Annotated in this window: 57 protein-coding genes, 2 tRNA genes and 2 riboswitches (1 of these 61 only partly in view); of the genes, 36 read left to right on the top strand and 23 right to left on the bottom strand. The window is 62.8% G+C overall.

Going from position 1 to position 56026, the window contains the following annotated elements:
• Window positions 1-180 precede the first annotated feature (180 nt).
• The 5 genes from rlmN to SJ05684_RS15475 all read right to left on the bottom strand — a co-directional run bounded on the left by rlmN (window position 181) and on the right by SJ05684_RS15475 (window position 6025).
• Window positions 181-1413, bottom strand: a complete 1233-nt coding sequence (rlmN, locus tag SJ05684_RS15495) for a dual-specificity RNA methyltransferase RlmN (RefSeq protein WP_034852882.1) — start codon at window positions 1411-1413, stop codon at window positions 181-183.
• A gap of 379 nt (window positions 1414-1792) precedes the next feature.
• The gene (typA, locus tag SJ05684_RS15490) at window positions 1793-3619 is read right to left on the bottom strand and encodes a translational GTPase TypA (RefSeq protein ID WP_034852883.1); all 1827 of its coding nucleotides are present in this window, start codon (window positions 3617-3619) and stop codon (window positions 1793-1795) included.
• A 131-nt stretch (window positions 3620-3750) separates the two neighbouring features.
• Window positions 3751-5313 carry an alkaline phosphatase D family protein gene (locus SJ05684_RS15485; protein WP_034852885.1) on the bottom strand — a complete coding sequence of 521 codons (1563 nt, stop codon included), beginning with the start codon at window positions 5311-5313 and terminating at the stop codon, window positions 3751-3753.
• A gap of 144 nt (window positions 5314-5457) precedes the next feature.
• Complete coding sequence (locus tag SJ05684_RS30435) at window positions 5458-5526, bottom strand: KTSC domain-containing protein (RefSeq protein WP_244426602.1); 69 nt, start codon at window positions 5524-5526, stop codon at window positions 5458-5460.
• Window positions 5527-5869: 343 nt separating this feature from the next.
• Window positions 5870-6025 (bottom strand): hypothetical protein, encoded by a 156-nt coding sequence (locus SJ05684_RS15475; protein WP_085939012.1) that lies wholly within the window; start codon window positions 6023-6025, stop codon window positions 5870-5872.
• Window positions 6026-6349: 324 nt separating this feature from the next.
• Here SJ05684_RS15475 and SJ05684_RS15470 point away from each other — a divergent pair, with 324 nt between their 5' ends.
• Window positions 6350-6841 (top strand): hypothetical protein, encoded by a 492-nt coding sequence (locus tag SJ05684_RS15470; protein WP_034852889.1) that lies wholly within the window; start codon window positions 6350-6352, stop codon window positions 6839-6841.
• 73 nt (window positions 6842-6914) lie between these two features.
• A complete protein-coding gene (locus tag SJ05684_RS15465; protein ID WP_083846081.1) occupies window positions 6915-7724 on the top strand; it encodes a DUF429 domain-containing protein in 810 nt (269 codons plus the stop codon).
• A gap of 286 nt (window positions 7725-8010) precedes the next feature.
• Here SJ05684_RS15465 and abc-f read toward each other — a convergent pair whose 3' ends face one another.
• The 4 genes from abc-f to SJ05684_RS15435 form a co-directional block, all read right to left on the bottom strand.
• A complete protein-coding gene (gene abc-f / locus SJ05684_RS15455) occupies window positions 8011-9633 on the bottom strand; it encodes a ribosomal protection-like ABC-F family protein (RefSeq protein WP_034852891.1) in 1623 nt (540 codons plus the stop codon).
• Window positions 9634-9998: 365 nt separating this feature from the next.
• A complete protein-coding gene (locus SJ05684_RS15445; RefSeq protein WP_157211953.1) occupies window positions 9999-10709 on the bottom strand; it encodes a DUF2971 domain-containing protein in 711 nt (236 codons plus the stop codon).
• 606 nt (window positions 10710-11315) lie between these two features.
• The gene (locus tag SJ05684_RS15440; protein WP_050979939.1) at window positions 11316-11543 is read right to left on the bottom strand and encodes a hypothetical protein; all 228 of its coding nucleotides are present in this window, start codon (window positions 11541-11543) and stop codon (window positions 11316-11318) included.
• 203 nt (window positions 11544-11746) lie between these two features.
• Window positions 11747-12130: a hypothetical protein gene (locus SJ05684_RS15435; protein WP_034852897.1), complete on the bottom strand. Its 384-nt coding sequence runs from the start codon at window positions 12128-12130 to the stop codon at window positions 11747-11749.
• A 338-nt stretch (window positions 12131-12468) separates the two neighbouring features.
• A riboswitch (SAM riboswitch) is annotated at window positions 12469-12541 on the top strand.
• A gap of 144 nt (window positions 12542-12685) precedes the next feature.
• Here SJ05684_RS15435 and SJ05684_RS15430 point away from each other — a divergent pair.
• Both SJ05684_RS15430 and SJ05684_RS29685 read left to right on the top strand, forming a co-directional pair.
• Window positions 12686-13201 carry an ImmA/IrrE family metallo-endopeptidase gene (locus SJ05684_RS15430; RefSeq protein ID WP_050979940.1) on the top strand — a complete coding sequence of 172 codons (516 nt, stop codon included), beginning with the start codon at window positions 12686-12688 and terminating at the stop codon, window positions 13199-13201.
• Between the two features lie 6 nt (window positions 13202-13207).
• Window positions 13208-13600, top strand: a complete 393-nt coding sequence (locus tag SJ05684_RS29685) for a hypothetical protein (protein WP_157211955.1) — start codon at window positions 13208-13210, stop codon at window positions 13598-13600.
• Between the two features lie 203 nt (window positions 13601-13803).
• Here the strand turns inward: SJ05684_RS29685 and SJ05684_RS29680 are convergent, their stop codons facing one another.
• The gene (locus tag SJ05684_RS29680; protein WP_157211956.1) at window positions 13804-13965 is read right to left on the bottom strand and encodes a hypothetical protein; all 162 of its coding nucleotides are present in this window, start codon (window positions 13963-13965) and stop codon (window positions 13804-13806) included.
• A gap of 546 nt (window positions 13966-14511) precedes the next feature.
• Between SJ05684_RS29680 and SJ05684_RS15420 the strand changes: the two genes are divergently transcribed.
• Window positions 14512-14691 carry an HNH endonuclease gene (locus SJ05684_RS15420; protein ID WP_157211957.1) on the top strand — a complete coding sequence of 60 codons (180 nt, stop codon included), beginning with the start codon at window positions 14512-14514 and terminating at the stop codon, window positions 14689-14691.
• Window positions 14692-14752: 61 nt separating this feature from the next.
• Here SJ05684_RS15420 and SJ05684_RS15415 read toward each other — a convergent pair.
• Window positions 14753-14842: transfer RNA gene (locus tag SJ05684_RS15415), tRNA-Ser, on the bottom strand.
• Between the two features lie 306 nt (window positions 14843-15148).
• Here SJ05684_RS15415 and rplU point away from each other — a divergent pair.
• From rplU to SJ05684_RS15340, 14 genes are all read left to right on the top strand, one after another.
• Window positions 15149-15526: a 50S ribosomal protein L21 gene (gene rplU / locus SJ05684_RS15405; protein WP_034852898.1), complete on the top strand. Its 378-nt coding sequence runs from the start codon at window positions 15149-15151 to the stop codon at window positions 15524-15526.
• Window positions 15527-15559: 33 nt separating this feature from the next.
• The gene (rpmA, locus tag SJ05684_RS15400) at window positions 15560-15829 is read left to right on the top strand and encodes a 50S ribosomal protein L27 (protein WP_034852900.1); all 270 of its coding nucleotides are present in this window, start codon (window positions 15560-15562) and stop codon (window positions 15827-15829) included.
• 132 nt (window positions 15830-15961) lie between these two features.
• Window positions 15962-16609, top strand: coding sequence for a GNAT family N-acetyltransferase (locus SJ05684_RS15395; RefSeq protein WP_034852902.1), 648 nt, complete (start codon window positions 15962-15964; stop codon window positions 16607-16609).
• Window positions 16606-17184, top strand: coding sequence for a GNAT family N-acetyltransferase (locus SJ05684_RS15390; protein WP_034852904.1), 579 nt, complete (start codon window positions 16606-16608; stop codon window positions 17182-17184). The genes SJ05684_RS15395 and SJ05684_RS15390 overlap by 4 nt, the downstream gene beginning before the upstream one ends.
• Window positions 17185-17411: 227 nt before the next feature.
• On the top strand, window positions 17412-18422 hold the full coding sequence (obgE, locus tag SJ05684_RS15385; protein WP_034852906.1) for a GTPase ObgE: 1011 nt from the start codon (window positions 17412-17414) through the stop codon (window positions 18420-18422).
• 1 nt (window position 18423) lies between these two features.
• The gene (gene proB / locus SJ05684_RS15380; protein WP_034852907.1) at window positions 18424-19620 is read left to right on the top strand and encodes a glutamate 5-kinase; all 1197 of its coding nucleotides are present in this window, start codon (window positions 18424-18426) and stop codon (window positions 19618-19620) included.
• On the top strand, window positions 19613-20896 hold the full coding sequence (locus SJ05684_RS15375) for a glutamate-5-semialdehyde dehydrogenase (RefSeq protein WP_034852909.1): 1284 nt from the start codon (window positions 19613-19615) through the stop codon (window positions 20894-20896). The genes proB and SJ05684_RS15375 overlap by 8 nt, the downstream gene beginning before the upstream one ends.
• Before the next feature lie 56 nt (window positions 20897-20952).
• Window positions 20953-21522, top strand: coding sequence for a nicotinate-nucleotide adenylyltransferase (locus tag SJ05684_RS15370; RefSeq protein ID WP_244426604.1), 570 nt, complete (start codon window positions 20953-20955; stop codon window positions 21520-21522).
• A gap of 187 nt (window positions 21523-21709) precedes the next feature.
• Entirely contained in the window at window positions 21710-22156 is a 447-nt protein-coding gene (rsfS, locus tag SJ05684_RS15365; RefSeq protein ID WP_085939013.1) for a ribosome silencing factor, read from the top strand.
• A 151-nt stretch (window positions 22157-22307) separates the two neighbouring features.
• Window positions 22308-22790: a 23S rRNA (pseudouridine(1915)-N(3))-methyltransferase RlmH gene (gene rlmH / locus SJ05684_RS15360; RefSeq protein WP_034852913.1), complete on the top strand. Its 483-nt coding sequence runs from the start codon at window positions 22308-22310 to the stop codon at window positions 22788-22790.
• A 118-nt stretch (window positions 22791-22908) separates the two neighbouring features.
• Window positions 22909-24351: a murein hydrolase activator EnvC family protein gene (locus tag SJ05684_RS15355; protein WP_095694284.1), complete on the top strand. Its 1443-nt coding sequence runs from the start codon at window positions 22909-22911 to the stop codon at window positions 24349-24351.
• A complete protein-coding gene (locus SJ05684_RS15350) occupies window positions 24341-25663 on the top strand; it encodes a S41 family peptidase (protein WP_034852926.1) in 1323 nt (440 codons plus the stop codon). The genes SJ05684_RS15355 and SJ05684_RS15350 overlap by 11 nt, the downstream gene beginning before the upstream one ends.
• Window positions 25664-25967: 304 nt before the next feature.
• Window positions 25968-27167: a divergent polysaccharide deacetylase family protein gene (locus tag SJ05684_RS15345; RefSeq protein ID WP_034852928.1), complete on the top strand. Its 1200-nt coding sequence runs from the start codon at window positions 25968-25970 to the stop codon at window positions 27165-27167.
• 125 nt (window positions 27168-27292) lie between these two features.
• Window positions 27293-27820 carry an RNA pyrophosphohydrolase gene (locus SJ05684_RS15340; RefSeq protein ID WP_034852930.1) on the top strand — a complete coding sequence of 176 codons (528 nt, stop codon included), beginning with the start codon at window positions 27293-27295 and terminating at the stop codon, window positions 27818-27820.
• Between the two features lie 66 nt (window positions 27821-27886).
• On the opposite strand, the gene bfr is transcribed toward SJ05684_RS15340, so the two are convergent.
• The 5 genes from bfr to SJ05684_RS30430 form a co-directional block, all read right to left on the bottom strand.
• On the bottom strand, window positions 27887-28372 hold the full coding sequence (gene bfr / locus SJ05684_RS15335) for a bacterioferritin (protein ID WP_034852931.1): 486 nt from the start codon (window positions 28370-28372) through the stop codon (window positions 27887-27889).
• On the bottom strand, window positions 28338-28649 hold the full coding sequence (locus tag SJ05684_RS15330; RefSeq protein WP_034853091.1) for a (2Fe-2S)-binding protein: 312 nt from the start codon (window positions 28647-28649) through the stop codon (window positions 28338-28340). The genes bfr and SJ05684_RS15330 overlap by 35 nt, the downstream gene beginning before the upstream one ends.
• 388 nt (window positions 28650-29037) lie before the next feature.
• Window positions 29038-32409 (bottom strand): error-prone DNA polymerase, encoded by a 3372-nt coding sequence (locus tag SJ05684_RS15325; RefSeq protein ID WP_034852932.1) that lies wholly within the window; start codon window positions 32407-32409, stop codon window positions 29038-29040.
• Window positions 32406-33821 carry a Y-family DNA polymerase gene (locus SJ05684_RS15320; RefSeq protein ID WP_244426607.1) on the bottom strand — a complete coding sequence of 472 codons (1416 nt, stop codon included), beginning with the start codon at window positions 33819-33821 and terminating at the stop codon, window positions 32406-32408. Before SJ05684_RS15320 ends, SJ05684_RS15325 begins: the two co-directional genes overlap by 4 nt.
• Before the next feature lie 40 nt (window positions 33822-33861).
• On the bottom strand, window positions 33862-34815 hold the full coding sequence (locus tag SJ05684_RS30430; protein WP_244426606.1) for an ImuA family protein: 954 nt from the start codon (window positions 34813-34815) through the stop codon (window positions 33862-33864).
• Between the two features lie 168 nt (window positions 34816-34983).
• Here SJ05684_RS30430 and SJ05684_RS15315 point away from each other — a divergent pair, with 168 nt between their 5' ends.
• Window positions 34984-35418 (top strand): metallopeptidase family protein, encoded by a 435-nt coding sequence (locus SJ05684_RS15315; RefSeq protein WP_034852934.1) that lies wholly within the window; start codon window positions 34984-34986, stop codon window positions 35416-35418.
• A gap of 160 nt (window positions 35419-35578) precedes the next feature.
• A complete protein-coding gene (locus SJ05684_RS15310) occupies window positions 35579-36256 on the top strand; it encodes a redoxin family protein (RefSeq protein WP_034852935.1) in 678 nt (225 codons plus the stop codon).
• A gap of 88 nt (window positions 36257-36344) precedes the next feature.
• On the opposite strand, the gene SJ05684_RS15305 is transcribed toward SJ05684_RS15310, so the two are convergent.
• Window positions 36345-36551, bottom strand: a complete 207-nt coding sequence (locus tag SJ05684_RS15305) for a DUF1737 domain-containing protein (RefSeq protein WP_034852937.1) — start codon at window positions 36549-36551, stop codon at window positions 36345-36347.
• Window positions 36548-37453 carry an HpcH/HpaI aldolase/citrate lyase family protein gene (locus SJ05684_RS15300; RefSeq protein WP_034853093.1) on the bottom strand — a complete coding sequence of 302 codons (906 nt, stop codon included), beginning with the start codon at window positions 37451-37453 and terminating at the stop codon, window positions 36548-36550. Before SJ05684_RS15300 ends, SJ05684_RS15305 begins: the two co-directional genes overlap by 4 nt.
• Before the next feature lie 111 nt (window positions 37454-37564).
• On the opposite strand from SJ05684_RS15300, the gene SJ05684_RS15295 reads away from it, so the two are divergent.
• The 7 genes from SJ05684_RS15295 (at window position 37565) to SJ05684_RS15265 (ending at window position 43430) form a co-directional block, all read left to right on the top strand.
• A complete protein-coding gene (locus SJ05684_RS15295) occupies window positions 37565-37810 on the top strand; it encodes a hypothetical protein (RefSeq protein WP_034852939.1) in 246 nt (81 codons plus the stop codon).
• Between the two features lie 135 nt (window positions 37811-37945).
• Entirely contained in the window at window positions 37946-38551 is a 606-nt protein-coding gene (leuD, locus tag SJ05684_RS15290; RefSeq protein WP_034852940.1) for a 3-isopropylmalate dehydratase small subunit, read from the top strand.
• A gap of 9 nt (window positions 38552-38560) precedes the next feature.
• Window positions 38561-38941 carry a RidA family protein gene (locus tag SJ05684_RS15285; RefSeq protein WP_034852941.1) on the top strand — a complete coding sequence of 127 codons (381 nt, stop codon included), beginning with the start codon at window positions 38561-38563 and terminating at the stop codon, window positions 38939-38941.
• Between the two features lie 16 nt (window positions 38942-38957).
• Window positions 38958-39797 (top strand): AAA family ATPase, encoded by an 840-nt coding sequence (locus SJ05684_RS15280; protein WP_034852943.1) that lies wholly within the window; start codon window positions 38958-38960, stop codon window positions 39795-39797.
• Between the two features lie 215 nt (window positions 39798-40012).
• A riboswitch (SAM riboswitch) is annotated at window positions 40013-40090 on the top strand.
• Window positions 40091-40150: 60 nt separating this feature from the next.
• Window positions 40151-41077, top strand: a complete 927-nt coding sequence (metA, locus tag SJ05684_RS15275) for a homoserine O-acetyltransferase MetA (protein ID WP_034852944.1) — start codon at window positions 40151-40153, stop codon at window positions 41075-41077.
• A 6-nt stretch (window positions 41078-41083) separates the two neighbouring features.
• Complete coding sequence (locus tag SJ05684_RS15270; protein ID WP_034852946.1) at window positions 41084-42268, top strand: vWA domain-containing protein; 1185 nt, start codon at window positions 41084-41086, stop codon at window positions 42266-42268.
• Window positions 42269-42413: 145 nt separating this feature from the next.
• Entirely contained in the window at window positions 42414-43430 is a 1017-nt protein-coding gene (locus SJ05684_RS15265; protein ID WP_034852948.1) for an aldose epimerase family protein, read from the top strand.
• A 3-nt stretch (window positions 43431-43433) separates the two neighbouring features.
• Here the strand turns inward: SJ05684_RS15265 and SJ05684_RS15260 are convergent, their stop codons facing one another.
• The 3 genes from SJ05684_RS15260 to SJ05684_RS15250 form a co-directional block, all read right to left on the bottom strand.
• On the bottom strand, window positions 43434-44456 hold the full coding sequence (locus SJ05684_RS15260; protein ID WP_034853100.1) for a type I asparaginase: 1023 nt from the start codon (window positions 44454-44456) through the stop codon (window positions 43434-43436).
• On the bottom strand, window positions 44453-45856 hold the full coding sequence (aspA, locus tag SJ05684_RS15255) for an aspartate ammonia-lyase (RefSeq protein WP_034852949.1): 1404 nt from the start codon (window positions 45854-45856) through the stop codon (window positions 44453-44455). The genes SJ05684_RS15260 and aspA overlap by 4 nt, the downstream gene beginning before the upstream one ends.
• A 176-nt stretch (window positions 45857-46032) precedes the next feature.
• Window positions 46033-47493 carry an alanine/glycine:cation symporter family protein gene (locus SJ05684_RS15250; protein WP_034852951.1) on the bottom strand — a complete coding sequence of 487 codons (1461 nt, stop codon included), beginning with the start codon at window positions 47491-47493 and terminating at the stop codon, window positions 46033-46035.
• A gap of 202 nt (window positions 47494-47695) precedes the next feature.
• On the opposite strand from SJ05684_RS15250, the gene SJ05684_RS15245 reads away from it, so the two are divergent.
• Window positions 47696-48514: a helix-turn-helix transcriptional regulator gene (locus SJ05684_RS15245; protein WP_034852953.1), complete on the top strand. Its 819-nt coding sequence runs from the start codon at window positions 47696-47698 to the stop codon at window positions 48512-48514.
• A 407-nt stretch (window positions 48515-48921) separates the two neighbouring features.
• Window positions 48922-50040: a GSCFA domain-containing protein gene (locus tag SJ05684_RS15240; protein ID WP_050979941.1), complete on the top strand. Its 1119-nt coding sequence runs from the start codon at window positions 48922-48924 to the stop codon at window positions 50038-50040.
• Between the two features lie 379 nt (window positions 50041-50419).
• Here the strand turns inward: SJ05684_RS15240 and SJ05684_RS15235 are convergent.
• A tRNA-Gly gene (locus SJ05684_RS15235) sits at window positions 50420-50494 on the bottom strand.
• 327 nt (window positions 50495-50821) lie between these two features.
• Between SJ05684_RS15235 and SJ05684_RS15230 the strand changes: the two genes are divergently transcribed.
• From SJ05684_RS15230 to SJ05684_RS15215, 4 genes are all read left to right on the top strand, one after another.
• Window positions 50822-51331: a prolyl-tRNA synthetase associated domain-containing protein gene (locus tag SJ05684_RS15230; protein ID WP_034852955.1), complete on the top strand. Its 510-nt coding sequence runs from the start codon at window positions 50822-50824 to the stop codon at window positions 51329-51331.
• A gap of 57 nt (window positions 51332-51388) precedes the next feature.
• A complete protein-coding gene (gene trxA, locus SJ05684_RS15225) occupies window positions 51389-52360 on the top strand; it encodes a thioredoxin (RefSeq protein ID WP_034852956.1) in 972 nt (323 codons plus the stop codon).
• Between the two features lie 168 nt (window positions 52361-52528).
• Window positions 52529-53209 (top strand): LON peptidase substrate-binding domain-containing protein, encoded by a 681-nt coding sequence (locus SJ05684_RS15220; RefSeq protein WP_034852958.1) that lies wholly within the window; start codon window positions 52529-52531, stop codon window positions 53207-53209.
• A 9-nt stretch (window positions 53210-53218) separates the two neighbouring features.
• Window positions 53219-53407, top strand: a complete 189-nt coding sequence (locus SJ05684_RS15215) for a Trm112 family protein (RefSeq protein WP_034852960.1) — start codon at window positions 53219-53221, stop codon at window positions 53405-53407.
• A gap of 120 nt (window positions 53408-53527) precedes the next feature.
• Here SJ05684_RS15215 and SJ05684_RS15210 read toward each other — a convergent pair whose 3' ends face one another.
• Entirely contained in the window at window positions 53528-54742 is a 1215-nt protein-coding gene (locus SJ05684_RS15210; protein ID WP_034853104.1) for a ubiquinone biosynthesis hydroxylase, read from the bottom strand.
• A gap of 85 nt (window positions 54743-54827) precedes the next feature.
• On the opposite strand from SJ05684_RS15210, the gene tesB reads away from it, so the two are divergent.
• The gene (tesB, locus tag SJ05684_RS15205; RefSeq protein WP_034852962.1) at window positions 54828-55742 is read left to right on the top strand and encodes an acyl-CoA thioesterase II; all 915 of its coding nucleotides are present in this window, start codon (window positions 54828-54830) and stop codon (window positions 55740-55742) included.
• A gap of 239 nt (window positions 55743-55981) precedes the next feature.
• A protein-coding gene (locus tag SJ05684_RS15200) for a P-II family nitrogen regulator (protein ID WP_034852964.1) crosses the window boundary here: on the top strand, window positions 55982-56026 show its start. It continues 294 nt past the right edge of the window; only the first 45 of its 339 coding nucleotides appear in the window; it begins with the start codon at window positions 55982-55984; its stop codon lies beyond the right edge, outside the window.

The following is a 56026-nucleotide window of genomic DNA, read 5'->3' as shown; positions in this document are numbered from 1 at the left end:
TCAATCTTCTTGATCCTACACCAAAAACGCCTCCCTTCACCCTAACCCTCTCCCCGCAGGGGGGGAGAGGGGACTGAGACGCTGCGGCAGGTCCCTTCGCCCCGCTTGCGGGGAGAAGATGCCGGCAGGCGGATGAGGGGCAAACACGAGCGAAAGCGCTTCGCGTTTCTCTTCCGCCGCTCAATCCTCGCCGTGGTTGGCAATCATCATCGCCTCGAAGGCCAGGCGGTCGACCTTGCGCATGCGCTCCGATTCCGACTTGAGCTGGCCGCAGGCGGCGAGGATGTCGCGGCCGCGCGGGGTGCGGATCGGCGAGGCGTAGCCGGCCTGGTTGATGAAGTCGGCGAATTTCTCGATCTGCTCCCAGTCCGAGCACTGGTAATTGGTGCCCGGCCAGGGGTTGAAGGGAATGAGATTGATCTTCGCCGGAATACCCCTCAAGAGCTTCACCAGTTCCTTGGCGTCTTCCAGGCTGTCGTTGACGTCCTTCAGCATCACATATTCGAAGGTGATGCGGCGGGCATTGGAAAGCCCCGGATAGGCGCGGCAGGCCTCCATCAGTGCCTTCAGCGGATACTTCTTGTTGATCGGCACCAGCATGTCGCGCAGCTCGTCATTGACGGCATGCAGCGAGATCGCCAGCATGACGCCGATCTCCTCGCCGGTGCGGTAGATTTCCGGCACGATGCCGGAGGTCGAGAGCGTGATGCGGCGCTTCGACAGCGACAGGCCGTCGCCGTCCGAGGCGATCAAGAGCGCCGTCTTGACGTGCTCGAAGTTATAAAGCGGCTCGCCCATGCCCATCATGACGATGTTGGTGATCTTGCGGCCTTCGGCCGGCACGATCGCGCCCTGCGGCGTGTCGCGCTCCGGAAAATCGCCGAGCCGGTCGCGGGCAAGCAGAAGCTGCGAGAGGATTTCCTCGGCCGTCAGGTTGCGCACCAGCTTCTGCGTGCCGGTGTGACAGAAGGAGCAGGTGAGTGTGCAGCCGACCTGGCTCGAAATGCAGAGCGTGCCGCGGCCTTCCTCGGGGATATAGACGGTTTCGATCTCCACCGGCCGGCCGGCGCCGCGCGGCGGAAAGCGCAGGAGCCATTTCCGCGTGCCGTCATTGGACACCTGCTCCTCGACGATCTCCGGCCTCGCAATGGTGAAATGCTCTTTCAGCATTTCGCGCATGTCCTTGGAGACATTCGTCATGTGGTCGAAGTCGGAGACGCCGCGCACATAGAGCCAGTGCCAGAGCTGGCTCACGCGCATCTTCACCTGTCGCTCCGGCACGCCTTTGTCGACGAGCGCCTTCGCCATGTCCTCGCGCGAGATGCCGATCAGCGACGGTTTCTCCGTCCGCGGCACGGCGCTGACTTCAGGCGTCTTGACGATGTTCCTGTTCAAGATCTCCGTGGCCGGCATGCTCGTGATGTCCTGTCGTAAAGCCAAGGGCCGGAAAGCTGTTCCGGTTCAAGTCCCGATGCGCGAATTGAAATTTGGCGAGCCTCAATGCGCTTCATGGGCGCGGGGGCCGAATTTGCGAGGCGCTTTAGCATTCTTTCGGCTGCGAGTCACCATGACGTCGCTTTTCCAGCGGAAAGGCCCCTCATCCCGCTGCCCGCGGGCGGGGAGAAGGGACTCGCGGCGAGCGCCTGCCCTTATCGAGGCCGTACCTGCTGCTTCTCTCCTCGTCCAACCTGGGAAAGGGGAGCTCGAAGCATGCGGCATACGCCTTCTCCCCGAGGAGCGGGGAGAAGGTGGCGGCAGCCGGATGAGGGGCCGCCCTTTTCCCTAAGCCGGCTTACGCCGCCCCTGCGGTGCGCGCCTTTTCGAAGCGCTTGCGCTCGTGCGGGTCGAGATGCAGCTTGCGGAGCCGGATCGACTTCGGCGTCACTTCCACCAGCTCGTCGTCCTGGATCCAGGAGAGCGCCCGTTCCAGCGTCATCTTGATCGGCGGCGTGAGGCGCACGGCCTCGTCCTTGCCGGCGGCGCGCATGTTGGTGAGCTTCTTGCCCTTCAAGACGTTGACTTCGAGGTCGTTGTCGCGAGTGTGGATGCCGATGATCATGCCCTCATAGACCTTCTCGCCCGGCTCGATCACCATCGGGCCGCGATCTTCGAGGTTGAAGAGCGCATAGGCGACCGCCTCGCCCGGCTCGTTGGCGAGCAGCACGCCGTTGACGCGGCCGCCGATCTCGCCCTTGTAGGGCTGGTAGTCGTGGAACAGGCGGTTCATGATCGCCGTGCCGCGTGTGTCGGTCAGGAGTTCCGACTGATAGCCGATGAGGCCGCGGGTCGGCGCGAAGAAGACAAGGCGGACGCGGTTGCCGCCGGAGGGGCGCAGTTCCACCATCTCGGCCTTGCGCTCCGACATCTTCTGCACGACGACGCCGGAATATTCCTCGTCGACGTCGATGACGACTTCCTCGACCGGCTCCAGCAATTGGCCGCTCTCGTCCTTGTGCATGACGACGCGCGGACGGGAAACGGCGAGCTCGAAGCCTTCGCGGCGCATCGTCTCGATCAGCACCGCAAGCTGCAATTCGCCGCGGCCGGAAACGAAGTAGGAGTCCTTCTCCGACGACTCTTCGATCTTCAGGGCGACGTTGCCCTCCGCTTCCTTGAACAGCCGGTCGCGGATGACGCGCGACGTCACCTTGTCGCCCTCGGTGCCGGCAAGCGGCGAATCGTTGACGATGAAGGACATGGTGACGGTCGGCGGATCGATCGGCTGGGCCGTCAGTGCCTCGGCCACGGAAGGATCGCAGAAGGTGTCGGCGACGGTGCCCTTGGTGAGGCCGGCGATTGCGACGATGTCCCCGGCGTGGGCCTCCTCGATCGGCTGACGCTCGATGCCGCGGAAAGCGAGAATCTTGGAAATACGGCCGGATTCCAGCAGCTTGCCATCCTGGCCGAGCACCTTCACGGCCTGGTTCGGCTTGACGGAACCGGAGTGGACGCGGCCGGTGATGATGCGACCGAGGAAGGGATTGGCCTCGAGGATCGTACCGATCATGCGGAACGGTCCTTCCGCCACCGTCGGCTCGGGAACATGGTTCAGGACCAGATCGAGCAGCGGTGCCATGCCCTGGTCCTTTGGACCTTCGGGATTGACGTTCATCCAGCCGTCCCGACCCGAACCGTAGAGGATCGGGAAGTCGAGTTGCTCGTCGGTCGCATCCAGCGCGGCGAAGAGGTCGAAGACTTCGTTGATGACTTCCTCGTGGCGGCCGTCCGGCCGATCGATCTTGTTGATCGCAACGATCGGCTTCAGGCCGACCTTCAAGGCCTTGCCAACCACGAACTTGGTCTGCGGCATCGGGCCCTCGGAGGCATCGACCAGCACGATCGCGCCGTCCACCATCGACAGAATGCGTTCGACCTCGCCGCCGAAGTCCGCGTGGCCGGGGGTGTCGACGATGTTGATGCGCGTCCCCTTCCACTCGACCGAGGTCGCCTTGGCGAGAATGGTGATGCCGCGTTCCTTTTCGAGATCGTTGGAATCCATCACGCGTTCGGCGACGCGCTGGTTCTCGCGGAACGAGCCCGACTGCTTCAGGAGTTCGTCGACAAGCGTGGTCTTCCCATGGTCGACGTGCGCGATGATCGCGATGTTACGAATGCTCATACCTTAATCTCGGAAGTTCTGGGCGCGCGACAAGGCGGGCGCCGCTTTTTCAGTTGCCGGGCTCATACAGGTTTTTTCGCAGGAGCGAAAGGGGGCCGGCGCGTGAGATGAGGGTTGCGCAAAGGCGTGGGTCATGCAACGGCCGCCGGCTGGAGCGTCACCCACCAGAGCTCCTGATCCTGCCGGTCCATGAGCCTGACGGTCATCTCGCCCGTCTGGCCGCTGATATCGACGAGGCCGAAGAATTGCAGCCCTGCCGATGGCGGCAGGTTGCTGTCGATGCCGCCGCCCGTGGCCTTGATGAAGCGGACTTCGGGACCGAAGGTCCTGTCGAGCTCCTTCGGCCCGTAGGTGCCGGAATGGAGCGGCCCCGACACGAACTCCCAGAAGGGCAGGAAATCCTTGAACGCCGCGCGCGACGGGTCGTAGTGATGCGCCGCCGTATAGTGCACGTCGGCCGTCAGCCAGACGATGTTGTCGATGGCCCGGTTGCGGATGAAGCGCAGGAGATCGGCAAATTCCGTCTCGCGGCCTCCGGGCCGGCCATTGTCGCCATTGGCGATCGCATCCGAGCCGCGCTTCTGCGCATAATCGTCCCAGACGACGAGGCCGATCGGCATGTCGCAGGCGATCACCTTCCAGGTGGCGCTGGACGCCGCAAGCTCCCGCTTCAGCCAATCGGCCTGCCGCCAGCCGAAGAGGCCGCCATCCCCTACGCCCTGGTTCGGGCCGCGATAGGAGCGCAGGTCGACGAAGAAGACATCGAGCAGCGGCCCGTAGGCGATCTTGCGGAAGATCCGCCCCGGCTGCGCCGGGAAGCTGCGGATCGGCGTCATCTCATGGAAGGCGCGCGCCGCACGCGATGCGTAGACGGCAATATCCTTCTCCGGATAACGCGGATCGTCGCTGAGGTTTGTCGAAGCCGACCAGTTGTTCAAGACCTCGTGATCGTCCCACTGATAGAAGGTCGGGCAGGCGGCGTTCAGCCCGCGCACATGCGCGTCGAGCAGGTTGTATTTCCACTGACCGCGATATTCGTCGAGCGTGCGGGCGACGTCGCGCTTCTCGGGCGTCACGATCCGGTTCTTCCAGAGGCCGCCGTCGCGGAGCCTGATCTCGTCCGGCATCGGATTGTCCGCATAGATCGTGTCGCCGGAATGGATGAAGAAGTCCGGCTCATGCATGCTGATCGTCGAATAGGTCTTCATGCCGACCTCGTCGATGCCCCAGCCCTGGCCGGCCGTGTCGCCCGACCAGGCGAAGCGCACCGAGCGGCGGCGGAGAGGCGCGGTGCGGAAGCGGCCGACGATCGGCTCGGAAACGCGGTTGCCGTCATAAAGATCGGCCGCGGTGAAGCGATAGAAGATGTCCTGATCCGGCAGCAGATCGTTTAGCCGGCATTTGAGCGCGCAATCGCTCGCCGGCGTCGCGTCGACATCGGCAAGCCGGACGGCATCGGCAAAGCTCTCGGTCGTCGAATATTCGATCGAGACCAGCGCCGGCCGGTCCACCCGCGTCCAGATCATCCCCGATCGCGTATCGACATCGCCGGATTGAACCCCATGCAGGAATTCCGGCCGGCCATGGCCGCGGGCATAGAAGGGCGTCGCAAGCCCGGAGGAAGCGGCAAGCCCCGCCGCGCCGGCCGAAAAGAGGAAAGAACGCCGCGTTAGCCTGTCTCGAACAGCCGACAAACTCTGCCTCCGGTGCCATCTCGCGATCGATCGATTCTCGCGAGCGGACCTTTGGCGCGCCGCATGTCAGCGGCTTGACAGCGGCATGAAACTATTCCGACGGTTTGGCGACAGTTCCGTGAACAGGGCGCCGGTCAGCTATCTTCAATGCATGCATTTGTAATGGTGGCGGATGTGCTGGTTGAAGTAGTGGCCGGCGGACTCCGCATGCACCAGTTCCTCATAGACCTGCTGCGGCACATCGAGGTAGTGGTAGGGGCCGGCGATTGCCGAGTAGCCAGATCGTCAAGGTGCGATGGCGCACGTCATAGGCGACGTCGTGGATGGCGGAGGAGTCCAGGACCGCGGTTGATTTGACCATAGACATCGGCGTCTTCCCGATTGGAGTCTGCAGCGCCGCGCGTCTTTTCAGACGCGCAAAGGTCGCTGAAATACTTTGAATCTGCGCATCGAGCTTTCCGAAAACCGGTTCCGGGGACCGATGCGCCAGAAGTCGCTTTTAGCCTATTCTACAACAATCGCCCCGCTTTATTCAAATGCCCGCCGCTCCGGGCGCTCAATGTATCGTCTGGAATTCTTCGCCGAGGATACGGAAGGCGTCTTCGAGTGCGGCAACGAGAATATCCGTCAGTTCGTCGCCGTCACTGTTCATGAGGAACTGGGCGATCATCGCTTCCTGCGGGTCGCTATAATGTTCCACGTCGTTGGACATCCATCGTCTCCTTCTTGGCCGCGCCCATTGCGGCTCATCGGCGCGAGAGCGGGATGCGCTCACATGCGTTCGCGCCGCCGCTCTCACTTTGTTTTTGCCGCATTGTGCGACGGCAGGTGATTCCACCTGACTGCAAATGCTTTTAGGAGGGCTGACTTGTGCAGAGCTTGAGGGGCAGAATTTGGACCTCCCCACATGTCTCCTTGTCGATCCCGATGCAAGAACCCCCATGCAAGAACAAAGACATGCGACCGTTCAAAGTGCTACAGCGACTTTCGCGCGTCTGAACAGGGCGTGCCACAAAATCCCGATCGGAAGGCGAGAATGGCGAAGAAGCGCGATGACGACCTCAGGCGGCTGAAGGCCGAGTTTCCGGACGTCCACGATGCGCTCCTCGCCGGCCGGATTCCCTCGCCGCGCAAGGCCCTCGTCCTCGCCGGGCTCAAGCCCGAGCGAAGCCGGCTCGAAAAGCTGAAGAATTCCTGGGCGAAGGCGACGGAGGCCGAACGCGACGCCTTTCTCGCCTGGCTTGGCGCGATCGGCGCCCTTCCCGAAAGCGCGGCCGGCTCCCGATCCGCGGGGGCGCGACCGGGAGAGACGCCGATCGCCAGCGGCCGCTATCTGCTTCCCGCGGCAATCGCGGAGATCAGGGCGACCATGGCGCGACGCAAGATCACGCCGGACGACGTGATGCACGAAATGGGCTTCGCCCCCGACGGCCGCCCGCTCGCCCGCGCCCTCGGCCGCCATGCGAGCCTGCGGCTGGCGGTGATCGCGGCACTGGAGCGGTGGCTGCGGGAGAATGCGGGGGCGTGATGCGAGTGGCGCGACGGCGGGTTACTGGCCCATGCGCGTGTGCCGCGGTAATGCCGGCAAGGAAGGGCAAGGTATGAGCTTCGACAGACTGCTCGGCATCGACGTCGGCTTTTCGCAATCGCGGCCGACCACCGGCATCGCCTGGAGCGTAGCCGGCGAGGTGGACGCCGCGAGGACCTACACGGACTGGGAGCGCCGACAGCAGAAGATCCCGCCCGCGACGACATTTTCAGTGATCGCCATCGACGGCCCGCTGACGCCGCCGGACGCTCCCGACGACCTCGCCCGCCTCTGCGAACGCCTCTTCATCCGCGGCGCCTTCCAGACGCGCTGCAAACCGGGCCTCAGCCACCACGGCTACGGCCGCGCCTTGAGAAAGGCCGCCGCCGAGACGGCCGCACAGGTCAGCCACCTCGCCGCCGCAACACCGATCGGCCAATCCGTCATCCCCGGCGCGGCGATCATCGAAGCCTTTCCCAATGCCTTTCTCGGTGTTCTGCTCGGGGACGAGCGCTTTGCCCTGTCGAAGGCGGCGAAGCGCAAGAAGTTCGACTGGTTGTACGATCATGCGATCGAGAGCGGAGTGTTCGCGGAGCTGCTGCAGTTCATCGGCTGGAACGACGAGCGCATGCTCGAGAGGCTCACGGTCGAGCGCGACCATGAAAGGCGGGCGGCGTGGATCTGTCTGCTGACCGCGGCCTGTGCCGCGGCCGGCAAGGCGGAAGTGGTGGGCGACGAGGCCGGCGGCTGGTTTTGGCTGCCGCCGGCGGAGCTCTGGGCGGATTGGGCGCGGCAGGCGCTGGCGGAGAATAGGGCGGCTCGAATGTGCAGCCGGCCCTTGGCCCGGGCCGCAGGGCAGACGCAACCGCCTCTCACGTCCTAACCACAGTACACGACATCAGCCTACTGATGCCTCGCCGGTTGGCAGGGGCAAGGCTCCCTCCGCCTCTCATTCCTGTGCTCGTCACAGGAATCCAGCCAGCCCAAGTCCTTGGGCTGAAAAGACTCTTCCGCGCCGCAGACGAGGCGCTGCTGGATGCCTGTGACAAGCACAGGCATGAGGGGGAAAAGAATATGCCAGACCAAATTAGGCTACTGCCGTGTACGCCGGCGTCCCAAAGGACGCACGGCTGTAACCCCGCTGACGCAGGTGGCGCAAGCGCAGCCCGTCACCCGCGCAGGCCCGGCGCCTCCTGTCCGGTGCGCTCGACATATTCGGCATATCCACCGCCATAGTGCTGGATGCCCTCCGGTGTGAGCTCCAGCACGCGATTGGAGAGTGCCGACAGGAAACGGCGGTCGTGCGAGACGAACAGCATGGTGCCCTCATAGGCCGAGAGCGCCTTGATCAGCATTTCCTTCGTATCGAGATCGAGGTGGTTGGTCGGCTCGTCGAGGACGAGGAAGTTCGGCGGGTCGAACAGCATTGCGGCCATCACCAGCCGCGCCTTCTCGCCGCCGGAGAGCACGCGGCAGCGCTTCTCGACGTCATCGCCGGAAAAGCCGAAGCAACCGGCCAGCGCCCGAAGCGGCGCTTGGCCGGCCTTGGGAAAGCGCTCCTCCAGCCATTGCAGGATGGTGCTGTCGCCGTCGAGCAGGTCCATGGAGTGCTGGGCGAAATAGCCGAGCTTGACGCTGGCGCCGAGCGCCACGCTGCCCTTGTCCGGCGTGGTGGTGCCGGTGACGAGCTTCAAGAGTGTCGACTTGCCGGCGCCGTTGATGCCCATGATGCACCAGCGCTCGCGCCGGCGCACCATGAAGTCGAACCCGTCATAGATCGTCCGGCTGCCATAGGCCTTGTGGATATTCTTGAGGTTGACGACATCTTCGCCGGAGCGCGGCGCCGGCAGGAAATCGAAGGCGACCGTCTGGCGCCGGCGCGGCGGCTCGACGCGGTCGATCTTTTCAAGCTTCTTCACCCGGCTTTGAACCTGCGAGGCGTGAGAGGCGCGGGCCTTGAAGCGCTCGATGAACTTGATCTCCTTGGCAAGCATCGCCTGCTGGCGCTCGAACTGCGCCTGCTGTTGCCTCTCGTTCAGCGCCCGCTGTTCTTCATAGAAGCCATAATCGCCGGAATAGGTCGTCAGCGCGCCGCCATCGATCTCGATGATCTTGGTGACGATCCGGTTCATGAACTCGCGATCATGCGACGTCATCAGAAGCGCGCCGTCATAGGTTTTCAGGAAATCTTCCAGCCAGATGAGGCTTTCGAGATCGAGATGGTTGCTCGGCTCGTCGAGCAGCATGACGTCCGGGCGCATCAAGAGGATGCGGGCGAGCGCCACGCGCATCTTCCAGCCGCCCGACAGCTTGGCGACATCGCCATCCATCATCTCCTGGCTGAAGCTTAAGCCCGCCAGAACCTCGCGGGCACGCCCCTCCAGCGCATAGCCATCGAGCTCCTCGTAGCGCGCCTGCACCTCGCCATAGCGTTCGATGATCGCATCCATTTCATCCATGCGATCCGGATCCGACATCGCCGCCTCGAGCGAACGCAGCTCCGCCGCGACGGCGCTCATCGGTCCTGCCCCTTCCATCACCTCGGCGACGGCCGACCGTCCGGCCATCTCGCCGACGTCCTGATCGAAATAGCCGATCGTCATGCCCTTCTCGACCGAGACCTGTCCCTCGTCGGGCAGTTCCTCGCCGGTGATCATCCGAAAGAGCGTCGTCTTTCCCGCCCCGTTCGGGCCGACAAGCCCAATCTTCTCGCCACGGTTCAACGCAGCCGAGGCTTCGATGTAGAGGATGCGGTGACTGTTGGACTTGCTGATATTATCGATACGGATCATGGGAAAGACGGCCTGGGTGGTTGCGGGCACCCCTATGGCATGGACGGGGGCGGCTGTCACGCAGGCCGGCGGCCTCTGGTGTGTCCTGGGCAAATGCCGCGGCGACGAAGGCGGCGACACGCCTGACGCTCTTTCCGGGATGCGCCAGGGCATTGCGCATGAAGTGCCGCGACCGCGCGGAGAGGAACTTGAGACGGCGGCCTCTTGCCTTCATGGGGCATCGGAGACGGCCAGCTTGACGCGGCGCAAGCGCCAGCGAATGCAGCCCGCGGGTGGTGTGTGTGGGCGTGCATTCCAGGTGATACATTATGCGATCTTTTACCGGAACATCGCCCGCGCAGATGTAGTCTGCTTATGCGACGAGCTCATATCGTGACCAGCTTGTAGGTTTGAGTGAAGGGCTCGGGGACAGCTCGATACAAACTCGCGCTCGGATACCGCCCTAGTGCCATCCGTATTTGATCAACTGTTTCGTCCGTGGCTTTGGCGCCAACAATCACATGGTTTACCGCTTCGGGCGGGAAAGAAATCAGATGCACAGGCCCTTGGGGACCCGCAGTGATCGTGTCCGCTTGCTCGGCGTTGGCGTACAATCTCCATTCTCGTTCATACGCCCAATCCGTCGTCTTTGAAATAAAAGCCGCTTGCGGGCTTTCGAACGGCTCTTCAACCTTGCCATCGAAGTAAGTTACTTTTTGCAGCCGCGTTGTTTTCCCATCTTTGCGATGTTGGAACCAATCATCCCCAGTGTTGAAGGCGACTACGAACCCCGAATGATTGCCACCATAGTGAGCCCACATGGGTGGGCTGTCATAGCGCTCCGATAAAGAGAAGCACAACAATTCTTGCCCCAGTTTCACAAGTAGCTTTTCCGCATTTTTCGGGTCGTTCAAGTGAGGCACCGCGAGGTCGACGAGCTGCTGAAGCTGTGCGCGCAACAAGTCTGTGAACTGCTTTCCATATTGACGTTCGACAATCTGCCTAGCTGCCTGAGGTGATAGCCAACCTAATCCAGCTTCTTGCAAATACTCTGCGATCTTTGCGTCCAAATGCTCTTCAAGGAGCATGGTTTCCATTTGCTCCGCAAGCATTTGAAGGAACCGCGGTCCTGCCAATTTGCGAAAAGTTGACCTAACTTCGAAACTATCGTTCGTGTTAAGAAGCGGAGTAAACCTAACGGTCCCTTGAACCAAGACGTTCCTCACGCGCTCAGGTGACAAATACTTATATAGGTGAGCGGGGGCAGTGGGGGTGGGTTGATCTAAATTTTCTATCTTGAAAGAATTCATCATTATTAGTCGAATGGTTCTCTAATGCGCGAAGCATTTCCTAGCCCAGTCACAAGCAACCGTCGAGCTGTTTTTCCCAATCTGCGATTCGGTGGCTCGCATGGCGAACGACTTCTATACGTCAGCCGCAGCTGCCGGCAACTTCGCCAACTTCAAGGACCACAACGCACCGTCCGCGGCACCATAAAAGCCTCGGGCAGCTCGAGCGTGCGCATCTGGCTGAACGAGGCCAGCGACGTCTGGTACGGCATCGGATCCGGTACGCCGGAATCCGTTGAGACTGCTGCCGCGGCTCGGTGTTCTTGGACATCGGCGCTGGCGCGAACATGTACATTAAGCCCACCAGCTGCGGAAACACCGGCTGGAAGCTCGTGACGAGGGAGGTATAGGGCATCAACACCCCTTCGCCTTCAGAGCGCGGTCAATGGCCGCGCTCTGGCCCTTGTACACGGCGACTTCTGAGCCGCGTTCGCCACCGGCCATGGAACCCACAGGCAAGCCGACAAAGAAGACCCCAAGCGCGTCCGAATTGACGGCCTGCTTCTGCATTGCCGTGGAAGTCTCAAGCTTCTGCGCCGTTGCGACCTTTTCGGCGCGCAGATCTGGGCATGACCGCGTCATGTACGCATTCGTCGGCAGGTGATCGGCTTGATTTTCTCCGGCGGAGTTGCGCACGAGGATACGGCCGCGGCGCTGGTGGCCGCGGGTAGAATTTTGAGTTTCAACGAGTCGCCCTCAGATTGTTTCCGGGCGAATCTCGCTCGACTCGTGGTGGCTCAAGGTCGGAATACAAAACACGGCGGGGTGTACTCTCCGCCGTTTCATCAGCCTTCAATCACGTTGTACTCTCGACCACCAAGATTAAGGCCTTGCCAAGTCAAAACAACGCTAAACCGTTTGAACAAACCAAAGAACTCGTTCAGGGAAAGAGCTACATCTCTCTCCAGAAAGCTCAGCGCCGGACTGTTGTCGATCTGCGACTTGACATTATCGTAGCCGCCTCCGTTTGAAATTACGGCCCTTATCCAAGGCGTTTGCACATTGCCGTCGAGGTTTTCGCCGACGAACATTTGAATTCCAACCAGGAGCTCGCCATCATTGAGAATACCCTTTTCCCGCAGAAGGCTACTAATCGAGTTGTACGCATCGTCGGCCGCCGCCGTACCTTCCCAGTCTCCATACTGAACGCTGGCTTTAAATCTTTCCATTTCGACGCCCCCTTCGCCGTTCGCTTTGAGCCGCGCATATTGCTCGACTTCAGGTGGTGGTCAAGGCACCCGCAAAGTTGAATTATCACGCCGTTGTTGACTAATTCGGGTTGGCGACGGTTTGTCGTTGCGGTGGTAGTCAACTTGTTGCACGATAGGCCATTCGCGAAATCCGGATGAGGGAACAGTTCGTACCTGCTCCCCCATCCTTCGCGGGCGTAGCGCCAGTAGCCTGGGGAGCGACGTTCAGAGCGGTGTCAACGCTGTCGTTTCCTTGGCTACGCGCACATGAGAACAAACTCCTCAAATTCACGCAAGCGCGGCCCAACAATATTGGAGCATTATCCCGTGGTGATTTGGCCGGTCGGATCTCCGCCACGTTAAATTGGTAGCCGTCAAGCATCGCAGCCATCGAATCGGGACGACCTATGCAAATCAATTTGTCAAGTCTGTCGTTGTAGACGAATCACTCGATGGTGGGTATAAGTTGTCCAAAATCGAGCGTGGCTACTTTGTGAGCCGCGCCGGAACTACATGGGAAGCTGGAGGACGAACATGACGCTTGCTGAGCTTAAGCGATCAGTATTTTCCAGGCCTGATTATCCTAAGGCTAGATCAGCCGCAGCCAAGGTACTAAACAACTTCGGCATCACCCGCCCGCCCATTGATCCCGAACGGATCGCTGAGTCGATGGGAATCAACGTTCTGTATGTTGATTTCGAACCGGAGATGTCGACCGAAATTTCTGGTTTGTACGATTTCCAGACCAAGACAATCTACATAAATCGTGAGATCCCGCCTAACCGTAAGACCTTTACAATTGCGCACGAGCTTGGGCACGCCATCCTTCACGAAGACTATGTGAAGTCGATGAACTATGAAGCAATGCCTCGCAGCAATTATCACGCCTCCAAACCGGTCGAGGAAGTCGAGGCTGATGTGTTTGCAGCGTGCTTGCTGGTGCCGAAAAGCATGCTAGGGCTCTACAAGAATTTCGCCGATCCGAACGAACTTGCCGAGATGTTTGCTGTTTCTCCGGACGTCGTCGTTCATCAGCTAAAATACGTGTAGGGCCGTTTGACCAAGCAGCAGCAGCCGCCGCAGACTGAGACTCACGTTTCGCGTACTCAAGCACTGAACGCGATCAAAAAAGATTCTGCTCAAGATCAAGACAAATCGAAACGGGCAGAGCTCGCGGATGCGGCTGCGAAAGCTGTGGAGATAGAAGGACGACGTAGCTACTTCAGGCTTCGGGAGTCATGGTCCACAACGATCATTTTGTGGATCACATTCCTTATTGGATCCAACGCCCTCATCACTGTGGCTGTAGGACTTGGTTGGCTGAATTATCGGGATTTGGAATGGTTTATCACGGCTGTTGTGGTTCAAACCTTCCTGCAGATAGTTGGATTGGGCGCTGTAGCAGTCAAATATTTGTTTAGCGATGCACGATCATCCAAAATGCCCTAAACGGCAGTTCATCCCGCAAAACACTGCTCGAGTCTGGCCGCCTCTTCTGCCCCAACTCTCAATACCAAGATGAGCAGCGGCTTCCTTTCGGCCGATCAGGCGCGGGCCGTTGTCGCCATTGCCCACCGTCTTGATCTCCTAAATGCGCATTGCGATCGCCTGGTAGAGGCCGAAAAGCACATCCTGCGCCTTCTCTCCCAACGCTACCACTCCGGGTTCAGCAACACCGCCGGGTGATTGCAGAGCTGCCCCTCGACAAGGTCGCCGAGCATGCTCGCAACGTGCAGTGCCTCGTGACAGCCGTGGGAGCCAGGCGCGAACTTCTCCTTCACCTCGGCGAGTGAATAGTCGCGCCGATCAACCATCGCCTTGATGCGCTGTTGGCGTTTTGCTCGAGATCGTGTGTCATCCGCTTGTCCTCCGGGGCCGATTTTTCCATATGCTTAAATCCTAACCGCCATCCGGCGCGGCTACGTTGAAGCCGGCCGTTATGCCAAAGCACCCATCGTAGAATTTCTTGACCAGCGGCACAGGTCTGCCGTCGTGCAGCGGGTCAATGCGCGGGAAGCCCTTTTTCTCGAGCTGCGGGATGACTGTTACCACATCGCAGGGCGCGCCTTGCCGACGATCGCGATGGCGAGTTGCTGGTCGGTTGCAAACAAAGGAAGGTGGGCGAGATTGCCGGGGCTGTTTCTTTTGGGTCAGCGACACTAGGGATCGCTGAAGCCGCGCATCAGACAGAAGCCCCTTCACGTTCACGGCGCGTCCTTGGGAGCTCGTCGGCATTGCCCGCTTAGCCTGCCAGTTGGCTCCATGGCTGCGCTTGGTGGGCGCTGTTGAAGCGAATCGGTGCCGGGTCAAGGCTGGCGATCGCGCAGGCGAACGCCAACACCTCCTGATGTGGTCTCACCATCCGAAAGGAGCGACCTTACGCCGCCACCATCGAGCACCTACAGAGGCGCGCGGATGGCGGCAGCAACCGCCCCGATAACCCAGCCATGGCGTGCAGGCAGTGTGGAGATAGTAGGCAGGAACTGGATTGGCTTACCTATCGCTCGGTAAAGCAGGGCGAGATCCACGAGGTACGCTAGGTCTACTCAAGTTATGGCAAGCGGCGAAAAACGCGGAAAAATGCAATAAAACTAATTGACGTGGCGGAGAGGGGGGGATTCGAACCCCCGATGGGCTTGCACCCATGCCGCATTTCGAGTGCGGTGCATTCAACCACTCTGCCACCTCTCCGCGGGGCCGGTTGGCGCTTGGAAGCGCGGGCGGTACATAGCGGCAAGTTCGGCGGCTTGCAAGGGGCGAAAAGAAGAATATCTGCCGGGTCATGGCTTTCGCCTTGACAAGGAAGGGCGACTCCCGTAATTCGCGCCGTGAAGTGGTGTGGCCTGCCCGCACTGCAGCAAATATATGGGCTTGTGCCCGTTCACTGGCGGAGGTCAGGGGTTTCCCGAAGCGCTCCGCTCAACCGAAACGGCTGATAAAAAGACGGCCTTGTCTCATTTGAGGCAGAGAGCCGGACCGAACATGAAAGGATAACAAATGTTCGCAGTCATCAAGACCGGCGGTAAGCAGTACCGCGTGGCGGCCAACGACGTCATCACCATCGAAAAGCTGGAAGGCGTTCAAGGCGACAAGATCGAATTCACCGAGATCCTGATGGTCGGCGCCGGCGCCGATGCCACCATCGGTGCTCCGTTTGTCGAAGGTGCCGTTGTCAGCGCCGAGGTCGTGGATCAGGGTCGCGCCAAGAAGGTCATCGCCTTCAAGAAGCGCCGCCGCCAGAACTCAAAGCGCTCGCGCGGCCATCGCCAGCATCAGACGACTGTCCGCATCCTGGACATCGCTGCGGCCGGCGGCAAGGCGAAGAAGGCTTCGAAGAAGACCGAAGCCGCCGCTGAAGCTGAAGCTGCAAACTGAGTTCCGGGATCGAAGGTTTAAAGGAGAACACCAATGGCACACAAGAAAGCTGGCGGTTCGTCGCGCAACGGTCGCGATTCTGAGTCCAAGCGCCTTGGCGTGAAGAAGTTCGGCGGCGAAGCCGTCATCGCAGGCAACATCATCGTGCGCCAGCGCGGCACGAAGTGGCATCCGGGCGCCAATGTCGGCCTCGGCAAGGATCATACGATTTTTGCGCTTACGGCTGGCAACGTGGACTTCCGTACGAAGGCCAACGGCCGAGTCTACGTGTCTGTAATGCCGAAAGCGGAAGCAGCGGAATAAGCCGGTAGCGCTCTAAAACAGCCGGCGTCTCATCGACCCGGCTGAAGCGCCCGAAAGGTTCCGAAGCCAGACTTCAAAGGGGAGATGGGGCAATACCCAACTCCCCTTTTCGCATGTCTGGAGGAAAGAACCATGCAAACCGAGCTCCTGAGGGAAGACCAATCACGGTCTCCCGAACAAAGGCTGAGGCCGCAAAGGTCAAGGACCGATTGCCCGATATTGTTATCACCCCGGCTCGTTCTGCGCGCGCCCCATGAAGACGATATCGACGCCCTTGCCCATCTTGCCAACAACGCCAACATCGCCACCATGGTCTCGCGCATGCCGCACCCCTACACCACGGCGGATGCGGCCGATTTCGTGCGACGCGCAAAAGCCGGCACGACTGGTCACGGCACGATTGGCAAGTGCGTCTACGCGATCACGAAGGCGGACAATGGCGCATTCCTCGGTTGCTGCGGGATCGAGCCGCATGAGGACGGCAGGACGGTCGAGCTCGGCTACTGGCTGGGCGAGCCCCACTGGAACCAGGGCTATGCGACGGAAGCGGCGCAGGCGCTCACCGACATGGCCTTCCGCACCCGCGACATCGACCAGATCGATGCGCGCTGCCGGGTCACGAACGTCGCCTCGCGCCGGGTCATCCAGAAGTGCGGCTTCCAGTTCCAGGGTTCCGGCATGGTCGGCAGCCTCGCGCTCGGCGGCATGATGGCGGTCGAATGGTACCGGCTCGACCGCAAGACCTGGGTCTCGCTCAGAAGCTGGGGGGCAAGCCGATGAACGCGCTCGCTCAAGACCGCGCGCGGCTCGTCGCCCGGCCCGACCCCGGCCCCTGCCCGGTGATCGAGACGAAGCGTCTGACGCTCCGGCCGCACCGGCTCGCCGATGCGCCGGCAATCGCCGGGTCGCTTGCCGACTTTAAGGTGGCGCGCATGCTCATGCGCGTGCCGGCGCCCTATCACCAGCAGGACGCGCTCGACTGGCTCAACCGCCAGACGGTCCTGCCGGATTGGGCGCTGGCGATCACTTCCGGAGACGACGTGCATATCGGCTGCGTCGGCATCGAGCTCAGAGAGGGCCAATGGCATGTCGGCTACTGGCTGAACCGCTTCTATTGGGGCCGGGGCATCATGACCGAGGCGGTGCATGCGGCGGTCGAGCGCTTCTTCCGCCGCCTGCCGGAAGCGACGCTCGGTTCGGGCGTCTTCGCCGACAACCCGGCCTCGCTCAAGGTGCAGGAGAAGCTCGGCTTCCAGGTCACCGGCTGCAACCAGGTGTTTGCCCGCGCCCGCAATGCCATGGTTGCGCATATCGAAACGCGCCTGACGGCCGAAGACCTGCGCCGGCCGCACTGAACGATAAACAAGAACCCCGCCACTGCATGTCTCCTTAAATCGACCTCGATTTAAGGAAAAAGACATGCAGCAGTTCAAAGTGTTACAGCGACCTTTGCGCGTCTGATAAGACGCGCGGCGCTGTAGGCCTCTGCCGGCGGGGTTCTTTTTGCATGATAATCTTTGACCTCCGCCGGAAGCGCCTATATCGAAGGCGGCGAACGCGACATCTCTAGATTGGCGAAGCGATGAAATTCCTCGATGAAGCAAAAGTCTATATCCGGTCCGGGGACGGCGGCGCGGGCGCCGTTTCCTTCCGCCGCGAGAAGTTCATCGAGTTCGGCGGCCCCGACGGCGGCGACGGCGGCCGCGGCGGCGATGTCTGGGTGGAGGCGGTCAACGGCCTCAACACGCTGATCGACTTTCGCTACCAGCAGCATTTCAAGGCGAAGACCGGCACGCACGGCATGGGCCGCAACCGCACCGGCGCCAAGGGCTCCGACGTGACGCTTAAAGTGCCGGTCGGCACGCAGATCTTCGAAGAGGACAACGAGACGCTGATCGTCGACATGGTCGCGGAGGGGCAGCGCTACCGGCTCGCCGCCGGCGGCAATGGCGGCTTCGGCAACGCGCATTTCAAGTCTTCCACCAACCAGGCGCCGAACTGGGCCAATCCCGGCCTCGAGGGCGAGGAAAAGACGATCTGGCTGCGGCTGAAGCTGATCGCCGATGCCGGCCTCGTCGGCCTGCCCAATGCCGGCAAGTCGACCTTTCTCGCCGCCTGCACCCGCGCCCGGCCGAAGATCGCCAACTACCCCTTTACAACGCTCCACCCCAATCTCGGCGTCGCCACCGTCGACGGGCAGGAATTCATCATTGCCGATATTCCGGGGCTGATCGAAGGCGCCCATGAAGGGGTCGGCATCGGCGACCGCTTTTTGGGCCATGTCGAGCGCACCCGCGTGCTGCTGCATCTCGTCTCCGCACAGGAGGAGGATGTCGCCAAGGCCTACAAGACCGTGAAGCACGAGCTCGAAGCCTATGGCGGCGGGCTCGAGGACAAGCCGCAGATCGTGGCGCTGTCGCAGATCGATGTGCTCGACGACGAGGAGCTGAAGGCGAAGTCGAAGGCGCTGGCGAAAGCCTGCGGCTCGCCGCCGCTGCTCCTCTCCGCCGTCACCAACCGGGGCATGACCGAGGCGCTGAGGGCGCTTCGCGACGTCATCTCCGCCGCCAAGGCCGGCGAGGAGCAAGCCTGACATGGCCGCCACGCGCAAACCGCTCGAGAAATACCGGCGCATCGTCATCAAGATCGGCTCGGCGCTGCTCGTCGAGCGCAAGTCCGGGCTGAAGAAGGCCTGGCTCGACGCCCTGTGCGCGGATATCGCGGCGCTCAAGGTAAAGGGCGTCGAGGTGCTGGTCGTCTCCTCGGGTGCGATCGCGCTTGGCCGCACGGTCTTGAACCTGCCCTCCGGCGTCTTGAGGCTCGAGGACAGCCAGGCGGCCGCCGCCGTCGGCCAGATCGCGCTCGCCCGCGCCTGGTCGGAGAGCCTTTCGGCCGATCAGATCATTGCCGGCCAGATCCTGCTGACGCTCGGCGATACGGAGGAGCGCCGCCGCTATCTCAACGCGCGCGCGACGATCAACCAGTTGCTGAAGCTCGGCTCCGTGCCGATCATCAACGAGAACGACACGGTCGCCACCACCGAGATCCGCTACGGCGACAACGACCGGCTGGCGGCGCGGGTCGCCACCATGGTCGGCGCCGACCTGCTCGTGCTTCTCTCCGATATCGACGGGCTCTATACCGCGCCGCCGCATCTCGATCCTGAGGCGCGCTTCCTCGAGTCGGTTGCCGAGATCACCCCGGAGATCGAGGCGATGGCCGGCGGGGCGGCGTCGGAGCTTTCGCGCGGCGGCATGCGCACCAAGATCGATGCCGGCAAGATCGCCACCACCGCCGGCTGCGCCATGATCATCGCCTCCGGCAAGCCGGAGCATCCGCTGCAGGCCATCGAGGCGGGGGCGCGCTCGTCGTGGTTCGCACCTTCCCGTTCGCCGGTCACCGCCCGCAAGACCTGGATCGCCGGCCAGCTTCTGCCGGCCGGCTCGGTGACGGTCGATGCCGGGGCTGAAAACGCGCTACGCTCCGGCAAGAGCCTGCTTCCGGCCGGCGTGCGCCAGGTGACGGGCACGTTCAGCCGCGGCGATACGATCGCGATCCTCGGAGCGGCGGGCCGCGAGATCGCCCGCGGCCTTGCCGGCTACGACGTCCATGAGGCGCGCCAGATCGCCGGCAAGAAATCGGCCGAGATCGCCGCGATCCTCGGCTATGCGGGCCGCGCCGCCATGGTGCATCGCGACGACATGGTGATGACGGCTCCGCCCGGCAAGCGCCCCGAGGATCAAGGACCCGGGCAGGACGAGGATGAGAGAAAGGGCAAGCTCCATGCTTGAGACGGCGAAGAACGGCGAGGATGTCAACGCGATCATGCTGGAGATCGGCCGGCGCGCGAAGGCCGCCGCCCGCCCGCTTTCGATCGCGAGCGCCGAGCGCAAGCATGCGGCCCTGATCGCCATGGCGGATGCGCTCCTTGCCAGGAGCAGCGAAATCCTCGCTGCCAATGCGATCGACCTCGACAATGCCAGTAAGACCGGCGTCGCCAAGGCGTTTATCGACCGGCTGACGCTGAATGCGGGCCGCATCCGCGACATGGCGGACGGGATGCGCGCGATCGCCGAATTCAAGGATCCGGTCGGCGCGGTGATCGCCGAATGGGATCGGCCGAACGGGCTGCATATCGAGCGCGTGCGCACGCCGCTCGGCGTCATCGGCGTCATCTATGAGAGCCGCCCGAATGTGACGGCGGATGCCGGCGCGCTCTGCCTCAAGGCAGGCAATGCGGTGATCCTGCGCGGTGGCTCCGACAGCTTCCATTCCTCGCGGGCGATCCATGCCTGCCTCGCCGATGGCTTGAGGGCGGCGGGACTGCCGGAGGATGCGATCCAGATGGTGCCGGTTGCCGACCGCGCCGCCGTCGGCGCCATGCTCACCGGGCTTAACGGCGCAATCGACGTGATCGTGCCGCGCGGCGGAAAGAGCCTCGTCGCCCGCGTGCAGAACGAGGCGCGGGTGCCGGTCTTCGCGCATCTCGAAGGCCTCTGCCATATCTATGTCGACGCGTCGGCCGATCTCGACATGGCGAGGAAGGTCGTCGTCAATGCCAAGATGCGCCGCACCGGCATCTGCGGTGCCGCCGAAACGCTGCTGATCGACAGGAATGCCGCCGACCGGCTGGCGGGGCCGCTGCTTGAGGCGCTCGCCGATGCGGGCTGCGAGGTGCGGGTCTCGGAGGAGCTCAAAGATCTCGTTCCCGGGCTGAAAGCCGCGAGCGAGGAGGACTGGGCGACCGAATATCTCGACGCGATCATCTCGGCAAAGCTCGTGGACGGCATTTCCGGTGCCATCGAGCACATCAACCAATGGTCCTCATCCCATACGGAAGCGGTGATCGCCGAGAATCCGGCCGTCGTCGAGCGCTTCTTCTCGGAGATCGATTCGGCGATCCTGCTGCACAATGCCTCGACGCAGTTCGCCGATGGCGGCGAGTTCGGCATGGGCGGCGAGATCGGTATTGCCACCGGCAAGATGCATGCCCGTGGGCCCGTTGGCGTCGAGCAACTGACCTCGTTCAAATATCGCGTCCGCGGCACGGGACAGGTGCGGCCCTGACGACAGCTGCCGAAGTCAAGCCGGACTATCTGCGCATGCCGCATGTCGAGCGCGGCATGGCCGTCGGCCTTTTCGGCGGCTCGTTCAACCCGCCGCATGAGGGCCATGCGCTGGTTGCCGAGACGGCGCTGCGCCGGCTCGCCCTCGATCAGCTCTGGTGGATGGTGACGCCGGGCAATCCGCTGAAGGACAACCACAATCTGGCGCCGCTCGGCGAGCGCATCGCCGCGAGCGAGAGGCTTGCCGAGAATCCGCGCATCAAGGTGACCGCCTTCGAAAAGGCGCTCGGCCAGAGCTATACGGCCCGCACCTTGGAATTCGTCCGTGCCCGCAATCCCGGCATACGCTTCGTCTGGATCATGGGAGCGGACAACTTGAAGAGCTTCCACCGCTGGCAGGACTGGCGGCGGATCGTCAACACCTTCCCAATCGCGGTCATCGACCGGCCGGGGTCGACGCTTGCCTATCTTTCGTCGCGCATGGCGCGGACTTTCAGCCATGCGCGCATCGACGAGGATGATGCCGCGACACTGGCCTTCAGGCCCGCGCCGGCCTGGACCTTCATTCACGGGCGGCGCTCGCCCCTGAGCTCGACGGCGCTGCGCTCCGCAGCGCCGCGCGCCTAATCAGGCGCGCAAAGGTCGCTGCAGCTCTTTGAGTTGCCCGCATGTTCCCTTAAATCTGCGCCGATTTAAGGGAACATGCAGTGGGCCCATTCGCGGTGAATTCCGGCGTTTTCATCGCCGTCTCTTGAAACGGCAGGGGTTTGATGCCTACATTTGATTACGGTTCGAAGAGAATCGCGAACCGAGAGTGCTTGTTCTGTTCATTTGGAAAGGAAAAACCCTGACAACAGCACACGCCAAGGGATATGCGATCTCCGCTATCCCGCGCAGCACGGAACCGAGCGACGAAGCCGCTGTCCGTGCGCTCAAGCTGGTCCTCGAAAGCCTAGAGGACTCGAAGGCAGAAGATATAGTTACCATCAATATTGCCGGAAAGTCGGCGCTGGGAGACTTCATGGTCGTTGTCTCCGGGCGATCGAACAGGCATGTGATGGCGATTGCCGACCACCTGACGACGGACCTGAAGGACGAGGGACTTGGCACCCCCCGTGTCGAAGGTCTCGAAGGTGGTGATTGGGTGCTGATCGACACCGGCGATGTGATTGTCCACATCTTCCGGCCCGAGATCCGGGAGTTCTACAACATCGAAAAGATGTGGGCCGCCCCGGACGTCGAGGAGAGCACCCTGCACTGAGACACGCCGCCCGTACCTGACCCGTTAGCCTTGGGACGGAGCGGCGACCGGTGCCGAAGTTGAATTGCGGCTGTCACGGCTGAGGGCCGATGACAGCGGGAGCGGCGTTTGCCGGTCGAATGATCGGCCATCCCGGGGGACAGAACGGGCCATGCGTATCGGACTTTTCGCAGTCGGCCGCCTGAAGGCGGGGCCGGAAAAGGAGCTCGCGGCCCGTTATCTCGACCGCTTCGCCAAGACGGGGCCGGCCGTCGGGCTCGAGCTGTCGCGCCTCGTCGAAGTCAACGAGAGCCGGGCGGCCAATGCCGAGACGCGCAAGCGCGAGGAAGCGGCCCAGCTTGAAAAGGCGCTTGCCGACGGCAGCCTTCTGGTGCTGCTCGACGAGTGCGGCAAGGCGATCGACTCGGAGGCTTTCGCGACCTTGCTCGCCACCTTCCGGGATGGGGGGAAACGCGATCTGATGGTTGCCATCGGCGGCGCCGACGGGCTCGATCCGGCGCTTCATGCGCGCGCCGACGCGGTCCTGTGCCTCGGCAAGATGACCTGGCCGCATCAGCTCGTGCGCATCCTGATCGCCGAACAGCTCTATCGCGCCGTGACGATCCTCTCCGGCCATCCCTATCATCGGGCCTGATGTCGCTACTCAGGCCTCGCGAAGCGATAACGCGATTATGTGTTGGTGGCCCGGCCAAAATCGGATTAGGGTCTTCTACCGATTTTTAAGGGGCATGGCCGATTTTTAAGGGCATGGAATGAGACGCCGAGGGAAACGAGCCGCGGATTGGAGCGGGAGCGCGCCGGGCGTGCGACGGTTCGGCCGCGGCGCCGCTGTTGCGGCGCTCCTGCTGGCGGCAGTTGCTCCGGCTGTTGCCGAGGATGCGCCCGCCGGCGCGGCGACCGCGGAGCAGCAGGCTCCGGATGCGGCAGCCGCTCCTGACCCGGCAGCCTCTCTTGCGCTGAGGCGGGACAGCACGCGAAGCGAGCTCGAGTCGCTCTCGAGGACGATCACGCTCTCGCAGGAGCGCGCCGATGCGCTCGAGCAGACGATTGCCGAGATCGACAAAAGCAATGCGGCGCTGCGCTCCGCCATCGTCGAGTCGGCGAAGAAGCGCCAGGACCTGGAGCGGCAGATTGCCGGAGGCGAGAAGAGGCTTGGCGAACTGCGCGTCAAGGAAGATGCGGTCAGGCGTTCGCTCAAGGCCCGGCGTGGCGTGCTCGCCGAGGTGCTCGCGGCGCTTCAGCGCATGGGGCGAAATCCGCCGCCGGCGATCCTGGTGACGCCGGAGGACGCGCTCGCCTCTGTGCGCAGCGCCATCCTGCTCGGCGCCGTCGTTCCGGGCATCCGCAAGGAAACCGAGAGCCTCGTCGCCGATCTCGAGGCGCTCGCCGAAATCCGGCGCGGAATCGGCCGGCAACGCGAGGAGCTGTCGGCGGCGATGACCGCCAGTCTCGAAGAAGAGCGGCGCATGTCGATGCTTGTCGGCGAGAAGGAGAAGCTGCGCCGGCAGAATGCGGCGGAACTGGCCGCCGAACAGCGCAAGGCCGCCGAACTCGCGCAGCAGGCGACCAATCTCGAGGGTCTGATCTCGTCGCTCGAAAACGAGATTAGCTCGGTCCGCGATGCCGCGGAGGCCGCCCGCGCCGAGGCCGAGGAGCGCCGGCGCATGAGCGAGGCCGAACGCGAGGCGGCGCGGGAACTCGCCAAGAGCGCCGTGCCCGACAAAAACCGCATTGCGCCCGCATATGTCTTCTCCGAATTGCGGCAGAAGCTCAGCTATCCCGTCGCAGGTACGTTGCTGCGACAGTTTGGCGATGCCGACGGCACCGGACATTCGTTGCAGGGGATCATGCTGGAGACCAATGCGGGCGCGCTGGTGACCACGCCGGCGGATGGGTGGGTTGTCTATGCCGGCAAGTTCCGCAGCTATGGGCAGATGATCATCCTCAATCCGGGCGACGGTTATCACATCGTGCTTTCCGGGATGGAGAGCGTCAGTGTCAGCCCGGGGCAATTCGTGGTGGCCGGGGAGCCGGTCGCGACAATGGGGGCAAAAAGAGTGGCGAGTGCGACGGCCTTGACGCTGGAAACGGACCGGCCGACACTTTACATTGAGTTTCGAAAAGACGGAAAACCGGTTGATTCCCGACCGTGGTGGACCGTGGCAGAAGTTGGAAGGGCGCGAAATGATACGTAGAGCTTCACTTGTTCTGGTCGGGGCGCTGATGGGGGCGACGGCGATGGGCGTCGTCTATTCGGCTACCATCCCGGCCCTGGCGGCCAATTCGTCGACATATCGGGAGTTGGCGATTTTCGGCGACGTCTTCGAGCGCGTGCGCGCGCAGTACGTGACGCCGCCGCAGGACGACAAGCTGATCGAAAATGCGATCAACGGCATGCTCCATTCGCTGGATCCGCATTCGAGCTACATGAACTCGACCGACGCCGAGGATATGCGTACGCAGACGCGCGGCGAATTCGGCGGCCTCGGCATCGAGGTGACGATGGAGGAAGATCTCGTCAAGGTGACGAGCCCCATCGACGACACCCCGGCCGCCCGTGCGGGCGTGCTTGCCGGTGACCTGATCTCGAAAATCGACGGGCAGGATGTTCGCGGGCTGAAGCTCGAGGAAGCGGTCGACAAGATGCGCGGCGCCGTCGGCACGCCGATCAAGCTCACCATTCTGCGCCAGGGCGCGGACAAGCCGATCGATGTGACGATCGTTCGCGACATCATCGCCGTGCGTGCGGTGAAATTCCGCGTCGAGGGTGATGTCGGCTACCTGCGCGTGATCTCCTTCACCGAAAAGACCTTCGAGGACCTGAAAAAGGGCATCGAGAAGATCAAGGCAGAGGTCCCGGCGGACAAGCTCAAGGGCTATGTGCTTGACCTGCGCCTCAATCCGGGCGGCCTGCTCGACCAGGCGATCAATGTGTCGGACGCCTTCCTGGAGCGCGGCGAGGTCGTTTCGACCCGCGGCCGCAATCCGAACGAGACCCGCCGCTTCAATGCGACGCCGGGAGATCTGACCGACGGCAAGCCGATCGTCGTGCTCGTCAATGGCGGCTCGGCATCGGCATCGGAGATCGTCGCGGGCGCACTTCAGGATATGAAGCGCGCCACCGTTCTCGGCACGCGTTCCTTCGGCAAGGGATCGGTGCAGACGATCATTCCGCTGGGTGACGCTGGTGCTCTGCGCCTGACGACGGCGCTCTACTACACGCCGTCGGGCAAATCGATCCAGGGCACCGGCATCACGCCCGACATCAAGGTCGAACAGCCGCTGCCGCCGGAACTCCTGGGCAAGGTGGAGGCGCAGGGCGAGTCCGATCTGCGCGGCCATATCCCTGGCCAGAACGAGACGGAGGAAGGCTCCGGCTCCGTCGCCTATGTGCCGCCGGAGGCCAAGGACGACATCCAGCTCAACTTTGCGCTCGACCTGTTGCGCGGCAACAAGACCGATCCGGCTTTCCCGGCTAATCCCGAGCAGGCCGAACTGAAGAAGTAAGCCTGCTCGTAGCGCAGGAGATCATGGGGGCGCCGGGATGTTCAACCCGGCGCCTTTTCTATTGCAGCGCCGCACGTTTCCCAGGCGCAATGGTCGCGGTAAAGCTTTGACCTGCGCGGCGCGCTTTCCGAAAATCGGTTCCGATTTTCGGGCCGATACGCTATGGATCGGCCGTGTAGCCGGCCATGCGGTGATTCTTCTCGGGGCGGCGCACCACACCGGCAATTGTCCTGGAGCGGGATGAGGCTAGCTGCGAGCGGTTCTCTCCGCCCGCAAATTGGAATCGAGGCGACCGAGGCTCCGTTTGGGAACTGATCTCAATGCCCCCCTTGGCCAAGGCCGCCGGAAGCGCGCTTCGCGTCAGCACAATCCGCGCCGCATGCTCGCCTATACGCTTCTCGGCGCCTGCGTCCTCGCCGTCGTCGGGCTTTCCGGCTGGAGCGCTTTCGCGCCCGACCGCCTGATCCGCACGCCTGCCACCGCGGAAGGCGCAACGGCCATTGCAGCCCCCGGGACGGAAGTGCCGCGAGGCGGGGATCCCAGCCGTGGAACGCTGCGGGCGAGCGGCGCGCTTTCCGGAGCGAATGTCGAGGAAATGCTGACGGGCGGTGGCGCGACCGTCACCAAATACACGCCGCGATCGCGCGCGAGCGACGGTCCGGCTTTGATCAGCGTCGGGCCGACGCGCGGTCAGGACCCGCGCATGGCCGCGCTTCCGAACGAGGATCTCCTCGAAGCCACGCCGGAAGGCCGGCTGCCGATCATCGGTCCGGACGGGCTGAGGCCGATGGATCAATATGCACGGCCCTGGTCCGGCGCCCGCGGCACCCGCATCGCCCTGGTGGTGGGCGGCCTCGGTCTCAGCCAGACCGGAACACTTGGAGCGATCCAGGCGCTGCCGCCGGATGTAACGCTCGCCCTCGCCGCGGCCGGCAACAGCCTGCAGCGCTGGATGCAGGAGGCAAGGCGCGACGGCCACGAGATTCTCCTGCAGATCCCGATGGAGCCGTTCGACTATCCCAGCAGCGATCCGGGGCCTGAGGCGCTGCTCGTTTCCGAGGATGCGCGGAAGAATCTGGCCGAACTGCACCGCAGCATGGGCCAGATCACCAATTATACCGGGATCATGAACTATCTCGGCGGCCGATTCCTCTCCGACGCGGATGCGCTCGAACCGGTCATGCGCGACCTCGGCAGGCGCGGTCTGCTCTTTCTCGATGACGGCACCTCCGCGCAGTCGCTTTCCGGCACGCTCGCCGGCGCCTTTGACGTGCCGCACGGCTTCGCCGACATGGTCGTCGACAGCGAACTCAGCCGCGGCGCGATTTTGCGCAGGCTGGATGAGCTCGAACGCGTCGCCCGGCGCAACGGCAGCGCGATCGGCGTCGCCTCGGCCTTCGAGGAAAGCGTCGCGGCGATCGCGGAATGGGTGGAAGAGGCCGGCGGACGCGGCATAGAATTCGTCGGCGTTTCGGCCCTCGTCAACGATCCGCAACAAAACTGATCTATCACCCAGAGGGCGGCCACTGCATGTCTCCTGGATTCGAACCTTACGGATGAAGACATGCAGCCATTCAAAGTGCTACAGCGATCCTTTGCGCGCGCTGTAGAACAGCAAGGGAAGACGACATGGGCAAGGACACAGGCAGGGTTTTGAAGGCGGAGGATCTGCCCTATCGGCCATGTGTCGGCGTCATGGTCCTCAACCGCGAAGGACTGGTCTGGGCCGGGCACCGGCTCGCCGTCGGCAATTCGGAATATGACGGCTCGCCGCAGCTCTGGCAGATGCCGCAGGGCGGCATAGACGAGGGCGAAGATCCGCTCGAGGCGGCCTATCGCGAACTCTATGAGGAGACCGGCATGCGCACGGTTTCGCTGCTCGCGGAGGCGCCGCAATGGATTCACTACGACCTGCCGTCCCACCTCGTCGGCATCGGCCTCAAGGGCAAGTATCGCGGCCAGGCGCAGCGCTGGTACGCCTTCCGCTTCGAGGGCGACGAGAGCGAGATCGCCATCAACCCGCCGCCGGGGGGCCATGATCCCGAATTCGACGCCTGGGAATGGAAGCCGATGCACGAACTGCCCGGCCTGATCGTGCCCTTCAAGCGCAAGGCCTATGAGGAGGTCGTCGCCGCTTTCGCGCATCTGCTGCGGTAGGGGCGGAGAGGGCGTGTAAGGGCGGAGCGTGTAGCTCTCTGCCGTAACTGCGGGCCGGCCGGAGGCCTATTCGGCCTCGTTGGCCGGGGCGGCGTTGAGCTGGCCGTATTTCTCCTCGCCGATCGCCTCGAGCAGCTGGAGCTGCGTTTCGAGGAAATCGATGTGGCCCTCCTCGTCGGAAAGCAGCTCCTCAAACAGCCGCATCGAAATATAGTCGCCGGCCGCGTGACAGATATCGCGGGAGTTCTTATAGGCATTGCGGGCGTCGTATTCGCCGGCAAGGTCGGCTTTCAGCACTTCCTTGACGTTCTGCCCGATGCGCAGCGGCGCCACCGTCTGCAGGTTGGGATGGCCTTCGAGGAAGATGATGCGCGCGATCAGCTTGTCGGCGTGGTGCATCTCCTCGATGGATTCCTCGCGCTCCTTCTTCGACAGGAACGTATAGCCCCAATCCTCGAGAAGGCGGTAATGCAGCCAGTACTGGTTTACGGCACCAAGTTCGAGAAAGAGCGCTTCGTTAAGCTGCTCGATGACCTTTGCGTCGCCTTTCAAGTTCCGCCCTCCGACTCTCTTCATGGAATTGTCTGAGCCGGTTCATGAAATCAAATATCTCGGCTTCCGTCGAGTCGCGGCGGGCGTGATAGGCTTCCGTGGTGCGGACGATGATGTCGACGACATTGGGGAAACAGCCGCAGCAACGGCCGCGCTTTTCCATCGCATGATAGACTTTCGCCGGCACGATCAACTGCCAGCAGTCCTCGTCGAGGAGGTTGACGATCGTATCCTCGATCTCTTTTTCCGAGATGAAATTGCAGCTGCAAACCAGCATGTCGCCTTGCCTGTCAAACGCAACGTCCTGAATTGCCTCATAAAGCAAAAGAGGATGTTTAGCGTCAAGAAAAAACTCTCCGGCGCGCAGCGGACCGATTTGTTAGAGTCGTTCTAATCTTGACGAAAAGCTTCGTGTTTTCATTCTATTAGACGATTCTAAGGTGCGCATTCCCAGGCATGAATCCTTTCGCTTTGCCCGGCGGTCTGCGACATTTTTACGCAGTCAGGTCGGTTTGGACGAGATGAGTCAGCCGATCTCTTAGCGCATCGGCCCGAAATCCGACTTTCGGAAAGCTCGATGCGCAGATTCAAAGAGTACAGCGACCTTTTGCGCGTCTGAAAGACGCGCGTCGCTGTAGGAGAGGGCCGGTGCGCCAGGTTGCGGCTCAATGGAAATTGCGCCCTTTCGGCATCACCTCGGCCGCTTCTCCCGCCGCATCTGGGTGCCCCGGTGCGTCGTAGGCGGATGGTCCGAGCTGCTGCTGGCGAAGCCTCCTCTTGTCGCGGGCATCCGCGGTCGGCCGCAAGGCCGCGTCCGCCCGGTCGCTGGCGCCGAAGCGTCTTGCCTCCTTGCGCAAGAGGCCGAGCATCGGCGTCATGTCTTCGATATGTTCGGCGACCACATGGATGACGCCGCTTTCGCTCTGCAGGCGGCCGCGGATCTTCACGAGCCGCGATCCCATGACCTGCGGCCGATATTTCCGGAACGTCCTTTCCCAGACGATGATGTTGGAAACGCCGGTCTCGTCCTCGATCGTCATGAAGATGACGCCATTGGCCGAACCCGGCCGCTGGCGAACGAGAACGACCCCTGCCACCGTCACCCGTCTTCCGGCCGGCGTCTTCATGAGGTCGCGGCTGCAAGTAATGCCCATGCGCGCAAAATCCTGCCGCATGAATGAGACCGGATGGGCCTTGAGCGAAAGCGTCAGGCTGCGGTAGTCATGGATGACATGCTCGCCTTCGGGCATCACCGGCAGCGTGACGGCGGGTTCGGCCCGCAGGTCCTCAGAGCCCGCGCCGTCGAACAGCGGCAGGCGCTCGACCGCCGAGGCCTCGTTGAGCGCCTTTACCGCCCAAAGTGCCGCGCGCCGGTCGAGGCCGATCGAGCGGAAGGCATCGGCATCGGCCAGACGCTCCAGCACGGAACGGGTCAATCCAGAGCGGGTCCAGAGATCGTGGACGGAGTGATACCCATCGCCGCGGCTTGCGACCAGCGCCTCGATATCCGTTCGGCGCAGCCCCTTGACCAGCCGGAAGCCCAGCCGGACGGCCTTCTGCGACTTGATGACCTCCCGCATGTCCGCATGGCGCGGATCGATCGCATCCTTGTTGAACAGGCCCTCGCCCTCGAGCAGGGCGTCCCAATCCGAATGGTTGATGTCGACCGGCAGCATCTTGACCCCGTGCTCGCGCGCGTCGCGCACGAGCTGGGCGGGGGCATAGAACCCCATCGGCTGCGAATTCAAAAGCGCAGCGCAGAAGATATCCGGATAATAAGCCTTGAACCAGGACGAGGCATAGACGAGGGAGGCGAAGGAGGCTGCATGGCTTTCGGGAAAGCCGTATTCGCCGAAGCCTTTGATCTGGTTGAAGCAGCGCTCGGCGAATTCCGGCTTGTAGCCGTTTGCGACCATGCCGTCGATCATCTTCCGCTCGAAGGTGTGGATCGTGCCCGTCCGCTTGAAGGTCGCCATGGCGCGGCGCAGGCGATCGGCTTCGCTCGGAGAAAAGCCCGCGGCGGTGATCGCAATCTGCATCGCCTGTTCCTGAAACAGCGGCACGCCCAGCGTCCTTTCAAGGACCGCCTTCAATTCCGGGCTCGGATAATCGACCGGCTCGCCCCGGCGCTGAGCCTCGCGCCGTTTCAGATAGGGATGCACCATGTTGCCCTGAATCGGCCCGGGGCGGACGATCGCGACTTCGATCACCAGGTCGTACATCTCGCGCGGCTGCAGGCGCGGCAGCATGCTCATCTGCGCCCGGCTTTCGATCTGGAAGACCCCGACCGTATCGGCGCGGCAGATCATGTCGTAAACGGCCTCCTGCTGGTCCTGGTAGAGTTCGGCCAGTATTTTCCGCTCGTCGTAATGCGCTTCCAGAAGCTTGAAGGCCTTGGCAAGGCAGGTCAGCATGCCGAGCGCCAGCACGTCGACCTTGAGGATCTTCAACTGGTCGAGATCGTCCTTGTCCCATTCGATCATGTAACGGTCGGGCATGGCCGTGTTCATGATCGGCACGACCTCGTCGAGACGGTCGCGGGTGATGACGAAGCCGCCGACATGCTGGGAGAGATGGCGCGGGAAGTTCATGAGCAGGCTTGCATAGGCAAGGACGCGCCGTGTCAGCGGATCGGCCATGTCGAGACCCGCTCCCCTGGCCTGCTCTTCGGTGAAAGGAGAGGTTCCCCAGCCCCAGATGGAGCTGACGAGTGCCGATTGCACATCCTCCGAAAGACCGAAAGCCTTGGCAACCTCGCGTCCGGCGGAGCGCGAGCGGTAGCTGATCACCGCGGCGGTGAGGCCCGCATGCTCCCTGCCATAGGTCCGGTAGATATATTGAATGACCTCCTCGCGCCGCTCGTGCTCGAAATCGACGTCGATATCGGGCGGCTCGTCGCGGTCCTTCGACAGGAAGCGGTCGAACAGCAGCGTGAATTTCTGCGGATCGACATCGGTGATGCCGAGGCAGAAGCAGACCGAGGAATTCGCCGCCGATCCCCGCCCCTGGCAGAGGATGTTTACGCTGCGGGCGAACTTCACCAGCTTGTGGACGGTCAGAAAATAGGGCTCGTATTTCTTCTCGTGGATGAGTTCGAGCTCATAGTCGATCTGGCGCTTGACCTTGTCCGGCACGCCGTCTGGATAGCGCTCGATCGCCCCTTCCGCGACGAGCCTGCGCAGGCTTTCGGCCGGGCTCTCGCCTTTTGCGTTTTCATCCGGATATTGATGGCTGAGCTCGTCGAGGCTGAAGGAGAGCCGCTCGAAAAACCGGCGCGCATTGGCGACCGCCTCGGGATAATCGCTGAAAAGCCGCGCCATTTCCTTCGGCCCCTTCAGATGCCTTTCGGCATTCCTCTGGATGAGGAAACCGGCGCTCATGATCGTCACATGCTCGCGGATCGCGGTCACCACATCCGCAAGCGGGCGGTAATGCGGATCGTGGTAGAGCGCATCGTTGGTGGCGAGAAGCGGGACGCCGGCCTTGCGGGCGACGGCGGCCAGAACGGCGAAATCGTGCCGGTCGAAGCCGTCATAGCGCGGCGTCAGACCGAGATGGAGCCGGTTGCCGAGAGGCTCCCGCAATGTCTGCAGAAGCGCGTCCAGCTTTTCGGGTTCCGGCCGGCCGTCCTTCGGCAGGACGATCAGGAGAAGCTCTTCCTGCCATTCGAGGAGATCGGCGAGGTAAAGCGTGCAGTCGCCTTTCTTCGAGCGCAGGTTCCCGGCACTGAGCAGGCGGCAGAGATGTCCCCAGCCGCGCCGGTTTTCAGGATAGGCAAGGATGTCCGGCGTGTCGTCGGCAAAGGCGAGACGGGCGCCCGGTTGGAAAGGATAACTTTCCAGCTTCGCCTTGGCATGGGCCCGCACTACGCCGGCGACGCTGTTGCGGTCGGCGATGCCGAGGCCGGAAAGTCCGATCTTCTTGGCGAAGACGACCATCTCCTCGGCCGGTGCCGCCCCTTCAAGAAAGGAGAAATTCGTGCGCGCGCCAAGTTCGTAGAAGATGGGGGGCTCGTGGAAGGTGGGTTTCCCGCTCATGCGAAAACTCCATGCATGAACCAGCGGGCCGAGGAGACTTCCCGTTCATAAAGACCTTCGCGGAACAGCCAGAACCGTCGGCCCTCCTGATCCTCGACCCGGAAATAGTCGCGGGTCGGATGGTTCTCGCCATCGATCCACCATTCGGCGGCGATGCGTTCCGGCCCCTCGGCGCGGGCGACGCGGTAGCGGGTCTTGCGCCAGTTGAAGCTGCGCGGAGGCCCCTCCGGCACTTCGGCCGTCGCCTCCACCGGTTCGGGATGGGCGAAAATCCGTAAAGGGCGGTTTTCAGGAAAGGCCCCCCCTTCAGGGCCTGAAGCATCCAGGAGAGCTGCGACGTCCCGTATGGGGGAAAATCCGCCTGCCCGTTCCGGCAGATGGCTTTCGGCAAAGCGCGCCTGCATCAGGCAATCCGGCCCGAAGCGGGCGGAAACCTTGTCGACGAAGGCGGCAAGCGGTTGGCTTTCATCGGGGACGCCGGAAAAATCCTGCTGGGCGGGATCGAGCCTTTCGCTTCTAAGCACGGCGAGCCGGAGGATTTCGAAGCCGTATCCGGCATCGAGATCGTCATGGACCGCCTGCAGCCGCTCGCGAAAGAGTGCCGCGATCCGCCCGGCGTCATTCAAGGCAACGGCGGCATGGGCCTTGACGCGGAATACCCGGCCATCGACGCGGAACAGGAGGAGCTCGAACAGGCGTCCGCCTTCGCCCTGCCGCTCAAGAGAGGCGCGGACGTCCTTGGCGAGATGCCGGGTCAGTTCGAGAATATACTCCTCGTCCTGCAGCGGCTCGGCAAAGCGGCGCTCGGCGGAAAAGCTCGGCACCGGCAGGCGCGGTGAGAGCGGCTCGTCCACCCGGCCCCTTGCCTGATCGAGCCTGAGGAGAAGTTGAGGACCGAAGCGGCGGGCAAGCGGCGCGCGCGGCGCCTCGAGAAGATCGCCTATCTGCTTCAGCCCGACGCGTTCGAGCGCGGTGGCGGTTTCAGCCGGCAGGCGGAGTGCCGCGACCGTCAGGGGAGCCAGAACCCGATCGGCTTCCTCGGGACCGATGACCGCGTCATGGCCATGGCGGGACACTGCCCAGGAGAGGCCGGCGGAGGAGGAAATGGTCGCGCGCGCCTCGACCCCGAGCGCAAAAAGCCGGGAAAGCACGTCGCTGACCAGCGCCTTTTCGCCGCCATGGAGATGAGCGCAGCCGGTGATGTCGAGGAACAGGCCATCCTTGCCGTCGAGCGCGACAAGCGGCGTATAGCGGTCGCACCAGTCGGCAAGCCCTTCCAGAAAGGCCTGGTCGGCCGCCCGGTCGGCGGCGATCACATCGAGCGCCGGGCACATGGCGCGCGCTTCCGCCGCGCCCTGGCCGCGCTTCAGGCCGATGCGTTCCGCAAGCGTATCGAGCGCGACGAGGCGCATGGCATTGTCGATCTTGGCGGCGAAAACGACAGGCGGGTGATCAGGACGCCCGCGCGAAAGCCAGGAGGCGCCCCAACGGCTGCGCGCGACGCGATCGGCCGGCAGATGCGGAAAGTGGATCGCCAGGATTCTCTGGCTGGTCGTTTGCCTGAAGAGCGGCGCTTCGGCGCTCATTGAGGGGGGAGAAGCGGCGGTCATGGGCGTTCCATTCGAGAAAGATGTCGTGAGGGGCAGACGCCCTGTTTTTTTCGACAAGAAGGTGAAAGCTCGGATGGCCGACGCTGCCGCAAAGCATCAAGCCGTCGGGGAGGGGACGTTCGCCGGCCGGTGCCGGCTTGATCTGAAAGCGGAAAAAGGCGCTGCTCGCCTCCTCTTCCCCCGCCTGTCGGAAGAGAAGAAGCGGAACTTGGCCCGCCCGCGCCTTCACGTGCAGGCGCCGGCTCTCGCTCAAGGCGAGAGAGGCGGGATTGCCGCGGATTTCCAGCACGACCGTTGCGAAGACCGGCACCGAAAGCGCCGTCTCGGCGATCCAGAGCGCATCCTTGACCTTGCCCGCGGACACGAAGAGGAGCCGTTCCGCGTCGAGCCCGTAGCTTCTCAGTCCGGGGGCATACGGATTGCCGGCCTCGCGGGCGGCAAGCGCCTGGCTGATCCACAGGACCGGGGCGAGATGGCCCTTTTCCTTCCTCCGCTGCTGGTACAGAACGGCAAGCGCCATGACGAAGCCGACCGCCGCGCCTGCATCGCGCGTTTCCCCATTGCGGATTTCCACCATTCCCCCGAGCGGCAGCCCGCCTTTGAGCACATCGTCGAGCGAGGGAATTCCAAAGGGCATGACCTGGCGGTCCGGCGCTCTCTCCCGGCCGCGGCGAAAGCCGGCGGGATCGGCATCCCGGGTCCCCGGCACGACGGCGGACGAGCAGCCGTTTTCAATCCGTGCTATGCTTTCACGAAGGGAAAGAATGGTTTGCCGTTGCACGGCGTTCTCGGCCATGACGGTCAACTCCGATCATATGTTCACTTTATGTTCTTATGGATTCCAGAGCTTGCGGAAAGAGTCAACAGTCATGATATAAGAATTTATTCCTTGCCCAGTCCGGGTGGAATTCAACACTCGAAAAACAAAGGCGAAACCGCTATATGAGGGCGACAAGGAGTGCCCATGGCCCGCAGAGACCAGACCGAAGATTGGCGGGAACGCCACGCACCGACGCTTACGATATTCGAACAGCTTGCGTTTGAAGCCTACAGCCATCTGCCGGAGGAATTCCGCAAGCTGACGACGGATCTCACCATCGAAGTTGCCGACTTCCCCAGCGACGATGTCTTCGAAGACATGGCGCTTGAGACGCCCTTCGACCTGCTCGGCCTGTTCGAAGGCCGTGGCATCGGCGAACGCTTCACGCTCGAAACCGGCGAGTTGCCGAACCGGATCATCCTCTACCGCCGCCCGATCCTGGACTATTGGGCGGAAAACGACGAAACGCTGGGCGACATCATCACCCATGTGCTGATCCATGAGATCGGCCACCATTTCGGCCTCTCCGACGACGACATGGAGCGGATCGAGGCGAGCGTCGAGCATCTGGGCGGCTAAGCGCACCTAGCGCTGCGCTTTATCCGACGCGCTATTCGCCGCGACAGGGATCGCAATCTACTGTTTACGCTTGCCCGTCGGCGAATATGGGCCCATTCTCGCTTCGATCCTGAGTCATACTGCCTTTTCTTGACTGGTCCTTCGGGCGAGGAGGTCGACCATGTCTGCGCACTATCCAGATCATCCGTTACAGCCGGGCGACAAGGCCCCGAACATTGTGCTGGACGCGATTTCGCGCGAAGGCAGGATCGCGCTTGATGATTTTCGCGGCCGTAGCCCCTTGTTGATCGGTTTGTTTCGGGGGCTGCTTTGTCCGTTCTGCCGACGCCATGTCGCAGCGATGGCCCGGCTCAACCCGGCCCTCAGCGAGAAAGGCGTCGCCTCTCTAGCGGTGGTAAACACCCCGGTGGAACGCGCGCGCCTTTATTTCCGCTATCAGCCGATACCCGGCCTTCTCGCAGCATCCGACACTGAGCGAGCTTCGCACCGCGTCTTCGGCCTACCTCTCCTCGAGTTCACGCAGAACGAGACCGACTGGCCGCACAGCGTCGGAATGGACGCAGTCACAGCCATGCGGGTCGATTGGCCGGGGGAACTGCCTGAGCCAATGGATCCCGCCACCGGGGGCGACCTTCTCGACAAAAAGGACGGGTATGAAATCACAGAAGCCGATCAACAGGTGCGGATACCCGGTCATATGCAGCTTGTCGGCCATTTCCTGCTCGATCGCGACGGCGTGGTGCGCTGGAGTTTCACCGAAGTCGAAGAGGATGGCCGAAATGTATGCCGGGCGTTGAATCCTGAAGAATTGATCTCGGCAGCTTCCCAACTTTCATGATGCAGCGAGAAGTCGGACCGTCGCGCTGTAGAACCGTTCGCCCGCAAGACTGCTGGGGATCAGGACTCCAACGCGCTCGATCGTCGCCTCACTGCTCCGAGAGCTTCATTTCCGGATGGTAGTCCTTGCCCGACACTTCCTTCACCACCGCCTGGCCGCACTGCATATGCTGGGTGTCGGCGTTGAAGGCGTAGCTCGGGTCGCCGTGGAGTTCCCAGCCCTGGTTCAGTGCCGCCGTCACCTTGTGGCAGAAGGAGGCGTCGTCGGGGCCGGTCAGAAAGCGATAGAGTTTCACGATCTTGCCTTTCGTGTTTCGATGATGTCCGCCTTGGCGGCGAGTTTCTGCGCCTCTTCGAGATGCAGCCGCTCCACCATGCGGCCGTTGAGGTTGATCACGCCCCTGCCGGCATTTTCAGGCAGGGCAAAGGCGGCGATGATCGTCCGCGCCTCTGCAAGCGCCGCGTCGTCGATGCCGAAGGCGTCGTTGGCGCAAGCGATCTGGGCGGGATGGATCAGCATCTTGCCGTCATAGCCCATGTCGCGCCCCTGCCGGCATTCGGCTTCGAAGCCTTGTGCATCGCGGAAGTCGTTGAAGGCCGCATCGACGGCGTCGAGGCCGCTGCCGCGCGCGGCGAGGAGGATCTGCATCAGCCAAGGCAGGAGATAGGGACGGTCCGGGAGGTCCGCCGCGCCCGTGGCCTTTCTCAGGTCGTTGAGGCCGACGACGAGACAGTCGAGCCGACCGGCGCGCGTGCGCCCGGTCTCGGCGATCGCCGGCGCATTGATCACGCCGCGCGGCGTCTCGATCATCGCCCAGAGCCTCACGCTTTCCGGCGCGTCCTGTTCCGCCAGCCAGTCGAGGGCGGCCTGAATGTCGGCGGGGACTTCGACCTTGGGCAGGAGGATCGCATCGGGATTGACCGCGAGTGCGGCGGCAAGATCCAGCCCGTCGAAACCCGCCTCCGTCCTGTTGATGCGGATGATCGTCTCGATCTCCGGGCGGTGTTCGGAAAGATGCCGTACCAGTGCGTCGCGCGTCTCTTTCTTGCGCTCGAGCGCCACGGCATCCTCGAGATCGAAGATGACGGCATCCGCGGCCAGATCTCTGACCTTGGCGAGCGCGCGGGGGTTGTCCGCGGGAACGGAGAGCACGGAGCGGCGCAGCCGCACGGGATGGTGATCGGTCGTTCGTGTCATACGCCTCGTTGTGCCCGCCTTTGCGTTTTCGCGCAAGACGGCACCCCTTCTCCTGCGCCCCTTGCAAGCGCGCGGGCGCACCCCCACATGCGGTATAGAAAGGTAATCACTATGCGCAGCATCCGCTCTGTACTGTTCACGGTGGCAGCCATCGTCCTCTCGATGGCGGCACTCGTCTTCACTGCTTCACTCGCCCTGGCGCTTGCCGGCATCGCCGCCGCAGTCGCTGTCGGCGGCGCGATTGCCGCGAGGCTCGGCCGGCGGCCGCGGCATGCGCATGCCCGCGCGGCTTACACCGGACGAGAGCGCGAAATGCGGATCTGGAACGACGGCCGCGGCACGATCATCGATCTGTGAAATGTCCGGGAGCGGCCGCCCGCATGCCGCGCTGCTCAGAAACCGGGCCCGGCAAGCGCAGATTCTCCTTCAATTCGGCGCAAAACTGATCTAAACGCTTCTGCCAACACTCCCGCTGAAATCGAAGGCCAAGACATGGAAAAGTTCGTCAAGCTCACCGGCGTTGCCGCGCCCTTGCCCGTCGTCAATGTCGACACGGACATGATCATTCCGAAGGATTACCTGAAGACGATCAAGCGCACCGGTCTCGGCAAGGGGCTTTTCGCCGAATCCCGCTACAACGAGGACGGCACGCCGAACCCGGATTTCGTGCTCAACAAGCCGGCCTATAAGGACGCCAGGATTCTCGTCGCCGGCGACAATTTCGGTTGCGGCTCCTCGCGCGAACACGCGCCCTGGGCACTCCTCGATTTCGGCATCCGCTGCGTTATCTCGACCTCGTTCGCCGATATCTTCTACAACAACTGTTTCAAGAACGGCATCCTGCCGATCGTCGTCAGCCAGGCGGACCTCGACAAGCTGATGGACGACGCCAGCCGCGGCTCCAACGCGGTGCTCACCGTCGATCTCGAGGCGCAGGAGATCACCGGCCCGGATGGCGGTTCGATCAAGTTCGAGATCGACGCCTTCAAGCGCCATTGCCTGCTGAACGGCCTCGACGATATCGGCCTGACGCTCGAAAAAGCGGGCGCCATCGACAATTTCGAGAAGGCAACTGCCACGTCCCGGCCCTGGGCGTAAGCGCGCGGGATGGCGGCCACGCTCATCTCCTCCGGTTCGCCCTTCGAGAAGGCGGCAGGCTACTCGCGTGCCGTCGTCAAGGGCGACTGGTGCTTCGTCTCCGGCACGACCGGCTACGATTATGCCACCATGACCATGCCGGAGACGGTGGAGGAGCAGGCGCGCAATTGTCTGAAGACGATCGAGGGCGCCCTCAAAGAGGCAGGCTTCTTGCTTTCGGATGTCGTGCGCAATCACTACTACGTCACGGATGCCAGCTTCGCCGACCGTGTCTTTCCGTTCTTCGGCGAGGTGTTCGGCGACATCCGCCCGGCCGCGACGATGATTGTCTGTGATCTGATCCGCCCGGAAATGCTGATCGAAATCGAGGTCACGGCGCTCAAGGGCTGAGGAGATCGAGGAGCCGATGCAGTTCGAGAGCACCGCCGACTATATCGCCGACAAGGACCTGATGGTTGCCGTCAATGCAGCGATCCGGCTGGAGCGGCCGCTGCTGGTCAAAGGTGAACCTGGCACTGGCAAGACCGAGCTTGCCCGCCAGATCGCCGCAGCACTCGGCCTCGAGCTCATCGAATGGAACGTCAAGTCGACGACCAAGGCGCAGCAGGGGCTTTATGAATACGACGCGGTCTCACGGCTGCGCGACAGCCAGCTTGGCGACGAGCGCGTCAACGACGTCCGTAACTACATCCGCATGGGCAAGCTCTGGCAGGCCTTCGAGGCGCCGCAGAGGGCGGTGCTCCTGATCGACGAGATCGACAAGGCGGATATCGAGTTTCCGAACGATCTGCTGCAGGAACTCGACCGGATGGAGTTCCACGTCTACGAAACCGGCGAGACCATCCGAGCCTGCCACCGGCCGATCGTCATCATCACTTCCAATAACGAAAAGGAACTGCCGGACGCCTTTCTGCGCCGCTGCTTCTTCCACTTCATCCGCTTTCCCGACGCCGAAACGCTCGGCCGCATCGTCGAGGTGCATTATCCGGGCATCCGCAAGACCCTGCTTTCGGCGGCGCTCTCCGCCTTCTACGGCATTCGCGAGGTGCCTGGCTTGAAGAAGAAGCCTTCCACCTCCGAGGCGCTCGACTGGATACGCCTCCTTGTCGCCGACGAGATCGATCCCGCCGATCTCCGCGCCGATCCGAAATCCATGCTGCCGAAGCTCCACGGTGCGCTCTTGAAGAACGAGCAGGACGTGCATCTCTTCGAGCGCCTGGCCTTCATGGCACACCGCGACGGATGAGGCCGGCGCCGAACTGCAGGTGCGGGGCTGCACGATGGAACCGGGCGAGGGTCCACAGGAGACGGCAAGACGTCGGCTCGGTTACGGAATGCGGGATGGATTGCCCCTGCTGCACAAGTCGGTAGCCTGCTCATGAATAAACGCGTGCTTCAACGCGCCGTTCGCCGGCCATCTGCAAACGTTTTTCGTTGACCATGCGGCATTCCCCGCGCTATCAACGATCCCGTGGTGATTTGGCCGGCCGGCTTGCAGCCACGTTAAAGAAGTCGCTAAAGGGCCGAGGAGAACGGATTTCCGAGGACCGGTCGCGATGATCTCGCCGCCGGTTTTTTTGTATTGATCGAGTGGAGCCCATGCCCATCAAGATTCCCGATACGCTGCCCGCCTTCGAAACCCTGGTCAACGAGGGTGTGCGGGTGATGACCGAGACCATGGCGATCCGTCAGGACATCCGCCCGCTTCAGATCGGGCTCCTCAATCTCATGCCGAACAAGATCAAGACCGAGATCCAGATGGCGCGGCTGATCGGTGCCACCCCATTGCAGGTGGAGCTGTCGCTGGTGCGGGTCAATGGCTACCGGCCGAAGAATACGCCCGAGGATCACCTGCTCGCCTTCTACGAGACCTGGGAGGAGGTGAAGGGGCGCAAGTTCGACGGCTTCATCATCACCGGCGCGCCGGTCGAGACGCTCGACTATGAAGAGGTCACCTACTGGGAAGAGCTCAAGCGCATCTTCGACTGGACGGCGACCAACGTGCATTCGACCATGAATGTCTGCTGGGGCGCGATGGCGGCGATCTACCATTTCCACGGCGTCCCGAAATATTCGCTGAACGAAAAGGCCTTCGGCGTCTACCGGCACCAGAACCTGAAGCCTTCCTCGGTCTATCTAAACGGCTTTTCCGATGATTTCGCCGTGCCCGTCTCGCGCTGGACGGAGGTGCGCCGCGCCGATATCGAGCGGGTGCCGGGCCTCGAAATCCTCATGGAATCGAAGGAGATGGGCGTCTGCCTCGTGCACGAGCAGACGTGTAACCGGCTCTACATGTTCAACCACGTCGAATATGATTCGACGTCGCTGTCGGACGAGTATTTCCGCGACGTGGATGCCGGCGTGCCGATCAAGCTGCCGCACGACTATTTCCCGCACAACGATGCGACGCTGCCGCCGCAGAACCGCTGGCGGAGCCACGCGCATCTCTTCTTCGGCAACTGGATCAACGAGATCTACCAGACGACGCCGTACGAACTCGCGAAGATAGGCACGGGAGAACGTTGAATCTCCATGTTCCTTCCCTTCTTCCTCGAACTGAAGGCGGAAAAAGTCCCGGTGACGCTCCGGGAATTCCTGTCGCTGATCGAGGGGATGGAGATGGGGATCGCCGCCTTTGACGTCGAGGCCTTCTACTTCCTGGCACGGGCGGTGCTGGTGAAGGACGAGCGCCATATCGATCGGTTCGACCGGGTGTTCCGGCACCGCTTCTCAGGGCTTGAGGCGGTGTCTCCGGCGGAAGGGCTTGGGCAGACCGCGATTCCCGGGGAGTGGCTGAGAAGGCTCGCCGAGAAATATCTGACCGAAGAGGAAAAGAAGCTCGTCGAGGCGCTTGGCGGCTTCGACAAGCTGATGGAGACGCTGCGCCAGCGCCTTGCCGAGCAGACCGGCCGCCATCAAGGCGGCTCGAAATGGATCGGCACCGCCGGCACTTCGCCCTTCGGCGCCTATGGCTACAATCCCGAGGGAGTGCGGATCGGCCAGGAGGGCTCGCGCCACCGACGCGCCGTCAAGGTTTGGGACCGGCGCGAATTCAAGGATTACGACGACAGGGTCGAGCTCGGCACCCGCAACATCAAGGTTGCGCTGAAGCGGCTCCGGCGCTGGGTGCGCGAGGGTGCGGCCGAGGAGCTCGATCTCTCCGGCACGATCCGCTCGACCGCCGAACACGGCTATCTCGACGTCGTGACCCGGCCGGAACGGCGCAACGCCGTCAAGCTGCTGATGTTCTTCGATGTCGGCGGCTCGATGGACGACCATATCCGTGTCGTCGAGGAACTGTTCTCGGCGGCGCGGGCCGAGTTCCGGCACATGGACTATTTCTACTTCCACAATTGCATCTATGAGGGCCTGTGGAAGGACAACCGCCGTCGCCGCGCCGACATCACCCGCACGGCGGACCTGCTGCGCACCTATGGTGGCGACTATCGCGCGATCTTCGTCGGCGATGCCTCGATGAGCCCCTATGAGATCAGCCATCCGGGCGGCTCCGTCGAATATTGGAACGACGAGCCGGGCGCCTTATGGCTTCAGCGCATCACCGCACATTTTCCCCGCTCGGTCTGGCTCAATCCGGTACCGGAGGAACATTGGCGTCATACGCATTCCGTCGGCATGATCGACACGCTAATGCAAGGGCGGATGTTTCCGCTGACGCTCGCCGGCCTGCAGGCGGCGACCAAGGAATTGTCTCGCTGAACTTTCCCGTTGCCGCATTGGCGGAAATGACGCAGTTTGGCGCCGGCAAGTGCACGGGTTAGCTCGATGCGTAGATACAAAGAGTTACAGCGACCTTTGCGCGTCTGAAAAGACCGGGCGGCGCTGTAGGAGCGAGGGAGAAAGAATGAGCACCGACACGGACGTCTTCGGCCACCTGCCTTCCGGCGAGCCGGTCCACCGCGTGACCCTCAATGGTGGCGGGCTGACGGCGAAGGTTCTCAGTTGGGGGGCCGTTATCCAGGATCTCAGGCTCGACGGCCACGCGCCGCCGCTCGTTCTCGGCTTTGAGGATTTCGACAGCTATCCCGCCTATTCCTCCTATTTCGGCGCCACCCCCGGCCGCAACGCCAACCGGATCGGCGCCGGACACTTCACGCTCGACGGCAAATCCTATCAGCTCGAGCTCAACGAGAAGGGCGTCACGCATCTGCATGGCGGCAGCGACAATATCGGCAAGCGCAACTGGACGATCGTCGAGAGGACAGCGGACAGCGTCACGCTCAGGATCACCGATCCCGATGGCCGGGCCGGCTATCCGGGCAATTGCACGATCACCTGCACCTATCGGCTGAAGCCCGGCGGCATGTTGAACGTCCTTTATGAATCCGTCACCGACGCGCCGACGCTCGCCAATATATGCCAGCACAGCTACTTCAACCTCGACGGCAGCGTCGACGCGCTCGGGCATGACATCATGATCGCCGCCGACCATTACCTGCCGGTGGACGAGCGTCTGATCCCGACCGGCGAAATCCGTCCCGTTGCGGGCACCGTCTTCGACCTCAGGGAGATGACCTCGATGCGGCGGCAGATGGAAGGCAACGGGATTGCCTATGACCACAATTTCTGCCTCTCGGCCGAGCGCATGGCGAAGCGATCCGTGGCGTTGGTGCGCAGCATCGGCTCCGGCGTGTCGCTGGAGGTACTGACCACCGAGCCGGGCGTCCAGCTCTATACCGGCAGCAAGCTCAACGTCTCGGCTCCGGGTCTCGAAGGCCGCCCCTATGGCCCCTTCGCCGGCTTCTGTCTCGAAACCCAGATCTGGCCGGACGCCATCAACCACAACGGCTTCCCGAAGGCGGTGCTGCGCCCGGGCGAAACGCTCCGCCAGGAGACCGACTACGTTTTCACGAAGAGCTGAGCATCAACCGGCGATCATCTCGCCCGCGAGCGGCGCCGCCATGCGGGCGCGGATGTCCTCGGGCGGTAATCCCTCGGCGATCAACACGTGCAGCTTGGCAAAGGCCGCCTCGAGCGTCATGTCGGCGCCCGATACGGCGCCGATGCGGGCAAGCGCGGCGCCTGTGGCATAGGTGTCCTGGGCCACCGCACCGATCACGCATTGCGTCGTGTTGACCACCGTCACGCCGCGCTTGACTGCCGCTCCCAGGGCGGCGAGCAGCCGCGCGTTTGCTTCCGGCACGTTGCCGACGCCGTAGCTGCGCAGCACCACCCCGCTGAGCATCGAATCGGAGAGCACCGCCTCGACGACGCGCGGCGAAAGGCCGGGGTGGATGGTGAGCACCGCCACGGCCTCCGGATCGAAATGGTCCGGCAGAAAGAAGGCCTTCGGCTCGGCGGCTAGCAACAGCTCCCTATGCAGCACGATGTTGATGCCGGCCTCGGCGATCGCCGGATAGTTGGGCGAGTCGAAGGCATCGAATCGGTCGGTCGCGATCTTGCGGCTGCGGTTGCCGCGGAAGAGCTTGCGGCCGAAACAGAGAGCCACCTCGCGGAGCGGATGCTGCGCGGCGAGGATCAGCGCCATTTCGAGATTTTCGAGTCCATCGCTGCGCGGCGCCGTCAGCGGAATCTGCGCACCCGTCAGGATCACGGGCTTGTCGAGGCCGCGCAGCATAAAGGAGAGCGCCGAAGCGGTCCATGCCATGGTGTCGGTGCCGTGCAGCACGACGAAGCCGTCATAGGCATCCCAGCGGCGGACGAGCTCGCCGGCAATGACCGGCCATTGCGCCGGCTGCAGATTGGCGCTGTCGATCAGCCTGTCGAGTTCGACGACGTCGCAATCGGGGAGCGGCGTGGCCGAGGCCGTTTCGCCGAGCCGGCGCTTGAGCAGGGCGCTGAAGCCGGCCATAGGCTTGAGGCCGCCGGGCGCGGCTTCCATGCCGATGGTGCCGCCTGTATGCAGGATGAGGACGCGGCGGCTCATGCGATACATGCCCCGGGACTGAGCATTGCCTGTGGGCTCAGGAGCCTTGCGAGTTCGTCCAGTGTCAACAGACCCTCCGCCGCCACCAGGTCAACAACGGTGGCGCCGTTTGCAAGTGCCTCGGCGGCGATGCGGGTGGCGTTGGCGTAGCCGATATGGGGCACGAGAGCGGTAACGATACCGATGCTCTGTTCCACGTGCCGGCGGCACTGCTCGCGATTGGCGCGGATGCCGCGGATGCAGCGCTCTTCGAGGATGCGGCAGGCGGTCGCCAGCATCTTGAGCGACGAGAACAGGTTATAGACGATCAGCGGCTCCATGGCATTGAGCTGGAGTTGGCCGGCTTCGGCCGCGAGCGTCACGGCAAGGTCGTTGCCGATGACCTGATAGGCAACCTGGTTCACCGCCTCGGGAATGACCGGGTTGACCTTGCCGGGCATGATCGACGAGCCGGGCTGCATCGCCGGCAGGACGATCTCGCCTAGCCCGGCGCGCGGTCCGCTCGACAGCAGTCGCAGATCGTTGGCAAGCTTCGAAAGCTTGATCGCCATCCGTTTGAGCAGGCCGGAAAAGAGCACGAAGGCACCCATGTCCGAGGTCGCCTCGATCAGGTTGGCGGCCGGCACCACCGGCTTGCCCGAAATTTCGGCGAGATGGCGAACCGCGAGAACGGCATAATCCGGATGGGTGTTGAGGCCCGTGCCGATGGCGGTGCCACCCAGATTGACCTCGCAGAGAAGGCGCAGGATCTCGCCGATGCGATCGATATCCTCCCCGAGATTGACGGCGAAGGCGTCGAATTCCTGGCCGAGCGTCATCGGTACCGCATCCTGAAGCTGGGTGCGGCCCATCTTGATGACGTCGGCGAATTCCTGCCCCTTTTCCGCAAGCGATTGCTGAAGCGAAGCGATCGCCGCCACCAGCGGCTCGGCGGCGAATTGCAGACCGAGGCAGACGGCGGTCGGGTAGGCGTCGTTGGTCGATTGCGACCTGTTCACGTCGTCGTTCGGATGCAGGTGGCCGTAGGCTCCCTTGGGATGCCCGAGCTTCTCGAGCGCGAGATTGGCGATCACCTCATTGGCATTCATGTTGGTGGACGTGCCGGCGCCGCCCTGGATCAAGTCGACGACGAATTGATCGTTGAGCCGACCGGCGACGATCTCCTCGCAGGCGGCGATGATCGCCTCGGCCTTCTGCGGCGCGATGAGGCCGAGGTCGCGATTGGCACGCGCGGCCGCCGCCTTGACCATGGCCAATGCCGCGACGAAATGCGGAAAATGGCTGATCGGCACGCCGGTGATCGGAAAGTTCTCGACTGCCCGGAGCGTCTGGACGCCGTACCAGGCGTCCGCCGGCACCTCCCGGTCGCCGAGCAGGTCGTGTTCGATGCGCATCTTCATGTCGTTGGCTCGCATGGATTGAAACGTAGGAGCCGGCGGTCCCGGCCCTGGATAGGTTTAGAGCGGGAAACGGAAAACTGTCTGCGGTTCTCCGGCGCTTTCCCGCTCGATCTGCTCGTTTCCGGTTGGCGTCGCTCGCAGGTCTATCGAAAAGCTTTCGACTTTCCGAAACCTGCTCAGGCGCGCGCGCTCCCGCCTGCGGCTACGGCTTCGGGTTCCTGGCCCCACGCCGCGCCGCTCCAGGCCCTGCGGTCGATACCGGCATAGCCGAACTTTTCCGGATCGAAGACCGGCTCCCCGGCACCCTTCGCAAGCTGGCTGTCGTAGTCCTGCATCAACTTGAGAGCCGGCTTGAAGAGCATGACGAGCGCGAAGAGGTTGACGAGCGCGAGCAGGCCCATGGTGACGTCGGCAAAGGCGAAGATGGTGCCGAGGTCGGAGGTGGCGCCCCAGCCGCAGAGGCCGATCACCGCGATACGATAGACGATGATCAGTGGCCTGTTCTGTCCGCCGATCCAGGCGAGGCTGTTCTCGCCCAGATAGTAGTTGTAGATCATCGTGGTGAAACCGAAGAGCATCATCGCAATGCTGACGAAGATCCGGCCCCATTCGCCGATATGACTGGCAAGCGAGGCTTGTGCCAGTGCGATGCCGCCAACATCCTCGGCACCCGGGCGATAGACGTCGCCGAGCAGGATGATGAAGGCGGTGCAGGAGCAGACGATCAGCGTGTCGATGAAGACGGAGAAAGCTTGGACGACGCCCTGCGAGGCGGGATGCGGGACTTCGGCGACGGCCGCGACATTCGGGGCGCTGCCGAGGCCGGCTTCGTTGGAGAAGAGGCCGCGCCTGACGCCCATGACGATCGCCGCGCCGATGCCGCCGCCGACCGCCGGCTCCAACCCGAAGGCGCTCTTGACGATCAGCGTGAGCGTGGCGGGGAGCGCGTCGAAGTTCAGCGCGAGCACGACCAGCGCCATGGCGATATAGCCGAGCGCCATAGCCGGCACCAGCACGTCGGCAATGCGGGCAATGCGCCGGACGCCACCGGCGATGATGATGCCGACCAGCACGGCGATGCCGACGCCGATCGCCATCACCGGCACGCCGAAGGCGTCGTTGAGCGAAGTGGCGACCGAATAGGCCTGCACGCCGTTGAAGCCGAAGCCGAAAGTGACGAGCAGCAGCACCGAATAGAGGGCCGCAAGCCATTTCCAACGCTCGCCGAGGCCGTGGGCGATGTAGTAGGCCGGGCCGCCGCGATAGGTTCCATCCGGTTCGGCGCGCTTGTAGGCCTGCGCCAGGGTGCATTCGAAGAAGCTCGTCGCCATGCCGATGAGGCCGACGACCCACATCCAGAAGACCGCGCCCGGGCCGCCAAGCGTGATCGCCACGGCAACGCCGGCGATATTGCCGCCGCCGACTCGGCCGGCGACCGAGAGCATCAGCGCCTGGAATGAGGAGAGGTGGCCATCGGATCCGCCGGCGAAGACCTGCCCGGAACCAAGAATGCGGAACATCCGGCCGAAATAGCGAAGCTGCACGAAGCGCGAGGCAAAGGTGAACCACAGGCCAAGGCCGATCAGAACCACGATCAGCACCCTGCTCCACAAGAGATCATTGAGAAAATCGAGCATACATGTCCTCCCGTTGTGCGCCGGCACGGACGGCGCGCTGGATGGCTTCCCGGCCCGGCGCCGAAAGCCTGCTAGTCTCCCGCAACCGCTATGCCGGTTGAAACCCGGTGTTGCAATTTGCCGGCCTGTTGCCAATTGGCGCGTTCTGGTGCAGTGTCCGCGCCAAAATGCGCTTTCGCTTTTTGGCGCATGGGGGGAGGGGATGCATCAGGATTTCGCCGCCAATCTCCGGCTTCTGTGCAGCTATCGCGGTTCCATCGCCGAAGTCTGCCGGCAACTGAAGATCAACCGGCCGCAATTCAACCGCTATCTCGGCGGGCGGTACCTGCCTTCGGCCCACATCCTGCGGCGGCTCTGCGATTTCTTCGGCGTCGAGGAACATGAAATCCTGCTGCCGGCTGCCCGCTTCGCGGAACTGGTGCGGCTGCGCCCGCGCGCACCGCATAGCGAAGGCCCTGCCAGGCCGCCCGAAGCCGCGCATTTCGGCCGGCTGAAAGCGATCGGCAGCGCCGGTCTGGACAAGTATCTCGGCTATTACTTCGAGACCTATTGCTCGATGGCCTATCCGGGCAGGATCCTGCGCAATCTCGTCCGCTTCGAGCAGCGCGAGGGGGGCGTCTTCTACCGCCGCAGCGAACGGCTCGTCGAGCGGCCGGGCGAGAAGGCCTATCGCGCCGTCTATCGCGGCATGGCGCATTTCCTGACCGACCGCATTTTCCTCGTCGATTACGAAACGCTGACAGGACTCGAAATCAGCCAGACGATTCTGTTCCCTTCCTTCAAGAACCGAATCACGCGACTGACCGGCCTGAAACTCGGCGTTTCCGGCAGCGGCGAGCGCATGCCCTGTTGCGCGCGGGTGGTGTACGACTATCTCGGCCCCGCCGTCGACCTGCGCCAGGCGCTCTCCCTCTGCGGGCTCTACGCGCCGGAAGACCCGCGCCTCGACGACGCGCTCCGCGCAGCCATCACCAACGACATCGCTCCAGGCGAAGCGCTTTTTCGGGCAAGGTTCGTTTGAATACACGCGGGAAGTCGTGACAGAAGCGCCTGCAGACCATCGACAATCCGTTCGGCGCGAGGTTGTCACCCATGTCTTAGGTACGTTCTGGTCCCTATCTCTCCGGGTGGGCCATATTCCGAAAACTCCAGATTGCCTCTGAGTTTGTCGGCCGCGCGGGAACAGCTCCTCCTCAAAGCTCAAGGCGCCGTTTCTATTGCGCGCGTTCGCCCTGCAACCATCCGATTATGGGCGCCGTGTCCGTGGCCGTAGCTAGAGTAAACTGTCGCTGCCGCCTAGACCCGCCATTTTCCATTTCATGCGATCGGGCAGCGTGCAATTCGGCTCGTTGACGCTCTTGCGCAATGGCTTGCCTCACAAAGCCCACTCTAATAACTTCCACGCGCGGGCAAGTGGCAAGGGGCATCATGTCAATCAAGGCGATAGACCATTTAGGTATCCAGGAGACGATCTCCGTTGTTCCGGCGGGAGAAGTTCCCAAGAAGATGGGGTCATCCTTTTTCCGGGGCAGTGCCAGCAACTTCAATCCATACGGCTCCGATCACGTGAAGGACGACTTCGCGTCGCGATTCCTGTTGAAGGGCTGGACGCCGGACAAGCCGTTCATCTCTCCCACGACGAACGTTACCGCCTTCGGTTCGTGCTTTGCCGAGAACATTAGCAAGCACCTTGCGAAGCTGGGTTTCGATGTATCCAAGAACCGCGACCGAGACATCTATATTTCGTCGATGGGCGAGGGGCTGGTCAACGTCCACTCGATCACCCAGCAGTTTCGCTGGGCGCTCGAAGGCATAGCGCCGCCGACGAACCTCTGGCACGGCTACAAGGCCGAAGAATTCGACCTGACGGAAGAGATCCGGACGCGCACCCGCGATGTGTTCCTGAATACGGACGTCTTCATTCTGACGTTCGGCCTCTCGGAAATCTGGTACGACGAGTTGACCGGTGGCGTTTTCTGGCGGGCCGTTCCGATGAAGCACTACGATCCGAGCCGGCATAAGTTCCGTGTTTGCACTTTTGACGAGACCAAGGCCTGCATCCAGGAGATCGTCACCCTGATCGGCAAACACGTGCCTCAGGCGAAGATCGTCGTCACCGTATCGCCAATTCCGCTCATTGCGACATTCCGGCCGATCGCCTGCCTGACGGCCAACTCGGCATCCAAGGCGATTATCCGGGCCGCCGTCGACGAGACGGTCCGCGAGCGCGGCGATGAATGGGCGGGCCGCCTTTATTATTTCCCCGCCTACGAGATCGTGAACGAGGCGTTTCCGAACCGTTTCGTCGAAGATGGCAGGCACTTGCAGAACATGATCGTGCCTGCGGTCATGAATCTGTTTCAGGCGACCTTTTGCAACACCGACCTCACGATCGAGCAGGCCGAGAAGATGCTGAAGGACGCCCGACTGCAGTCGGCCAATACTCTGGACGACCATGCGCTTTTTTCACAGGCAAGATTTGCCTCGAGGTTCGGCGGGATCGTCAAGCGTCTTGTCGGGCGCAAGAGGGCGGCTAAGTCTCGCTAAAGGCGGGAGTGCCAACGCTCGGTGGAACGAAGTTTGCCTGGCAGTCGCCGCAAAAGCGAAGCGCCCCTGTTTGGGGCAAGCGGGCTCGGTGTCGGCACGCGCGATCGAACGGCTGAATAAGAGCGCTATTGAAGTGCTTTGGAACGAGACGCTACGCCTGATAGCGCATGAGCTTCTGGAACAACGTAGGCAGAACAATCGATTGGCATAAGCGAGAAAGCGCCTCGCGCCAGCATGCACGTGCTTGCGGAGGCGCTTCTCAGGCAAGTGGGTTAATTCAGCAGGCTGTTTCCTTCCCATACGCGTGGCGACATGGAACCAAAATTGCGAATCCGCCTTGCGGCGATCGTCGACAAAGTGTTGATATCTTAAGGAAAACTGGAGCGGGCGAAGGGATTCGAACCCTCGACCCCAACCTTGGCAAGGTTGTGCTCTACCCCTGAGCTACACCCGCTCATCAGACCCAGGCCCGGGGTAGTCAGTGGACCGTGGGTTGCCGCCCCGTCTGGCGGCGACGGGCGGTATATGGACTAAGCCTTTTTCAAATGCAACAGGGAAATGGCGCCGATGCGAAGATTTTTTTGGCGCGCGACGAAAGGCGGGGAGCGCCGCACTTCCTGTCCCGCACCATGGGACGCGCCCCTGTGGACTCTCGAAAAGATGCGCCCAACAGCCGCCCGCATGGCGCTCCGGCGCATGGAATCCGCCGCGCCCAAGATTGCGGAGGGCGAGCCTTCTCCGTAAGGAAGGGGAAAACGCGACGTCGAAAGGGATCGAAAACATGAGCGAGGCACAGCCGAAGAGTGCGGAAGACCTGTTCCGCTTTCTCGACGAACTTGGAATCAAGCACGCGACCAAACGGCACGCGCCGGTCTTCACCGTTGCCGAATCCGTGGCGCTGCGCGACGAAATTCCGGGGGGACATACAAAAAACCTGTTCCTGAAGGACAAAAAGGACAATTATTTCCTTCTGACCGTCGAGGAGAATGCGACGGTGGACCTGAAGACCATTCATCAGACCATCGGCGCAGCAAGCAAGGTCTCCTTCGGTAAGCCGGAGAAGCTGATGGAATATCTGGGCGTGATCCCCGGAGCGGTAACCGCGTTTGGTGCGATCAACGACACGCAAGGAAAGGTGAGGGTCATTCTGGACGAGGCGCTGATGGAGTACGATGTGATCAACTGCCATCCGCTCTCGAACGACCAGACGACTTCGATCGCGTCGAAGGACATGCTGCGCTTCATGGAGGCGACCGGCCACGAACCGCTTGTCTTGAAAGTGACGGCCTGACATACGATCTTTGGCGCGGACAGCATGAGGTCGGGCGAAGCCCGCAAGGAGAGAAGAATGGGCGGTAGCGACAATCCCTTTGCAGGAAGTTTCGGCAACCAGATGACGGCTTCGGCGTCGTTCGGTGGCCAGCCGGCGCCGAGCGGCGCGGGCGACCTCATCACGGAGACGACGACCGCCACCTTCGCCCGCGACGTTCTCGAGGCGTCGCGCCAACAGCCGGTCCTGGTCGATTTCTGGGCGCCCTGGTGCGGTCCCTGCAAGCAACTGACCCCGGTGATCGAAAAGGTGGTCAAGGAAGCAGCCGGCCGGGTGAAGCTCGCCAAGATGAACATCGACGACCATCCCTCGATTGCCGGCCAGCTCGGCATCCAGTCGATCCCGGCGGTCATCGCCTTCGTCGGCGGCCGACCGGTCGACGGTTTCATGGGCGCCGTGCCGGAGAGCCAGATCAAGCAATTTATCGATCGAATCGCCGGCCCGGCCGTGGACGACGCCAAGGCCGAAGTGGAAGCCCTGCTTGCGGAGGCCAAGACGCTCGTCGATGCCGGCGATGCGCAGAACGCCGCCGGCCTCTACGGCGCCGTGCTGCAGGCAGAACCGGAAAACCCGGAGGCGATCGCCGGCATGATCGAATGCATGATTGCGCTTGGGCAGCTTGCCGAAGCGCGTCAGGCGCTTTCGCAGTTGCCGGAAGAGCTCGCCAAGGCCGCAGCCATCAGCGCCGTGTCGAAAAAGCTGGATCAGATCGAGGAGGCGCGCAAGCTCGGCGACCCGGTGGCGCTGGAGCATCAGCTCGCCCTTGAACCGGACGATCACGCGGCAAGGCTGAAGCTCGCCAAGATCCGCAACGTGGAGGGCGACAGAGCTGCGGCCGCCGACCACCTTCTGTTGATCATGAAGCGGGATCGCAGCTTCGAGGACGACGCCGCCCGGCGCGAGCTCCTGTCCTTCTTCGAGGTCTGGGGGCCGAAGGATCCGGCGACGATCGCGGCCAGGCGCAAGCTCTCGGCGCTGCTCTTTTCCTAAAGCCGGGTCGAGTGGCGGCCGGTCCAAGGAGACATGCAGCAGCTGATTTTTGCGCATCCGGGTCCCGCTTTTCCCTTGAGATTTTCGAGGGACGCACCATTTTGTTGGGCGTGGGGCCGCGTCGATCGTGAGGAAGCGCGGAAGGGCAGTTACCGCAGGGTCTGAAGGATGCATGTCGGAAATGCGCGCTATCTCGGTCCGCAGGACTTGCCGGAGATTCTCCCGGTATTTCCGCTGACGGGTGCGCTCCTGCTTCCCGGTGCACAACTTCCGCTCAACATCTTCGAACCGCGCTACATCGCCATGTTTGACGATGCTCTCGCCGGCGACCGGCTGATCGGCATCGTCCAGCCCTCCTTCTCCGAAGGGCGCAGCGATATCGCGCCGGGTCCCGTGCCGGCCCTTTGCCAGGTCGGCTGTATCGGCCGCATCACCTCGTTCGCGGAAACCGGCGACGGTCGCTACATCACCTCGCTCACCGGCGTCTGTCGCTTTCGCCTATTTGCCGAAGCCGCCGGTGCCCGCGGCTATCGCCGCTTCCGCATCGGCCCCTTCGGCACCGATCTCGAAGGCCGGGACGACGAAGGGCTCGTCGACCGCGAGGCGCTTCTCGCCGCCTTCCGTGCCTATCTCGACGCCAACAAGCTGGAAGCGGACTGGGAAAGCGTCGAGCGGGCGAGCAACCGGACGCTGGTGAATTCCATGGCGATGATGTCCCCCTACGGGCCGGCGGAAAAGCAGGCGCTGTTGGAGGCTCCCGACCTGAAGACGCGCGCCGAGACGCTGATTGCCATTACCGAAATCGTGCTTGCCCGCAACTTCGGCGATCCGGACAACTTTCTGCAGTGATACGCAACCATGGACATCAACGCCAGCAAGGTCGACCCGAAACTGCTCGAGCTGCTTGTCTGCCCGCTGACGAAAGGGCGCCTCAGCTACGACGCGGAAGCCAATGAACTGGTTTCGGAAAAGGCGCGTCTCGCCTATCCTATCCGCGACGGCGTGCCGATCATGCTGGTCTCCGAGGCGCGCAAGATCGAAGGTTGAGGCTCGTCTGCAGTCGGCATTGTTCCATCTTCGGGTGCAGTTTGCCGCTCACCCCTGCCGCACGGGGAGGGGCAGGGGGGGCGGACCGTCGCGACTCCAGGTGATGCAAATGCAATTCTCTTAGATCGGCTCGCCGGCGAGCAGGCGCGGGTCGCTGCGGCCGGCGGTGCCGGCGGCCTGACGGATGAAGAAATTCTTGAGCGGCGGCAGTCGATCGACCAGGCCAAGGCCGACATCGCGGGCAATCCTCACCGGGGTGATGTCGTTGGAGAACAGCCGGTTCAGCACGTCCGTCGTGACCCCCATGCGGAAGGTGTCGAAGCGCCGCCAGGTCTGGTAGCGCTCCAGGACGGCGAGCGAGCCGATGTCCAGCCCGAGGCGGTCGGCCTCGACGATCGTTTCGGCAAGCGCCGCCACGTCCTTGAAGCCGAGATTGAGCCCCTGACCGGAGATTGGATGAATGCCATGGGCGGCGTCGCCCGCCAGTGCAAAGCGCGGTGCGACGAATTCGCGGGCGAGCGTCAGTCCGAGCGGAAAGGCCCGGCGGCCGCCGACCACCTTGAGGTGGCCGAGCTTGTGGCCGAATCGCCGCTCCAACTCCGCCTCGAACAGGAAATCGTCGCCCTTAACCAGGCGTTCGGCATCGAACGTGCGCTCGGTCCAGACGAGCGATGATCGGTTGTTCTTGAGCGGTAGGGTTGCGAAGGGACCGGCCGGCAGAAAATGCTCCTCTGCGGTGCCGTTATGCGGGCGCTCATGCTCGACGGTGGTGACAATGCCCGACTGCCCGTAGTCGAACTCGACGATTTTGATGCCGGCCGCTTCCCGGAGCTTTGAGCGGACGCCGTCACAGGCAACCAGAAGGCGCGACTCCAGTACCTCGCCGCCGCCGAGCGTCACTACGACCGCGTGATCGCCCGTCTTGAAGCTCTCCACCATCCTCGATTGCCGGATCGGTATGCCGAGGTCCGCGCAGGCGTCGCGCAGTGCGCCGACCAGGGTCGTGTTCGGCACCATATGGGCGAAGGGCCGTCCTTCTCCGCCGTCGCCCTCGAAGGTCAGAAAGATGGGGCGCACCGGATCGGCCGCCTTCGAATCGGTAATCACCATCTTCAGGATCGGCTCGGCCTCGGGCGCGATCGTGCTCCAGACGCCCAGAACATCGAGCATCCGCTCGGCGGCAAGGGCGACCGCGGAAGCGCGCTCGTCCTTTTTCCAGGCGTCTTCCGGCGCGCCGTCGACGACGAGGACGTCCAGATGGGGTGCGGCCTTTTTCAACGATACGGCAAGCGACAAGCCGACATAGCCGCCTCCGGCAATCAATACGTCGATCATCCCGTCACCCCCATCGCACTTGAGCATCATCTCTCGCCTATATAGATCAATGCAATCGCTGTTCCTACCATCGGAGATCGCCGAAATGTCGCGCCTGACCGAGACCGCTACCCCCATGGATGCGCTGCTGGCGACCCTCGATCTTGAGAAGCTCGAGGAGAATCTGTTTCGCGGCCGGAGCCCCCAAGTCGGCTGGCAGCGCGTTTTCGGTGGTCAGGTGATCGGCCAGGCGCTGGTTGCCGCCCAACGCACCGTCGACAGGGGACGTTATGTCCATTCCCTGCATGCCTATTTCATGCGGCCCGGCGATCCTGCCGTTCCGATCATCTACGAGGTCGACCGCATCCGCGACGGGTCCAGCTTTGCGACTCGGCGCGTGGTGGCGATCCAGCACGGAAGGGCGATTTTTTCCATGTCGGCCTCCTTCCAGTACGACGAGGACGGTTTCGAGCATCAGTTCAAGATGCCGGACGTGCCGATGCCGGAAGACTTGCCGGGTGAAAAGGAGCTGAAGGAGAAATACCTCGTTCATGCGCCCGAGGCGATCCGTCGCTACTGGGAGCGGCCGCGGCCGATCGAAATCCGGCCCGTATCGCTGGAGCGCTATTTTTCGCGCCAGAGGCCCCCGAGGGAAGGGCCGTTGCAGGATGGGGCGCTTCCGACGCAGAGCGTGTGGGTGAAGGCGGTCGGCGCCGTGCCGGATGAGCGCCATCTGCAGGCGGCGGTCCTTGCCTATCTATCCGACATGACGCTCCTCGACACCTCGCTCTATGCCCACGGCACCTCCGTGTTCGACCGCACGCTGCAGGTTGCAAGCCTCGACCATGCCATGTGGTTCCACCGCCCCTCCAGGATGGATGACTGGCTGCTCTATGCCCAGGACAGCCCGAGTGCGCATGGCGCGCGCGGCATGACCCGCGGCAGCCTGTTCGATCGCTCGGGTGTATTGATCGCCTCGGTGGCGCAGGAGGGATTGATTCGTAAAAAGGCAAATGAGTGAATAATGTGCAATTTCGAAAATCTGCCCATTTTTTAATCTAATTGACTGGCGTATTTTTTAGCAATGTGTGGCCGAAGTCGCCCGAAATGCGGTTTTTTCGTGTCTTTTCCGCCTATTGACCCTTCGCTTTCGAATCTGGCACGCCCCTTGAATGTAGCTTCTCGATTGCCCGGCGCTTCAGCGCTTAAGCAGCAAGAAGAGACGGCCTCCGGCCGGAGGCAGACAAGGATGGGAAACCGATGAAAATTGTGATGGCCATTATCAAGCCGTTCAAGCTCGATGAG

The organism is Sinorhizobium sojae CCBAU 05684, from assembly GCF_002288525.1.
Classification (GTDB): domain Bacteria; phylum Pseudomonadota; class Alphaproteobacteria; order Rhizobiales; family Rhizobiaceae; genus Sinorhizobium; species Sinorhizobium sojae.
The sequence above is the reverse complement of the archived record's forward strand: the minus strand, read 5'-3'. Positions and strand labels throughout refer to the sequence as shown.

Coding starts and splice junctions, on each gene's coding strand:
- SJ05684_RS15215 (WP_034852960.1), top strand. CDS start 53,219: ATGGACATCAACGCCAGCAAGGTCGACCCGAAACTGCTCGAGCTGCTT.
- aspA (WP_034852949.1), bottom strand. CDS start 45,856: ATGAAGATGCGCATCGAACACGACCTGCTCGGCGACCGGGAGGTGCCG.
- SJ05684_RS29680 (WP_157211956.1), bottom strand. CDS start 13,965: ATGGTTGATCGGCGCGACTATTCACTCGCCGAGGTGAAGGAGAAGTTC.
- rlmH (WP_034852913.1), top strand. CDS start 22,308: ATGCGTATCGGACTTTTCGCAGTCGGCCGCCTGAAGGCGGGGCCGGAA.
- SJ05684_RS15390 (WP_034852904.1), top strand. CDS start 16,606: ATGAACGCGCTCGCTCAAGACCGCGCGCGGCTCGTCGCCCGGCCCGAC.
- SJ05684_RS15440 (WP_050979939.1), bottom strand. CDS start 11,543: ATGACGCGGTCATGCCCAGATCTGCGCGCCGAAAAGGTCGCAACGGCG.
- SJ05684_RS15320 (WP_244426607.1), bottom strand. CDS start 33,821: ATGCGCCTCGTCGCGCTCGATACGCTTGCGGAACGCATCGGCCTGAAG.
- SJ05684_RS15350 (WP_034852926.1), top strand. CDS start 24,341: ATGATACGTAGAGCTTCACTTGTTCTGGTCGGGGCGCTGATGGGGGCG.
- leuD (WP_034852940.1), top strand. CDS start 37,946: ATGGAAAAGTTCGTCAAGCTCACCGGCGTTGCCGCGCCCTTGCCCGTC.
- SJ05684_RS15355 (WP_095694284.1), top strand. CDS start 22,909: ATGAGACGCCGAGGGAAACGAGCCGCGGATTGGAGCGGGAGCGCGCCG.
- rplU (WP_034852898.1), top strand. CDS start 15,149: ATGTTCGCAGTCATCAAGACCGGCGGTAAGCAGTACCGCGTGGCGGCC.
- trxA (WP_034852956.1), top strand. CDS start 51,389: ATGGGCGGTAGCGACAATCCCTTTGCAGGAAGTTTCGGCAACCAGATG.
- SJ05684_RS15340 (WP_034852930.1), top strand. CDS start 27,293: ATGGGCAAGGACACAGGCAGGGTTTTGAAGGCGGAGGATCTGCCCTAT.
- SJ05684_RS15240 (WP_050979941.1), top strand. CDS start 48,922: ATGTCAATCAAGGCGATAGACCATTTAGGTATCCAGGAGACGATCTCC.
- SJ05684_RS15475 (WP_085939012.1), bottom strand. CDS start 6,025: ATGTCCAACGACGTGGAACATTATAGCGACCCGCAGGAAGCGATGATC.
- SJ05684_RS30430 (WP_244426606.1), bottom strand. CDS start 34,815: ATGGCCGAGAACGCCGTGCAACGGCAAACCATTCTTTCCCTTCGTGAA.
- SJ05684_RS15210 (WP_034853104.1), bottom strand. CDS start 54,742: ATGATCGACGTATTGATTGCCGGAGGCGGCTATGTCGGCTTGTCGCTT.
- SJ05684_RS15265 (WP_034852948.1), top strand. CDS start 42,414: ATGAGCACCGACACGGACGTCTTCGGCCACCTGCCTTCCGGCGAGCCG.
- SJ05684_RS15375 (WP_034852909.1), top strand. CDS start 19,613: ATGCTTGAGACGGCGAAGAACGGCGAGGATGTCAACGCGATCATGCTG.
- obgE (WP_034852906.1), top strand. CDS start 17,412: ATGAAATTCCTCGATGAAGCAAAAGTCTATATCCGGTCCGGGGACGGC.
- SJ05684_RS15470 (WP_034852889.1), top strand. CDS start 6,350: ATGGCGAAGAAGCGCGATGACGACCTCAGGCGGCTGAAGGCCGAGTTT.
- SJ05684_RS15315 (WP_034852934.1), top strand. CDS start 34,984: ATGGCCCGCAGAGACCAGACCGAAGATTGGCGGGAACGCCACGCACCG.
- SJ05684_RS15300 (WP_034853093.1), bottom strand. CDS start 37,453: ATGACACGAACGACCGATCACCATCCCGTGCGGCTGCGCCGCTCCGTG.
- proB (WP_034852907.1), top strand. CDS start 18,424: ATGGCCGCCACGCGCAAACCGCTCGAGAAATACCGGCGCATCGTCATC.
- SJ05684_RS15270 (WP_034852946.1), top strand. CDS start 41,084: ATGTTCCTTCCCTTCTTCCTCGAACTGAAGGCGGAAAAAGTCCCGGTG.
- abc-f (WP_034852891.1), bottom strand. CDS start 9,633: ATGATCCGTATCGATAATATCAGCAAGTCCAACAGTCACCGCATCCTC.
- SJ05684_RS15395 (WP_034852902.1), top strand. CDS start 15,962: ATGCAAACCGAGCTCCTGAGGGAAGACCAATCACGGTCTCCCGAACAA.
- SJ05684_RS15370 (WP_244426604.1), top strand. CDS start 20,953: ATGGCCGTCGGCCTTTTCGGCGGCTCGTTCAACCCGCCGCATGAGGGC.
- rlmN (WP_034852882.1), bottom strand. CDS start 1,413: ATGCCGGCCACGGAGATCTTGAACAGGAACATCGTCAAGACGCCTGAA.
- SJ05684_RS15430 (WP_050979940.1), top strand. CDS start 12,686: ATGACGCTTGCTGAGCTTAAGCGATCAGTATTTTCCAGGCCTGATTAT.
- SJ05684_RS15330 (WP_034853091.1), bottom strand. CDS start 28,649: ATGCTGGTTTGCAGCTGCAATTTCATCTCGGAAAAAGAGATCGAGGAT.
- SJ05684_RS15280 (WP_034852943.1), top strand. CDS start 38,958: ATGCAGTTCGAGAGCACCGCCGACTATATCGCCGACAAGGACCTGATG.
- SJ05684_RS15285 (WP_034852941.1), top strand. CDS start 38,561: ATGGCGGCCACGCTCATCTCCTCCGGTTCGCCCTTCGAGAAGGCGGCA.
- tesB (WP_034852962.1), top strand. CDS start 54,828: ATGTCGCGCCTGACCGAGACCGCTACCCCCATGGATGCGCTGCTGGCG.
- SJ05684_RS15310 (WP_034852935.1), top strand. CDS start 35,579: ATGTCTGCGCACTATCCAGATCATCCGTTACAGCCGGGCGACAAGGCC.
- SJ05684_RS15295 (WP_034852939.1), top strand. CDS start 37,565: ATGCGCAGCATCCGCTCTGTACTGTTCACGGTGGCAGCCATCGTCCTC.
- SJ05684_RS15325 (WP_034852932.1), bottom strand. CDS start 32,409: ATGAGCGGGAAACCCACCTTCCACGAGCCCCCCATCTTCTACGAACTT.
- SJ05684_RS15465 (WP_083846081.1), top strand. CDS start 6,915: ATGAGCTTCGACAGACTGCTCGGCATCGACGTCGGCTTTTCGCAATCG.
- SJ05684_RS15260 (WP_034853100.1), bottom strand. CDS start 44,456: ATGAGCCGCCGCGTCCTCATCCTGCATACAGGCGGCACCATCGGCATG.
- typA (WP_034852883.1), bottom strand. CDS start 3,619: ATGAGCATTCGTAACATCGCGATCATCGCGCACGTCGACCATGGGAAG.
- SJ05684_RS15230 (WP_034852955.1), top strand. CDS start 50,822: ATGAGCGAGGCACAGCCGAAGAGTGCGGAAGACCTGTTCCGCTTTCTC.
- rpmA (WP_034852900.1), top strand. CDS start 15,560: ATGGCACACAAGAAAGCTGGCGGTTCGTCGCGCAACGGTCGCGATTCT.
- SJ05684_RS15245 (WP_034852953.1), top strand. CDS start 47,696: ATGCATCAGGATTTCGCCGCCAATCTCCGGCTTCTGTGCAGCTATCGC.
- metA (WP_034852944.1), top strand. CDS start 40,151: ATGCCCATCAAGATTCCCGATACGCTGCCCGCCTTCGAAACCCTGGTC.
- SJ05684_RS15250 (WP_034852951.1), bottom strand. CDS start 47,493: ATGCTCGATTTTCTCAATGATCTCTTGTGGAGCAGGGTGCTGATCGTG.
- SJ05684_RS15435 (WP_034852897.1), bottom strand. CDS start 12,130: ATGGAAAGATTTAAAGCCAGCGTTCAGTATGGAGACTGGGAAGGTACG.
- SJ05684_RS15220 (WP_034852958.1), top strand. CDS start 52,529: ATGCATGTCGGAAATGCGCGCTATCTCGGTCCGCAGGACTTGCCGGAG.
- SJ05684_RS15445 (WP_157211953.1), bottom strand. CDS start 10,709: ATGGAAACCATGCTCCTTGAAGAGCATTTGGACGCAAAGATCGCAGAG.